The following is a 57,671-nucleotide window of genomic DNA, read 5'->3' as shown; positions in this document are numbered from 1 at the left end:
CAATATTTGTCCTAAATCTTCCCAATCTCTACCAGTAATCGTCAGTACCAATAAGCTGAGAGAAAATAATGCTGAGCCAATACAGTAGGGACATACTGCCTTAAGTTCTGTAGCTAAGACATACATCAAATAGCCGCTAAAGACTGTCATGGCAATACTGCCAGCCAGCAAAAGCCACCAAGTAAGGTTTTCGAGCTGTTTTTTCAGATCCTTTTTGCCATCAGCACCAATTGCCAGGGGAACCAGGGCAAAAACCGCCATACTGATATAGGCCATACAACCAAATAAGCTTAAGGGCAAACCAAAAACTGTGGCATAAGCACTATCTAATACTCCACCACAGCCAGCAGCAGCATCAGCAGAGCAAGCGGGACCGCCTCCAGTTAATTTGGTGATAGTTAAATATGCAGTCAGAATTGCTCCCGCAATTGCTATTGCTCCAATTATCGGTCGTGACCAGCGGTAAATCCAGGGTAAAGAACGTCGGCGGCGCATAACTAAATATCAATCGATAGGTTCATTATTAGATAAAAGCTGTTAGCTCTTAGTTCTTAGCTTCTGGGAGACAAATTATCTCTTGAACTACTAATAACTGACGGCTAATAATCAATAGCTTTTTTATTGTCCAAATTATAGCTTGTGTTGAAATTCAGCTTGTGTTGAACTAATTGAATTGTTTAATCGAGGTATTTGACTTTACTTTATTTTCCTGTTTCACAGTTGATTTTGCGGCTTCCACAAATTGAGACACTCGAATGGGATCAATAGTTTCACTGATTTTGCCATAGCGTTTGAGAGAGCTAGAAACAATTACGCCATCTGCTGCTTGCATCAGTTGGGGGATATTCTCCCAATTAGCCCCACTACCAATAAATACAGGAGTATCAGCAGCGGCGGCAGATGCCAATTCCAAATCTTCTTGGGTAGGAGGACTACCCGTTGCCCATCCCGAGAGAATTACTCCATCTGCTAATCCCCGTTGAATAGTGTCCTGCACAGCAGTAGTTAAATTAGGTGTACCCAAAGGACGGGCATGTTTGACTAAGACATCTGCCAAAATAGCGACTTCTGACCCTAATTCCCGACGGTATCTGAGTAATTCGTGGGCTTTTCCTTCAATTATGCCCTGGTCTGTTGCCATAACTCCCGTTAAGACATTTACACGAATAAACTGAATGTCGGTACAGCTAGCGATCGCCATAGCACTTCGGGCATCGTTACGCAAAACATTGATCCCCATCGGCAGCATGACCATACCTTTTAAGCGATCGACGATCAGGGTCATGGCACTGACCACCGCTGGATCGACACACTCTTTAGAAAAAGGAGCATCAAAAAAGTTTTCAATAATAATGCCGTCAACTCCACCTGCTGAAAGTGCAGTTGCTTCTTGTTCGGCTCTAGCAATCACCTCTTGAAGCTTACCTTTCCAACGAGGAGAAGTAGGCAAAGGAGATAAATGAACCACACCAATTACCGGATTATTTGCTTTAAAAATTTGTTTTAATTCCACTTTTATTTCTTTGACTCCACCATGCCAGTTTTTTCTCCTCTTCAAAAGTTATTATTATCTCAGACAAAGCTTGATACTGTACACACTTCCATCAGGTCTGATTTCTCAGTGATTTTGGAGATAGAGGTCGGGATTTTGATACTTTTAATTTCCCACTGATGGTTTTATCTGTTAATATATTTTAACGAAAAGGTTATTTACGTATCTCAGCAGATATGTTTGGTCTTTCATAATTTCCAACCCGTCAGAAGCGGTGTCTTAAAATAAAATATAGTTTTGCGGAAATAACTGTCTGGTTAGCTCCTGCTTCGCCGCGAAACTAGGGAGTTAAGTCCAACAGTTGATCTGACAAGCTTACAATCTTCGACTGTAGCCATTTTCTATAGTTGTTTATGAAGCCATTGCAGATCAGGGAGTAAAGCTCCACTAAGAAAGATATTGAGTCTGACCGATGTTCAGAGTGTTCTTCGTCCACTTACGTCGAAGTAAATGCTCGTAATCATACAAATTCATAAATTATTTTTTGTATTGGTCTTAAAATTAGGATAAAGAATGGCAAACAAGCCAACTATAGCCATATCCCACTTGGGATGTGAAAAAAACCGTATAGATTCAGAACATATGCTGGGCTTACTGGCTCAAGCAGGTTACCAAATAGATTCCAATGAAGAACTGGCAGATTATGTAATCGTTAACACTTGCAGCTTTATTCAAGAGGCAAGAGAAGAATCAGTTCGTACTTTGGTTGAGTTAGCTGAAGCCGATAAAAAAATTGTGATTACTGGCTGTATGGCGCAGCACTTTAAGGGAGAGCTGTTAGAAGAGTTGCCCGAGGCTGTTGCCCTAGTTGGTAGTGGTGACTATCATAAAATTGTCAACGTCATTGAGCGCACCGAAACAGGTGAAAGAGTTCAAGAAATTACCGCAGAACCAGTTTACATTGCCGATGAAACAGTTCCTCGCTATCGAACTACCACAGAGGGTGTGGCTTATCTTAGAGTAGCCGAAGGCTGCAACTATCGCTGTGCTTTTTGTATTATTCCCCATCTCAGAGGCAACCAAAGATCCCGCTCTATCGAGTCAATAGTCGCCGAAGCCAACTTGTTAGCATCCCAGGGAGTGCAAGAAATAATTCTCATCTCCCAAATCACAACTAACTACGGCATGGATTTATATGGCAAACCCATGCTGGCAGAACTTTTAATTGAGCTGGGTAAGGTTGATATTCCTTGGATTAGGATACACTACGCCTATCCTACAGGATTAACAACAGAAGTTATTTCTGCCATCAAAAACACTCCTAACGTACTTCCCTATCTCGATTTACCGTTGCAACATTCTCATCCCGAAATTTTGCGAGCAATGAATCGTCCTTGGCAAGGAAGGGTTAACGATGCCATCATTGAACGGATCAAACAGGAACTACCAGAGGCAGTTTTGCGTACCACATTTATAGTGGGTTTTCCTGGGGAAACAGATGCCCATTTTCAGCATCTAGTAGAGTTTGTAGAGCGACACCAATTCAATCATGTAGGTGTATTTACTTTTTCTCCTGAAGAGGAAACACCAGCATACAGTATGAATAACCAAGTTGCTCCTGAGATTAGTGCTTACCGTAGAGATTTTCTTATGCAGGTGCAGCAACCAATCGCAGCAGCTAAAAATCAAGCATATGTTGGCAGACAGCTAGAAGTTTTAATTGAACAAGAGCATCCTGGGACTGGTCAACTGATTGGTCGAGCCAAACAATTTGCCCCAGAAGTCGACGGACTCGTATACGTTCGCGGAGAAGCTTCTTTGGGTTCAATAATCTCTGTAAATATCACTGCCGCGGATGTTTATGACCTTTATGGGGAAGCTGCTCCCGTGGCAGCTTATGCAACAGTCTAGTTTGGTTGTTGACAAATTATAAGAAATCGAAGTGTCTCTAATCAAAAGCATATAGAGCTACTAATAACCTCTAGCGGTACAAAACTGCACATTTAGTAAATATCAAAGTAAAAGTAACATAAACTTATTATGACAGTAACTTTCAACGATTTAGGATTATCAGACGCTTGTTTAGCAAAACTAGAGCAACTTGGTTTTACAGAGCCGACACAAATACAACAACAGGCAATTCCCGCTTTATTAGAAGGTAGAGATATTGTAGGTCAATCACAAACTGGGACAGGAAAAACAGCGGCTTTTTCTTTGCCGGCACTAGAAATCGTTGACGCTCACAACAAAGCGGTACAAGCGTTGATTCTGACTCCCACTAGAGAATTAGCTCAACAGGTTGGTCAAGCAATTCAGGACTTTTCTTCTAGAGAGAGTAGAGTCTACTCTCTGACTGTTTATGGTGGTCAATCTATTGAAAGGCAAATCAGTAGATTACGCCGAGGAGTTCAGATTGTAGTTGGTACTCCAGGACGAGTAATTGACCTCCTAGAGCGCAGAGAACTCAATCTAGATCATCTAAAGCTAGCAATTTTAGATGAAGCCGATGAAATGCTAAGTATGGGTTTCATTGATGATATTAAGAAAATTTTGCGTCAAGCACCTCAGGAAAGGCAAACAGCTTGTTTGTCTGCCACCATGCCCAGAGAAATTAAGGATTTAATCAAAAACTTTCTAATTTCTCCTGTAACTTTGACAGTTAGACAGAAAGAAGCAGCTCCAACTAGAATCGATCAACACGTTTATATGGTTCCTCGTGGTTGGCAAAAAATCAAAGCATTGCAGCCTATCCTAGAAATTGAAGAGCCAGAATCCGCAATTATCTTTGTGAGGACTAAACGCACTGCTAGTGAACTCGCCAGCAAATTACAGGAGGCTGGACACAGTGTTGATGAATATCATGGCAACCTGAGCCAAATGCAGCGTGAAAGACTAGTTAAACGTTTTCGCGATGGCAAAATCAAAATGGTCGTGGCTACTGATATCGCTGCTAGAGGATTAGACGTACAAGATTTATCTCACGTTATCAACTACGACTTACCTGATAATACCGAGACTTATATTCACCGTATTGGTCGTACAGGACGTGCTGGTAAAACTGGAACAGCGATCGCCATTGCTCAATCAGGAGATCGCCGTACTCTTAGACAGATCGAACGTCGTTTACGGACGAAGCTTGATATTGCTCAAATTCCTAACCGAACTCAGGTAGAAGCCAAACGAATTGGCAAGCTACAGGCAAAAATCAAAGAGACCTTGGCAGGGGAAAGAATGGCATCCTTCTTACCGCTGGTTCGAGAATTGAGTGATGAATACGATGCTCAAGCTATTGCAGCAGCAGCACTACAAATGGTATATGATCGCGATTGTCCTAACTGGATGAAAGGAGATTGGGATGTGCCTCAGGATAGTTTTGTTAAGCCTGTGGTCAAAGGCAAGAGAAATCGTCCTTCTCGTAAAGGTAGCTATAACAGCTCTAAATCACTTCCTAGAACTAAGCCCCAAGGTAAGATAAGATCGGAAGTAATTATTGAACAGTAAGCAGTTTCAGTGATCAGTTTTGAGGTAAATGTAGGTAGTTATTTATCTCAGGTACTTCAAAACTGTTAACTCACCATCACTGTTGATCGATAATTGTTAAACATTAACCGAAACAGACTGTGACTCTGAGTATCCCCCCGACCAACTTATCTTATCCAAACATTGCTAAAGGTGCGAATAACTGGCAAGGTTTAATCGAAACCTATCGTTCCTACTTACCAGTGAGTAAAGCTACTCCTGTTGTTACTTTGCTTGAAGGAAATACTCCCTTAATTCCTGTTCCGGGAATTGCGGCTAAGATTGGTCGTGGTGTGAAAGTATATGTCAAATACGATGGTTTAAATCCAACAGGCAGCTTTAAGGACCGTGGTATGACCATGGCAATTTCCAAAGCTAAGGAGGAAGGGGCAAAAGCTGTAATTTGCGCTAGTACAGGCAATACTTCCGCCGCCGCTGCTGCTTATGCTCGTCGCGCAGATATGAAGGCATTTGTAGTGATCCCCGATGGCTATGTAGCTTTGGGTAAATTAGCTCAGGCTCTGCTTTATGGTGCGGAGGTAATTGCTATTAACGGTAACTTTGATGATGCCTTAGATATCGTCCGTCAGCTATCAGAAAATTATCCTGTCACCTTGGTTAATTCAGTTAATCCCTATCGCTTGCAGGGTCAAAAGACCGCCGCTTTTGAAGTTGTTGATGTTTTAGGAGATGCGCCTGATTGGCTATGTATTCCTGTGGGTAATGCGGGAAATATTAGTGCTTATTGGATGGGATTTACTGAATATCATCAGGCAGGAAAATGCGCTCGACTTCCAAAAATGATGGGTTTTCAAGCTGCAGGGGCAGCTCCTTTAGTATCAGGTGAACCGGTTAAGAATCCTGACACCCTGGCAACTGCGATCAGAATTGGTAATCCTGCCAACTGGCATAAAGCGATCGCTGTTAGAGAAGCTAGTGGTGGAGAATTTAATCCTGTCACCGACACTGAAATTTTAGATGCTTATCGCCTCTTGGCATCAGAAGAAGGTGTTTTTTGTGAGCCTGCCAGTGCAGCTTCGGTAGCTGGCTTACTCAAAGTCAAAGAGCAAGTACCTGATAATGCTACGGTGGTCTGTGTTCTAACGGGAAATGGTCTCAAGGATCCCGACTGTGCGGTTAAACATAGCCAAAATCAACTTAAGCAAGGAATACCGAATGATTTAGAGAAAGTAGCTAAAGTCATGGGATTTTGAAATTACTTAGGGTGTGACCGCTTGAAAATAATCGAGGCAATTAGCAGGTTAGATGATTCGGTAAAGATATTTTCAGGTTATTGCACTCCGGGTAGTAGTTAAGCTAATCACCATATCATCATCAGAGTAAAATAAGATATAAGATCAATTTTTGATTGAAAGAGTATTGTCAGGCTAATAAATGAACCATCGACAGCCTCAAAATCTACTCTCCATAATTCCATCTGCAAGAATATTTGCAGATTTATATCTCAAAGCATTATCTGCAAACCCTGAGACCTTCACTGGTTGGTCACTGGACGATCGAGATCCGAAGATAATTGAACAACTAATACCTTTTTTTGGTTGGATATATCAGTATTATTTTCGGGTGCAAACCGATGGCTGGGAAAACATTCCTGAAACCGGAAAAGTGCTATTGATCGGTTCTCATAATGGTGGATTGGCAGCTCCTGATACTGTGATGATGACCTATGATTGGTTCCGACAATTTGGCACTGACCGATTAGCCTATGCCTTAATGGAACCCAAAATCTGGCAAGTTCTACCAGGTCTAGCTCGCTTGGCGACGCAAGTTGGTACCATTCAACCCCATCCCGAGCTAGCTAGGGCGGCACTGCGTCGAGATGCTGCTGTTTTAATCTATCCAGGGGGAGCTAACGACGTTTTTCGACCCTATTCTCTGCGAAACAAGATCTATTTTCATGGTCATAAGGGATTTATCAAATTAGCTTTGCAGGAAGAAGCCCCGATTATCCCGTTTATTTCTCACGGAGCACATTCTACCTTAATTGTGCTGGCAGATATTTACCCTCAATTACAGCAATTGCATAAGTGGGGGCTACCTTGGTTAGGAGGTTTCGATCCTGGAGTATTTCCGATTTACCTTGGCCTGCCTTGGGGTATTGCCTTTGGTCCTTTACCTAATATTCCTCTGCCGATCTCTCTACACACTCGGGTATGCCCAGCTATCGTTTTTGAGCGATATGGAGAGTCAGCAGCTCGCGATCGCGAATATGTCGAGCAATGCTATCGTCAAGTTTACGAGCAGATGCAACAAGAACTGGATCGATTAGTTCAGGAGAAAGAGGGGAAGGCTTAAAGCCCTGTTGCTTCTAGACCCAAATCATTCTGATTTAAAGCTCAATCTTTAAGATCGAAAGCTTGACTCACTGTCTTGTGGACTCTGGAATCATTCATCATGAAAGTATGCATAACTGGTAGTTGAACTATGCGATCGCGATGAGATAATCGAGTTTCACTAAGGGCAACAATACCATCATTAAGTTCATCTCCAAAGGGACTCCAGAATCCTCTTGGTCCTCCAGTTCCCGCAACAATTGTATAGGCAGATTCAATTCCTGGCAGAGACGCAAAGAAATTTGGGTTAGTTAAGTTTAATCCGCATTTACCTGTCCACCATCTAAAAGGTGGCAATCGCCAAGCATGGGGTGCAAGGCGTGGTGGCTGATTTGGTGTACCTAACATGACAATATGTTTAGGCAACTCAATAGAACTCAACCCCAAAGCTGCTCGGGTCAATAATCCGCCAAGAGAGTGAGCAACAATTCCATATGACCCTTGGCTAGATAATTTGTGAAGAGAAATTCTTAGCCGTTCAACGATGCGATCAAAAGTTTCTGCAACTGCCATGTAACCAAACTGCTCTGTCTTCCATCCTGCTTCTTGCAAGTACCACTCAAGACCAAGTAGTGATAAGGGCGTTCGACTAAGACCATGGATTAGCAATATCTTCATCTTGATAGTGCTTAGATCATCAATAAAGTACTCAACAAAAGATAATCTAAGACTTGATAATTATTGTATCTCACCTCGATAGAACTCAATTATTCTGGTAAACAAATACTTTTATCTCCTCTAATAGAATCTCCCATCCTTTAGTTTCAACCCTAGATTGACTAACAGATTTAACACTTTATCAAATTAGAGGTATTTCCTTAGTTTATAGCGATCACTGCTCTTTTTAGCTAGTTGGCGAGAAGCCCCACATCTCTATTACGACAGCAATGAGTGTGGGATGAATCGCCAGTAATAGACTAGCTATAGGAGAATCTTGATTTTCTATATATTTTCTCAGTGTTGAAATAGTAACTCCACCACATGACGCGAGAAAGTAGCTACTATTCCAAACCACTTTCTTTTTATAGTATGTTTTCTCTAGTTCTGGTAAAAATTCTTGCCTCAGCTTACGACTAGAAATACTTTTAAGGCTATTAACCAGTTTGCTTAATTGTATTTCTGGGTGGTATTGAAAAAGCAAGTGTGCGTGGTCACTCTCTGCGTTGAACTCAACGATTTTGCCGTCAAATTTATCCAACAAAGATTCCCAGATTTCATGAAGCCTATCTATCATTGGCGCAGTCAAAACTTTACGTCTGTATTTGGTTGTTAAAACTAAATGAGCTTTTAAATCAGATACAGAACGCCCTCTTGATACAAAATCTTTCTTCATGAATAGGTGGAGATAAATATGTTAATATCAGTGTATCAAAATAAGCAACTCTAATTTTGCTATACAACTACCAGTACCGACTAAGACCAACTACAGAACAAAAGCTTGTCCTTAATGACTGGCTTCGTATCTGTCGGTACTGGTACAACCGCCAACTGAGAGAAAGGTTTGATTGGTGGTCGAAGAATCGTAGCTACACTGACCGATGCCCATTAATCTGTCATTTGCCACAGTTAAAAGAAAAACCTGAATATTATGGGCAAAAAAAGCAGCTACCAATAATCAAAAAAGATTTGGTTTCTGTTGGCTGGAGTGGTGAATTGTTGGACTTCAATTCTGTTCCCTCACAGACTCTGCAAGAGGTGTGCAAACGGGTGAAACTAGCTTTCAGTCGTTTCGTATCGGGAGACAAAAACGGTAAGCGTTCGGGCAAACCAAGATTCAAAACAAGCGTACGTTTCAGATCGATGGTTATGAGCGGGGTAAAGCTTCATTCTTGCTCTGTTGGTGGTAAATGGCTGCATATTAATTTGCCAAAAATAGGTATGGTCAAGGTGCGACATCATAGACAACTGGTTGATGGTGCAACATTAAAGCAAGCTCAGGTAATCAAGAAAGTCGATGGTTGGTACATCAACCTAAGATTACAAGACGATTCTGTTCCTGATTTCCAGCCCGATATTACTCCTACTTGGGATAACTCATTGGGCATGGACGCTGTTCTTCATGAAAATGACTATTTGGCTACGAGCGAAGGCGTTAAATTACCTAGTCTTAAGTCATTTCGGAAATCTCAAGGCAAACTAGCCAAGATTCAGGCGCGTAAATCTACAAAAAAACGAGGTAGTAAATCTCGTCGTAAGCTGGCGAAGCGCGAAGCCAAGCTACATCAGCAAATAGCGAGAGCTAGAAAAGATCATGCCTACAATACTGCCCAGGCTCTCCTTAATACTGGCAAAAAAGTTTTCTTTCATGAACAACTCAATCTTGCTGGGTTGAGTCGGAGGAATAAAGTTAAAACTGATGAGACGGGTAAGTTTTTACCTAATGGACAGTCAGCTAAATCAGGACTAAATAAGTCTTGGGCTGATGCTGCCTTTGGTCAGTTTTTCAACATACTGAAGTTCAAAGCCGAGAAAGCTGGTGCTTTGGTAATACCTGTTAATCCACAATACACATCTCAATTGCTGCCGTACAAAGATGAATTTGTTTTTACCGATTGCAGCATCAGAGAATATTGGGATGAAGAATATCAACTTTTGGTAGACCGAGACATCTCGGCTGGAATAAATACCAAGAGGGTTGGACTGGATGTGTTTCCAACTTTAAAACGGCGTAAAGGGAATCCAGTAATAGTCGCATCTACTACTAATAGTACCTTGAAGCAAGTTCTCTCTGTCCTTCGGGATTTGGAGAAGCCTACATCTGTACCCGAAGGGTCAGTGTAGGTACATCACTCTAGACCACAAAATCCGTTAGAATCAGCTTTGGGATTCATCAGAAGAGTCGAAGTCGTGAGTACTATTGATAGTTTTTACTATGCTACACAACTATTCCCGTTTTTTGCGACAGAACCACATTTACGATCGCAGACTTTTTCAAAATCTTCCCTTGTTTTTCCCGATCGCTTTTTAAATTTACTTTTTAAATTGAGCTTACCCTGCAAGTTATAACAGCTCAATTATTAAAAAGAAACGAGGAAACTAAAATGTCAATTATCAAAGTATCAGACGATCGCCTTAATTCTTTCTACAATCAAAACCCTGATTTTGATATCCTTCAGTTTAATTTACTTAACGGGCAAACTAACAATTTAAATTGGGAAAACGTAGAGAGAGAAACAAGTTTAGAACTATTAAAAAAATATCAGCGTTTATTACGAATAAATCCCAATCCAGAAATTGCCAAAAAGTTGCTTAACGCACCTTCGCAGTCAGAATCTAGCCTCCAGAGTCGCTCTCTCGCCTCCCTGGAAGGAAATGGATCGGGAGTGAGTCTTGATTCGGCTCATGTGATCGCATCTATGACTGAGGAGCAATTTGTCAAGCTGCTTCCTGAAGATAAAGCTGTCGCCAGACAAATGCACCAAAAGGCGATCGATATTAAAGCCAAAACCCAACTGCTGTGGGCGAATATGAGAGATGCAGTTGCTTCCCCTCTCGATTCCTCCCTTAATTCAGCAACGCCAAATTTAGTTATCAATTTTAAGAGTATTGAAAAATGCCTAAATTAGCATGGTTACTAATAGTGACCCATTTTATCCCCGAAGCGATCGCGGCTATACTAATCGGCACCAATGTAATAGAAACTGGAAATTTTGGTTTAGGATGTTCGTTATTTTTAACATATTCATTTTTACTAAGATTGGCTTGGAATAGCGCGATTTTAAGTCATGGTTTGGGACATAGTATGGCGATCGCCGCAGTAGAGCGGCAATTATCTGTCCTCAATCTGACCAACATTCTCGAACATCGCAGTCTCAAATCAACTCTCAAGTCTTTACTACCTTTTCACCCCTTATTTATCCCTTCTAATAATCCTCAACTTTGGATCGCAGCAGGAAACCCGATGGTCGAGGGGTTCGCTATTAAAGCATTAGGAGGGATATTTTTTAATCTCTTATTGGCAGGTGTGGTTAATTGTTTTTTCCCCGATCTGCTTATTAGTCAAGCTGTTGTCGTTGCTAATGCGATCGTTGCTATGTCTTCCCTTTCCGACATTGAAGCTGCAATTACAGGAGTAGCAGACCGCTTTTATTGCGGTAACTTTGGCTTCATCGCTACACGCCAGAGCGAAGACGATCGCTCCCTATTACCCGCCAGAATGGTGGAAATGGCGCAGCAAATGGGTCAAGAAACCGAAATTCGCGGCGAGCAAGCTGGAGGAGGCTTGGTTGTAGCTCAAAATGGCGCTCGCGTTGTTTTTGTCGGCAAAAAGGTAGTTAACCGCAAACGAGATAATTTGACTAAATCTCTAGAAGCAGCCTTTGCACCGATTCGTCAGAAAGCAATCGCATCTGGAGTCAAGCCTTTAGCCTCACCCACTATCGGAGTGTGGCATTATCGTTACGCTACTAGCGGTACTGCCCCCTCAGAACTGGAAACCCATTGGCATGAATGGATGAGTGCCAGAAATGAAGAAGTGTGGCGGTATACTAACGGCGAATGGCTACGTCAAGGGAAAAATGTCAATCATCGTATTACTCACAATGGGGACTTTGAGACTTGGACGCTGTTCGGCAAGAAGATTGATACGGCTACCTTGGGCTTGTGGTTAGAAAAAGTTTTACATACTCCCAATGCCACCAAAGGCGATTCCCCCAAAATTGCGGGAATGATGGATTTACTGATTACCCAGGGAATGTGGCTGCCCTCATTACGGTTAGCCTATCAACAGACTATTGCCACTTCCATTGAAGCAGCATTTGACGGATTACATCCTACGGCTGAGGCTCGCAACACAGCACCTTCTTTAGAAGACTTAACCGCCTGGACAGAAATCTTTGAGCGCGTTTTCGATTTAGAGCGATCGCAATTACCCGCTCCTCATTCAGAGGCATGGCAAAGTCATGCTAATCCCCTAGAACGCAATCTCTTCCAAGCCACTGCTAAAATTGGTTCAATGGCTCAATGGTCTGAGGAACACAGAATTGCCTTTATTAGAGCGGCAATTAAGGCTTTTTTAGACAACGATTTATATCATGCTACCAAAATCTTTATGTCCAGAGCCAGAGGTAGTTTTGGCTTGGTCACAGTTTCTACCCTAGAGTCAGAAAGATTGATCCTCAGTGCCAAAGGACAGCCAATTACAGTAGGTTTCAACTGGCGGGAGGGATATATGGTTTACGCTTCCGAACCCGCAGCCGTAGATCGGGTTTTGTTGGGGAGTTCCCAGTATTTCCGCCTGGATTTAAACCAATCAGAAGGAGAGATTGCCAAAGTCAGTGCTAAAGATATTCATGTCTACTCGATGAGTCAAAAACGGAGGCTGACGGCAGCAGAATTAAAAGACCGCTGGATTTCGATGAACGACCATCCCTATTTGCCCTATATTCAGTTTCCCGATTCGGGCGATCGCGACCCTATCGATAGCGATATTCAAGCTATTCCCCGCGTGCTTAATGAAATTAAAACCTCATGGCAAAATCCAGCCTATATTAATCGTAAAAGTGCCGATTATTTAGTGTATCTCCTCACCGAAAAAGTGCAACGCTTCGAGCAAAAGCAGCGCATTATGTTTCATGCGGGAGCGATCACTCAGATAAGACGGATGACCACTGTAGACTTACTCATTACGGGAGAGGAAAATAGCCTTTGGTTAGGGGAAAGATTTGCCAGGGATTTTAAAACTATTTTTCCTTTTTTTAATGTGGTTACGATGTCGGCAAATGAAGCTTTGCAACAGCTAAAGCAGGACTTTAGCCAACTCTATTTGAATAAAGAATCTCTAGTATTAGCCATAACCCAATCTGGTCAAACCTTTTCTACCGTAAAAGCGATCGATGCCTTTGACCACTTGTCTAGCCAAGGAACTATCGGCGAACTGTTTATCCTCACGGGAGAATTGAGCAGTTTCATGAATTCCACTCAGGGTAGTGGCGGACTTACAGCAATCTTTACCTCTCCTTTTATTGACGATGCCAACAATCAAAAACATCGCATTTTTGTCAACGGTAGTGGACGCAGAACCGCCGAAACCAGCACTGTATCAGTCGCTGCTGCCAATCACACTCTGACAGAGTTATTGCTGTATCTCGCCAAAAAGATGCGAAACAATTTTCCCAATTCCGCTCCTTTTGGCATGACTTTGACTTCAGAAAGTTTGCAGATTTTGGCAATGATGAAGGAAGATTTTCTCAACCGCAACGTCGTCCAGATTATCGGGACAACTTTTACAGGAGAATCAATCAAATCTCCCATCAGACAAAAATTGATTAGCTGCGGTCGTTATTGGGGAGATCATGTTACCGAAACCCCTTTGGCTTGGGTAATTCATGCCTTATATGTCCTAATTACAGTCGGGGCAGTAATTCCTTTTGGTGATACTATCCCCCTCGTTAAAACATTATTGAAACTAATTTTTGCGATCGCGAACTTGCCCCAGAGTTTATGGGAACTAATAGCCCCAGTGGTAACTGTATTAGATATTGGCATTTATATATTTGGTCCTTGGTTGTGGACTGTACTGCTCCGCTTCGTTCAGGGTAGGCAGCTACTGGCACGGATGGGCAAAAGAACTCTCGTCATTGGAGATGTATCTTGGGTTAACCAGATATTACAAGCCTATGTTAGCAAGCTGTTTTCTCTCAGCTACGGTATCGCCTCAATGGAAGTTCACAGTGCCAATCCTCAAAATCATCTGCTTCACGCTTTTGGACATCGAGTCGTCCGAGGTACTTTGATCTGGTTGGGCGTACCCGATGGCAGACGCAGCCAACAATTGCAGGAAGCCGAAAACGCCGTGTTGATGACAGGAAAACAAGCTAATGGAGTTAGAAACATTAATGTCGGACCAGAAATTATGGCGCTCGGCAATAATCCAGCGATCGCCCGTAAGGGATTTAGTGGTGCGATCGTGTTAGAAAGCAATAATGATGCTCTCTACTTCCGCAATTCTGCCGTAGCCGAACAAAAGGAACAAATCGAAGAGTTAAGAGAATCTTGTTTTGGTGCTGTGGAGCGGTTGTTAGCCAGTTATGTATTTTTCTGGGCATTAGCGAAAAAAGTAGCCTCTTTCCCTCTACTCAAGTATGAATATTGGAAGTCTCAAAGTCGAACCAAAATCATGACTACTGCTTCACCAGTTTCAGGTTTGGATTCCAGCAGATTGACCGAAACCAGCATGCTCTCGGAAAGATCGGGAAAAAGGCGTCGTTCAAAAACGGGGTATTTTGGGTAACAAATGCAGCTAGTCCCTACAGAGCAGTGGAGGTCATTGCAAGCCCTTTAATTTTATTGTGCAATTTTTGGCTGAAACTAAGTAGATTCGTTGCAATTCATGCAACTGGAAGAGTCTCAAAAGATCTTAAACTATTGATTTTTCGTATCTCCACTATTTTGTAGGGACTACCGAGAAATATTAACAGCATAAGTTATTTAACTTGAGTAATCGACCAACTAAGTTCTTGATTGGCAAACATTGGCACTACATCATCATACATATTGGGAACTTTGTCTGGTATACGTTCGAGAGTTACAGATTTTTGAGGTGGGATAATTCTGTAGATACTTTGAGCATTGTCAGAGACAAATGCCTGGAGATTGTGAAGTGCATTATGTTGTTCAAATAGATCCACTAAAGCCTGTAGGGCAATAGGAGCCGTAAATATACCTGCTGCACAACCACAAGCTTCCTTTTTATCAAGTGGATGTGGCGCAGAATCACTTCCAAACATCAGTTTAGGATGAGCATTAATGGCAGCTTTAACTAAAGCTTCCCGATCTTCAGGACGTTTAGCAATCGGCTTACAAAACAGGTGAGGTCTAAGTAAGCCCCCTGCCACATCATCTAAAGTAATTAATAGATGATGCAACGTAACAGTAGCATAAATATTTTCGTATTCATTTAACAAAGACACTGCATCAGCAGTTGTGATATGCTCCATGATAATTTTCAACCGTGGAAATGTTTGGGCAAGATGCTCAAAAATGGGAAGAAACATTTTTTCTCGATCTAAGACAAAGCCATGAGTTTCTCCATGTATCATTAATGGAATTTCTAATTCCTCTAAATATTTAATAGTAGTTTCTGCTTTATTAATTGCTGCTACACCTTCTTCACTATTTGTAGTTACCCCCGCAGGATAAAGTTTTACGCCTAAAATATATGGTTTAAGCTGTTCTAGCTCTTGATAGCTATAGTGCTTAAAAAAAACCGTCATATAAGGCTCAAAGATATCCTTGTCAATGATCGATTTAATTTCTTGAATATATCCTGTTAAACGCTTGAGATTATTTACCGCTGGCACTAAATTCGGCATTACCACTCCCCCTGCAAAAGAATATGAACTCAGGGGAATCACTGTCTGCGCCATCCTTCCTTCACGAAAATGCAGATGCATATCTAAAGGCGAATTAATCACTACCTGCTTTATCTGATCAACCATACATTCCACAACTTGCCAACAAATGAGCTATATAATTAACCCATAAATACAATAGCAAGTGTTCATTGCTCAGGGTAATAAATGCCAGCCAAAGTAGTAACTATTCTCTCGGCTGAAGAAATTCGCCGTACCATCAATCGTATGGCTTCCCAGATTGTTGAAAAATCAGGAAATTTATCTGAGACGATTTTATTAGGGATTCATACCAAAGGTGTCCCACTAGCTCATTTATTGGCTAGACAGATTGAAATATTAGAAGATATTTCAATTGCTGTAGGGGCGATCGATGTTACTTTTTATCGAGATGATCTAGATAAAATTCGTACGCGGATTCCTGCCAAAGCGAAAATCCCTGTAGATTTGACAGGTAAAACTGTTGTGTTGGTAGATGATGTTATTTATAAAGGTCGCACCATCCGTGCTGCGCTCAATGCCATTACTGAATATGGCAGACCTCAAATTATTAGATTAGCAGTCATGGTAGATCGAGGACATCGTGAGCTGCCTATCCAGCCCGATTTTGTAGGCAAGAAATTACCCACAGCCTCAGATGAAAAGGTCAAGGTCTATCTTAATGTTCTTGATGGTCGAGATGCAGTGGAATTAATTAAAGAGTGAACTAACCTTCAGTGAAGGGTGGGAACCCTCAGCCTATTCAGTTAGATTAGCAATCCTACAATCACCATACTTTAAGTTATATTTGTAATACAAACTGGCTTTTATTTGAAAGTTTTTATTATGACTTATAGTCTGAGAATTGCTGACCTCCCTGTTAGCGAACGTCCTCGCGAAAGGTTAATGGTTACGGGGGCAAAGAATCTTTCAGAAGCAGAACTGATTGCAATTTTAATCAGTACAGGGCAGACGAGAGGAAAATTATCAGCTATTGGATTAGCCCAATGCATACTACAAGAATTGAGTAAATATAAGCGATCGCCATTAGATGTCTTGAGGGATATTCACCCCTGTGAATTGATGAAAATTCCAGGAATTGGACCAGCAAAAGCTGCGACCATAATTGCAGCAGTGGAATTAGGCAAACGTACTTTTCAATTTCGCCCCAATGAACGAGTTGTCGTGGATAGTCCTGCTGCTGGTGCTGCGGTCTTAAGTAACGACTTGATGTGGCAAAATCAAGAACATTTTGCAGTGCTTATGTTAGACGTTAAAAATCGTTTAATAGCCACTAAAATTCTTACTATAGGTACAACAACAGAAACCTTAATTCATCCTCGTGAAATTTTTCGGGAAACGGTGCGTCAGGGGGCAACTAAATTGATAATTGCTCATAATCATCCATCTGGTAATTTAGAACCTTCTCCAGAGGATATTTATTTAACTGAGCAATTATTACAGGGTTCGCAATTTTTAGATATTCCTTTATTAGATCATCTGATATTAGGCAATGGCGATCATCAAAGCATCAGACAAGGGACAGATTTATGGGATCGTTTTCCTCAAGAATAGTTATTAATTATTAATCAATAAATCGCTAAATATGAGTACATTTCATATTCATTTCTATTAGTTAGAATATAAATAGTTTTTGCCAAAAATTTTCGACTTAAAAATTAAAATTTATTGAAATTAAACTTATGGTTAGTGTTGCTCAAGCGCGTCCTAGCGATCGCGCTAAATTTATTAGACAAACTTATACTCATTTAGCAGGTGCAGTCGGTGCATTTATCTTAGTTGAGTTTATTTTATTTCAAACCGGAATCGCCGAAATTCTCTTTAACTTCGTTGCTGGTAGTCGCTTTGCTTGGTTTGCCATTCTTGGTGGTTTTTCCTTATTAGGTTGGATGTCCAGAGGATTAGTCGCCAAAGCTGATTCAGTTGAAACTCAGTATGCAGGATTAGGACTGTATGTCGTCGGCGAAGCACTAATTTTTGCACCATTGCTTTATATTGCCACTTATTATGCTGGCGATGCTAATGTAATTCCCACTGCTACTATTCTGACCTTGCTACTATTTGGTGGTTTAACAACTGTGGCATTTACCACCCGCAAAGATTTTTCGTTCTTGGGTAGCATCCTCAGAATCGGCAGTTTTATTGCACTCGGTTTAATTGTCTGTAGTATCTTGTTTGGCTTTTCTTTAGGACTGCTTTTTTCTGTGGTGATGGTAGTTTTTGCCTCCGCAGCAATTCTCTACAGTACATCTAATATTATTCACCGATATGCACCTCACCAATATGTAGCAGCTTCTTTAGAGTTATTTGCTTCCGTTGCGTTGTTATTCTATTACATTGTCAGAATTCTTTTGAGGATGTCTTCTCGAAATTAAAGCTGTATAAATTGCTTAAACTTGGACGGGTATTTGATACTCGTCTTTTTTTGTTTTTGTAATTAGTTAGCTATGACTCGATTAACTGACAAAACTGGGGAAACGTTAAAGAGTACTTATAAAAACTTGCGTTCATAGATGTAACTTTGAAGTTAATTTTCTAATCCGCAAATTCCTGTATTAACCTCAGTTCGGGTTAAGGCAATTTAAGAGTGAAGTCAACTCTAAACCTCTAAGCCAGAGCTATAGCAATACGAACTTTGATTAGGACACTCATTACTCGTTACTCATTACTTACGAGCAATCAAATAAGCTTGTCCTAACGTAACTTTGTACGGCTATATGTCACTCGTAATGACTCCACATCCTGAGAACTCTAACAATTCTTTCTTGTTCTAGTATTTCATATACCAGTCGATGCTGAATATTAATGCGGCAGGAATAAAATCGCGCTAAATTTCCCACTAATTTTTCGTAGGGTGGTTGGTCAGGATTATTCTGTAAAATCTCTAGCAATGCTTGTGCTTGGGGTTTCAATCCACTAGACGCTATCTTTTTGGCATCTTTCTTTGCTTGTTTGGACAATATAACTTGCCACTTCATTACCAATCAAGTTCCTCTAACGGTGTTCCTTCCGATAAAGGCTCTGCTGCTGCTGCTTTAATCGATTCCAACATTCCTGGAATGCTATTAAGATAAATAGTCTCGGCGATCGCTTCCCAATCTTCTCTGGATACCAATACTGCATCGTTACGCTTTCCTTTAATTGTAATCGGTTGATGGCTTTCGGCTATTTCATCAATTAAACGATATAAATTATCTCTCGCTTCCCTAACAGTAAATGGTTTCATTAAGATCAATTCTTTTGCGTACCGTATATCGTACCATTTTAGCAAGGTTAAGCTACTTTAGTAAAAAAAAGCACCAGAATAAAAATCTGATGCTTTCTAAATTAATTAGTAATCAGTAATCAGTAATTACTTAAGGTGCCAGAGCATTACCTCTAATCAAACTGCCAATAGTTTTAGCAGTAATTTTCATTTGAACTAAAGGATTAGCAGGAACTACAGTTTTGTAGAGATAGCTATCAAAAGTCATTTTTTGTACGTCGATGTCGGCGCACATTTCCACAAATGCTTCGCGAGTAGCATCACTACGGTAGAAGACTCGTTGTAAAATATCGAGTACTAGATAAGTTGCACCGTATTCCTTGTTCCAAAGTTTGAGGAAGTCTTTAAGGTCTTTTTCTGTGGGGACTTTTTGTCCATTTTGAGAACGTTCAACAATTAACTCCGCACACATACGACCAGATTTAGCTGCAAAATAGATACCTTCACCAGAGGACTTGGTTACAGTTCCGAGAGCATCACCAACTAGAGCCACTCTGCCACGAATTGGTCGAGGACGGGGGTGTTCGGGGATGGGATGTGCTTCGACTTTGATGATTTCGCCACCTTCTAGTCTCTTAGCAGCACGCTTACGGATACCAGCCTGTAATTTTTTGATATCGGCTTGGTTAACTTTCATAGTTCCCGTACCAACCGCTACGTGATCGTATTTAGGGAACACCCAAGCATAAAAATCCGTGGAAACGTCATCACCGACATACATTTCCGCTAAATCTTCGTAATATGCCATTTTGTCTTCTGGCAAACGGATTCTTTCTTGGAAAGCGATCGCGTAATTGTAATCACCAGCATCGATAGCTTTGGCAATTCTAGAGTTAGCACCATCAGCACCAATCACAAGATCTACCTTCAGGGTTTTCATTTCCCCTTTGACAGCTCCATTAGAATGGTCGGCATAGTGAAGGGTATAAGGATCGCGATCATTATCGGGAATATCAAGCTGATATACAGTACCGTTGATCAAGTTAGCACCTAGCTCAGCAGCACGATTACGTAGAAAGCCATCTAAGACTTCTCGACGACACATACCAATATATTCACCATTTTTAAGTGTCTCGCCAATATTCACCTCTATATTAGATGGCGAAATCATCTTCATTTTTCTGACTTGACGATCAATGATTTTTTGAGGCAGGTCAAATTCATCTACCATGCAAAGGGGAATTGCACCACCACAAGGTTTAGCGTTATCTAGTTTGCGCTCAAATAAATAAGTTTCAATACCTGCTTTGGCTAAAACTTCTGCGGCTGATGAACCTGCTGGTCCAGAACCTACAACAGCTACTCTTAATCCCAAAGTTTTTCTCCTACTGACTATATTAAATACCTTTTTTTGAAGCTGAGGACAAAAGTGACTCATCTAGGAGGTTCACCTTCATGATGCCCACCTGGAAAGGATAGTATCATGTTGCCTTGTCTTATTTTTAAGCGATCGCCTTATTGAGCTAAAGTTGAAATACTGCTTAACAACTCCATTAACAAAAGTTAATTTTCTCGGAGTGTTTACACCATTCTCATAATCCTCATGAGCTTTTTAATCAACATAGAATTAGCGGTAATATAAATCCACCGCTAATTGATTACTCTTTATAATTGCGCTTTTGAAAAGTAAATTAAAGCAAATTTAATGATGGTGATGATGAGAATGGCTATGGGCAGCTTGAGTTTTAGCTAGTTGAGGATTAACCGCTACACCAGATTCCTCTAACAGAGCCTCAATTTGTGGATGTGCCCATTCTGCAACCATGTGCATAAATTCAGGGCGATCATTCACACAGGGCATCCGAATAAAAGTTACTTCAGAATTCTTGTGTTGTAGATGATGAATAATGTGATCGACATCCAGTAAAGTTTCATGATTTTCGGTAGCAAAGCCAATGGGCATCATAATTACCGATGTAGCACCTAAATCAATTAAGTTTTGGGCTGCCAATTTCACATTGGGCTGTGTCCATTCAATCAGAGGAGTATCATGATTTAGCCAACCAACAGAAATTAGGGGATATTTATCAATCAACTCTTCTCTGACCAACTCGTATAAAGCCTGACTTTCATCTATTCCCGAAGTAAATCCTTTGGCTTTATGAGGACAACCATGATTCATTAAGATGATGCCGATTTGAGAGGCTAAATGTCCTTGAGCTAATTCCGCTTCGATTTTTTCTTCTACCATTTGAGCCAGTAATTTAATATAGTCTGGCTTATTAAAGAAAGAAGGAATATAACGGGTACTCTTTAACCAGTGGGAATCTCCTTCTGCTTGTTTAGCTAAAGCTTTATTAACTTGTTCGACAGCAATTCCACTAGTAAAGATAGAATCAACCACTAGCAAGGGATAGATCAGAATTTTGTCAAAACCTTGAGATTTTATCTCCTCTAATACTTGTTCAGGTAGATGGGGAGCGCAAAAGTTAAATGCCTTGAATACTTTAACCTTGTCTCCCCACGTTGCTTGTAACTCCTTCTCAATTCCTGCTCTTTGCTCTTCAAAGATAGAGTTATGGGGAGAAATGAAATTATTATGTTGATGACTCCATTCATGTAGATCAAAAATCGCTAATAATTTGGCGATCGCTGGATAAATCCAGGTGGGTACGGGAGCAAATTTAGCTGTCAAAAGATTTAAAGCTTGTTCATTGTAGTTGGCAAAATCTTCGTAGCTTTCTACTTCACCATAACCCATCAACAACACAGCAACCCGATTGTCTGGGGTATGTTCTGATTCGTGATGATGATGATGTTCATGAGCTGTAGATGGAGATTGATGTGAAATTGTAACCACTTGCCAGTTCCTTAATTAAGTTGAGTTAAGTAAAAAATCGAATTTAGATGAAGATGTCTGTTGCTTTTGAAGAGATAAACGAGAATTTTATGCTCTATCCAAGATTAAGCTAGCACTGACTTCTAAAAGATATCTACCCAAGATCCAAAAGTTCAGATTTAGCAGCAAAAATTAAAATTTATAATCTACAGACATATATCACATCTGTGATCTAGAATTTTGGAATTAATGCTTAAATATTTAAGCCGATTCCCAAAAGTAAACCAACATCAGTATCACTGTCGGCAAAACCAAGGTTGAGTCGAGCTGTACCTGTAATTTGATTAGTGATCAGCACATCTACTCCTCCTGTTACCAAGCCTCCAAGATCAAAATCACTAAACAGATCTTCAATCAAAACTCCACCACCAAGGAAAGGATATAAAACTTCATAAGACTTGATTTTAATAGGAACTCCATAGGTCAACGAAGCTAAAATAACGTTATCATCCCCAAATAAAAATCCACTATGGATGGCTAGATTAGAACTAAATGCATTCTTACCTAAGAGAGCAAAGGCACCATCACCTACGGCGGTAGCATCACCACCTAAACCGATATTACCTCCTAATCCATAATAGCTAATAGGTCTACTGGTTCTGGTTCTGGTTCTGGTTCTGGTTCTTCCTTGTCCAACAATTAATTCTTCTGATTTTTCATCAGTAATCCTGGCATCAGTAACTAATTGTGAACTTTGAGAGTAAGCAGGTCTCTTATAAGAGTTCTTTAGATTTTCTGGGGCAGAAACGTTTGTTTGTTTGCTCGATTTGACCGACTGAGCATGGAGAGATGTTGAACTAAACAATAAAATCGTTATCGAACACAAGAACAAAGAATATTTTTTCATGGTAAACACTTGATATTGTCTTTGACAAACTCTAGATAAATTGTCAACTTAATTTAAATGAGTTTGATGATCATACTAGTTATTGCTCAAATGTCTTAGCATTACCTTAATAAATAACTTGTTATTGTGATTATTCTTTACAGAAAATAAATATGACTATAATATTTTTTAAATTAAAATTACCGTATACTTATTTCAAGTTTTGCTATTAACAGTTAAGAAGAATCAGATTTTTTAAATTATTGAGTACTGTACCCTAAATCTTTTGCTAGAGTTTTATTTAGTTAGGAAAAATTACCTAGTAAATAGCGATGAGGTGAAGATTATGAGAAGCATGATTTGGCATCCAGAAGAAAAAGACTCGAAAGTAAATGAGTATTTGGAACAAGCAAACCACGCTCCCTATCCAGCCATTGCAGGATTTCTAGCAGTAGGGGTATGTGTTTTAACTATTGTATTCTTATTTGCAATGGTTTAGAAAATTACAGTTTTCTAAATTTCAAGTAAACATTATTTATTTTATTTCGGGATTAAACAGTCAAAAAAGTAATATGATCCCGATCTAGGATTCAATTATGATCGAGCTGAGTTAAGTGAAAGGGAACGAAAAAGCTTTTTTTTCGTTCTTATAGCTTAGCTATTTTTAGTTTTGTTGCTCAAAAAACTATTGATTCGAAATCTTAATAAACTAGATAGTAAAAAAGTATTGTAAATTTAATTTCACAATAATTCTTATACTAGTCAATATTTATTAGCTAGAGTAGCCGCACTTTAGTAAGGGCTTGGCTTACTTTGATTATTCAGTTATGGAACCAGAATGGCGATTAAGATCGCAAAACATAGATAGATTACCCAAAAATACTCCTGATTCTAAACTGCAAAAACTTTTAGTTTGCCTTGGACGTAGTTGTCGTAAATATAATTCAGAGCAAGTATTTAATAACTTTAAACGAAATGTACCTCCTAACACCGAGCTAATTTCCATAGGTTGTTTAGGACAATGCGGTAATGGACCAATGGTGTTAGTAGAAGTAAAATCAAAGCCAATATGGTATTCAGAAGTTCATCCGGATGAGGTTGCCACAATAGTTAAGCAACATCTTATTGGTAAATCTCCTGTTAAAAAGATGCTATATCCTAAATTTCACCCTCAAAAATATCAATAACCTAAAATAAAAGATAATTAATTAGGTTCTGGTAATCAGGAGAAAAGTAGTTGTAATTGTTTGAATATAGAGAAGTCAGTCTTACAGTAATGAGCCAAAACTGCTCCCCAAATATTTTGTCTCTCATTAACACTACATCGTGGAGCAAAGTCAGTTTGAAGAGGGGATTGCCAAAAAAAGACTATGAGCTAAGATTGCGAATATAATCGCTTTGTTTTTCTCAGTTAGTTAGTCGTGTCAATTAATTTAAATATTATTTATCATTCATTTCTAGCATCAGATTCAAATAATTACTTTAACAGCAGGTTTGTGATGTGGAGTAAGGGTTATCATCTGCCTAGTAATAGTACCTCTATATTAATTAGCTAAAGAACATCGAAACCATGTAGGCAAAAAATTATATTTCAAGGAAGACGCAGTATGCTTATTTGTCCACAGTGTGGGTTTGAAAACTCCCAAGCCAATAAATTCTGCCAAAGTTGTGGTTTTTCATTAAACGACAAAATCTGTTGTCAATGTACAGCTACTATTCCTGTCGAATCAGAAACTTGTAGCTTTTGTGGGGCTGAAAATAATACTGTACTTTGGGCAATAATTGCACCAAAAAATATAGCTGAAGTTAAGGGTAAAGCAAAATTAGCTCCAACCACAATCAAGAAAAATAATAGCAATATTCAATCAGAGACTGAAGATTTATCTGACTTGTTTGCTGAAATTAAGGATGAAGCCAAAACTTGGTCACAAGTTAATGACAAACATCATAATACGTTGAATCGTTATGTAATTGCTCATCAGCCAAGTTCAGAAAAATTGCTGAATGATCCTCGGCAAACTTTGGATACTACTTTGATTCAGGGCCAAGTAATCGATCAATATCCTTTGCAAGAATCTTATTTGGCAGCCTTACAAAAACAGCAACTAGGATTGTTTACCAAATTAAGTCAAAATTTGAATAATTCCTATTTGTCTATGAGCCAATATTGGAATTTGGTTGGAATACCTATTCACGCTTTGCCCTATCTAATTTTGGAAAAATATACGCCTACAGTTCCTCAAATTTACGATGCTTGGCAACAGCAAGAGCAAGGAGTTGTTATATTGCCTGATCGTTCTCAATGGAAATTACTGACAGAGCTATGGTCAGAGCCAAAATTACCACTGCTCCAAATTATTTGGTTTCTCGATGAAATGGCCAAGCTTTGGGAACCTTTGCAGCTAATTGGCTGTGCCCAGAGTTTACTCGTCAATTCTAATTTACGCATTGATGAAGACCAGTCTTTTTGCTTTCAACAACTGTATATGGATTCTACAGATCAGCCACCTAGCCTGAAAGATTTAGCTAAAACGTGGCAACTTTGTTTTACCGAATCAAATTTGAATAACCTCAATCATCTGAATTTACTACTTGATCGAGTTATATCTGGAGAAATTAACGAAATTGAGCAGTTACGGCTAGAACTTCATAATCTTGGTCTCGGAGAAGACGAGATTGAATCTTTTGATATTCATACAAATTATTCTGAAGTGAACATTTCCCAACCTGAACCTAAACAAACTAAACCTGACAATTCCCTCGAAACATCTGAACCAGATAATTTCTTTGACGAAAATGACGACAATATGATGTATGGCAGTGAATTTGAAGAAGAGGCTACAGCCATGATCCCAATGCAGTTAAAAAGTATCACTGATGCTAGCTGCACGGCTATTGGTTCACAACGAGATCATAATGAAGACTTTTTTGGAGTTCAAACCAGAGTTGAAAAGGTTGAAAATAACATCGAAAATAATCTCAGGATTCGTGGTTTGTATTTAGTTTGTGATGGCATGGGAGGACATGCAGCCGGAGAAGTTGCTAGTGCCATGGCAGTAGATAACTTACAGAAATATTTTCAAACTCATTGGCAAAATGAATTACCAACTAAGAAAACTATTGAACAAGGAGTATTGTTAGCTAATGAAGCTTTATATCAGACTAATCTTGATAACTCCCGCTCTGGTAGCGGTAGAATGGGAACAACTCTAGTAATGGCTTTGCTACAAGATACTAAGTTGGCGATCGCTCATGTAGGAGATAGCCGTATTTATCGTATTTCTCGTAAGCAAGGACTGGAAAAATTAACTCTAGATCATGAGGTTGGTCAAAGAGAAATTAATCGAGGAGTTGAACCAGATATAGCCTATGGTCGCCCCGATTCCTATCAATTAACCCAGGCATTGGGACCTAGAGAAAGCAACTATGTTAGACCTGATATTCAATTTTTGGAAATTACCGAAGATTGCTTATTATTACTTTGTTCTGATGGTCTTTCTGATAATGATTTGTTAGAAAAACATTGGAAAACTTATCTTGAACCTCTAATTAGTTCTAGTAGTGATATTCATGAAGGTACATTTAAATTGGTAGATTTTGCCAATCACTACAATGGGCACGATAACATAAGCGCCATTCTAGTTAGAATCAAGTTGAAACCCGATCTCTAAAGACCATAGTTATTTTATAATTTAATCGATATTTGTCCAAATATGGTCATTTTTACGCTATTAGAACCACAGACAAATCAACCTGTACAACAGTGGGAATTTTCTGACCAATCAGTGATTCGTCTTGGTCGCGCTCAAAATAATGATATTGTTTTACATGGATATTTCCAAGTCTCTCGTCAGCATCTAGAAATTACTTTAATCGATCCTAAAAAGGAGCAGTGGCAGTTAATTAGCAGAGGTACGAATGGCACTCTTATAAATAATGATTTTGTCACTGAAGCTATCTTAAAGCATGACGATTTAATTCGCCTAGCTGAAAATGGTCCTGTATTCAAGTTCGAATTAGAATCTCATTTAGGCAAAAAAACAGTAGAAGTTGAGAAAACAAATATTTTAGAACCTGCTGCTGTTTGCGATCATGCAGATAACCCAGATGATAGTATTTTTTGTCGGCATTGCGGTCAGCCTATTGTCGAAGAAGAGCATTATGTAGGCTCCTATCAAGTTTTGCGAACTTTGGGTCGTGGAGGAATGGGAACTACTTATCTAGCTTGGGATCGCAATCGTACCGCACAAAATGCTCCTTTACTTTTAGTCCTCAAAGAGATGAATACAGATATGGCTCGCATCGCTAAAGCCAGAGAGCTATTTGAAAGAGAAGCGAGGGTTTTGAAATCTTTAGAACACCCAGGTATTCCTAAATACTATGATTTTTTTGTGGAAAACAACCACAAGTACTTAGTTATGGAGCTAATCCATGGTCATAATTTAGAGCAATTTGTTAATCAAAGAGGTCCTACAGACCCAGAAAGGACAATGCGCTGGATGATTCAAATTTGTGACATTTTAGAATATCTGCATAATCTCGATGCACCTTTAGTCCATCGAGATATTAAACCAGCTAATTTAATGTTACGCAATTTAGATAGCCGTTTAATGCTGCTTGATTTTGGAGCGGTGAAAGAACTGGGGACTGCTTTAGAAACCCGTATTGGCGTAGAAGGTTATAGTGCTCCAGAACAATATCGGGGAAAACCTTGTCCTCAATCTGATATTTACGGAGTTGGTACCACAACCATTTTTCTTTTAACCGGTAAAGCTCCTATGCAATATTATCGTTATCAGAGTAATAAATTTGAATTTGACATTAGTAGCATTCCTAATTTGCCCCAAAGTCTTGCCCAAGTTTTAGCTATAGCTTGTCAACCTGAACCAAGAGACCGTTACCAAACAGCAAAAGAACTATCAGATGCTTTATCAGCTTGTCTTTAAACTCTAATTTAAACCTTGAAAGAAAAGAGTATAGATAAGACGCAAGCAATCAAATAAGCAACTACAAAAATATATTAAGCAAATATATAGTACTCACGACTTATTACATCATTAGTTCTCTAGTCTTCGTCCCAATCTTCTACAGATAGTAATTCTTGGATTTGATCTTGGGGAGAAAAGTCGAAATCTAGCAGTTCGTTTTTCCAATATGACCAGTCATTACCCAGCAAAAGAGCAATCTTGCCAATGCGATCGTCAGGTTTGACAATCTTGGAATCTACCAAGGACATTACCTTGCGTTGCAATTTCATCATGGGATGCGCAACTTGCTTTGTCATACGCTCAATCTTACTTGTTATGCTATGTTGGTTGAATAGTTTAGGGTCTGGCTATCTGTTTGGCTGGTAATACTTTTTCTTTAGCCTGAAGTTAGCAGATTAACCTGACATACTTTTTATCCTACTTTACACTATATTGGCAAGTTTTTGCGACAATTAATACGGTAATTACGATAAAAAGTACGGAAATCCGATAATATCTCACAACTAATATGGGTAGAAAAATAATTTTACTAATTTCTAGTTTGGTTATTTCTGGCTTCATCACTCCTACTCTAGCTTTGGATAATTCCGTAGGGGAAAAAGGAGTCAATGCTAGTCGTTTACATAAAGCCCCTTTTAATTTGTTGGGTCGAAAAATTGGTATTGGTCAAGTAGAAGTGGGTCGCCCCGTAAAACTGGGCAAAGATAAAGCAGCAAATACTCTGAAGGCAATTTCTCCAAGAGCAGTTTTTTATCGTAATAACCCAGCTACTGCGGATAAAAATGTGGACGACCATGCCAGTATGGTTGCAGAAGTAATGATTGCTCAGGATAAACGTCTACAAGGAATTGCACCAGAAGCAAAATTATATGCTTCGGCTGTAGGTTCTTTGAACGAGGGAGGACAAGCTCAGGAATGTTTAGCAACTCAACATATTGCTCAACAAAACAGTGGAGATATTCGAGCAATTAATTTTAGCTTTGGAGAATCTTTGGAGCGAGACGAAAGAGACAATGCTCAGTTAGATGGTAAAGCTTTATTGACATCTTGCATTGATTGGTCAGCTCACCAGCATAATGTTTTATATGTGGTTGCAGGAAACCAGGGTAAAGGAGGGATACCTATACCCACGGATAATTTTAATGGAATTACCACAGCGTATACAACCGTTCGAAAAGGTGAATTTAATAAAGTTGACTTTGCTAATTTGAGTGCTTTACCAGTCGGAATTGGTAGTAGCTTTATTAAAAAAGAGATTAATTTGGGGATTCGAAGAGCTATTAGTTTACTTGCCCCTGGAGGACAAATCTCTGTTTACAATCAAAAAGGAAAAATTGAAAAAGTTAGTGGTACTAGTTTTGCTGCTCCACACATTACAGGAGCAGTAGCTTTATTGCAGGAATATGGCGATCGCGCTTTACGCAAGGCATTAAATGATCGCACTATAGGTAGAAATAAAGCTAATAGTCAAATAAGTAAACAATCCCAATCTTCAACTTGGAGTATTGATTCTCGTCGTCATGAAGTGATGAGAGCCGTCTTGCTGAACTCAGCAGATAAAATCGCCGACAGGGGTGATGGTTTATTGCTTAATATGGAACGTACAATTCTGGGCGAAAAAAATAACAATTGGTTTGATTCTGATGCATATCAAAATCCCCGTATTCCTTTAGATATTCAGATGGGAACAGGTCATCTCAATGTTTGGCGAGCATATCAACAGTTTAAAGCGGGACAAGCTATTACCGATAATACCGATAAGTCAAAATCCGTTAGCAGCATGGGCTGGGACTATGGCAAAGTAGCAGCCCATAATTATCAGGAATATTATTTAGAACAACCCCTGGCAGCAGGAAGTCACGCGGCAATAACGTTAACCTGGGATCGCCTAGTAGTACTGAATGATGTAAATCGCAATCAACAATATGATATTGAGGAGACTTTTAGTGATCGCGGTTTGAATAATCTTGATCTTTATCTGTTACCTATTGATGAAGATAGCAATATGAGAAATGTTTGTTCTTCCTCTAGCCCAGAAGATAGTGTAGAACATATTTTCTGTCCCATCCCCACTACAGGACGTTATAAAATTCGTGTTTATTATCGCCACCAGTTTAACAAGCCAATGCAGTCTTATGGTTTAGCCTGGTGGACAAAAGGAAAGGATGAATTATGAGGGATAAATTATAAAAAGTATAAGGAGTTTATAGATTCCTTACTTCCTCATCTTTAAAGTTTCAAGTCTCATCCCTCATCCCTCATCCCTTTAAAGTGGTATAACTTGGAAATCAACAGTAGCAGTGACTTCGGGGTGTAGTTTAACTTCTGCTTGATAGTCCCCTGTAGTGCTGACATCGGGAACCTCAATTCCGCGACGATCTACTTCAATACCTGCTTGTTCTTTGATCACATCAGCTATTTCTTGAGTAGTAACAGTTCCGAAGATAGCGTTTTCTTCTCCTACCTGTTTGCGGATCGTTAATTTACCAATAGTTTTGAAGGCAACTTTTTTGTTTTCTGCAGCTTGCCTTTCCGCGAGTTTTTGTTGTCTTTCTTTTTCTCTTCTTAATTCGACTTGTTTAATAATGCCTTTAGTAGCTAAACTAGCCAAACCTTGAGGAATTAAATAGTTACGGGCATAACCTGGAGCAACATCAACTAAATCACCATTATTGCCCAACTTGCTAACACTTTGATTTAATACTACTGATACACGCTTGACCATTTTTTTGTTAAATTCTCCTATATGGTTACATTATTGATGTGGCGGCTTGTGTCTGCACCTCAGAACTTCTTATTATATCAGCCTGATTAGCAGATTAGTAGTGGGATTTAATTTAAACAATTAACTAGTCAAAACTTCAGGTTTTTCGTTAGAGTTTTTGTAAATGACATTACATTAAGCTAAATGCCACAAGTCAAAATATACGGCTTACGGGAGAATCTAGAACCGAAGCGATTTGCTTTATCTTATGCGATTCATGCTGCACTAGTTGAAGCAATTGGAACCGCCGAAGAAAAAAGATTTCAAAGATTTATCATTTTAGAACCAGAACATTTCATTTTTCCGAACGATCGCAGCAATAACTATACAATTATCGAAATAATGATGTTTGAAGGACGTTCTGTTGAAGCCAAAAAAAATCTAATTCGCCTTTTGTATCGGAAAATAGCCGCAACTACTGATATTACCGATCAAGATTTAGAAATTACTATTTTTGAGACTCCAAAATCTAACTGGGGTCTCCAGGGCATAACAGGAGATGAATTGAAGCTTAACTATCAAGTTGATGTTTAAACCTCAATGCTAAAACTGATCTTTCATTCCTCGGATTCGACCAAATACTCGGGCAGGTTCTTTCATTTTGGCAGTAGCTTGGATAGCTGGACTATCCCAACGCAAGAAAGGATTGGTCTGCTTTTCAATTCCTAACAAAGAAGGTACCGTAGCTATACCTCGACTCCGAGCTATTTGAACTTCTTGATATCTATGTTGCAAATCTACATTCTGATAATCTACGGTAATGGCAAATTTTAAATTATTCAGAGTATATTCGTGGGCACACCACACGCGGGTGTTATCAGGAAGATTTCGTAGTTTAGTTATCGAGCTTACCATTTGAGCGGGAGTACCTTCAAATAATCTGCCACATCCTCCAGCAAAAATTGTATCACCACAAAATAATTCTCCTGCTTCTCCTGATATTGTCGGAGAAAAATAGTAAGCAATATGGGCGCGGGTATGTCCTGGAATAAAAAATACTTGACCTACTCGGTCAGCAAACTCAACCTGATCTCCTTCGTTTAAAAAGACTTGTTGATGAGGAATTCTGCCTCGATCTTCTGCACCACCATAAACACAAACTTCAGAAAAATGCTGGACTAATTTTTGATTGCCCCCAACATGATCAAAATGATGGTGAGTATTAAAAATAGCAACTAATTTGGCGTCAATTTCTGCTAAATAATCTAAAACTGGTTCAGCTACCGCAGGATCAACTACCGCAGCTACTTTTTGTTGAGGATCAGACAAAACAAATACATAGTTGTCTGACAGGACAGGTATACGCTTGATTTCCATAATTGGCTAAATCCTGAGGATTATACTCTCGACGTTTTAAATTACTGTATTCCATCATATTAAAGAAGATATCGCTATTTCACCCTGATATAGACCAAAGCACATACTCATATTCCAAAGACAGCAAAACAATTAATTTATTGATTTAATGATTAGTTTCTTAGAGAAAGTATCTACTCAATTTTAATCAAGGTTAATTCGCTTTTTTGATGATTCATAGGCAAAAAATATGTTTAAGACATCTACTAATAAGTTTTTATTTAACCTTGCTTTAGAAAATCCACTATATATATTTACCTCTTTAATTCTTAGCCTAAGTAGTGCGATCTTAAATGTATTCAGTACTACTTTGTTGATCCCTATTTTGGCTATTTGTTTAGGGAATAGCCAAAAATTAATAATATATAGTCAATCAGCTCTTATTCAATATTTTTTGGTGTTTTTTGAGCGCTTCAATGAACCACATCAACTAGTAAAAATAATAGCTATATTAATAACAGCAATTATTTTTAAAAACCTAATTAACTATATTAATGTTGTCCTTGGATTCAAACATATTAAGTATTTAATTGATCGTCTGAAATCACAAGGAATACTTTTACTCTGTAAGGTCAATGTTAATTATTATCTTGACAATAAGTTAGAAGAAATTTTATTTAAGCTTAATCGAGAAATAGATAGAACTATTTTGGCAATTAAAAGCATCCAAAATATATTTATTATTGCAATTACAATTTTTGCACTAAGTTTATTATTAGTGTCGATATCATGGCAGCTAACTTTAGTTGTTTTCGCTTTAAAAACAGTCACAACTTATATTATTTATTTTCTCGATAATCTTTTAAAAAAGACAAATATATTATTGGTTAAGCAAACTAAAAAATCTTCCCAAAAATTAATTGAATTATTATCAGGTATTCGTCTAATTAAAACTATTGGTAATGAAAAAGAAGAATATAAATCAATAAAATATCTGATTGACTCAAAAGAGCGAACAAAGTTAAATAGTCAAGTAATTACAGCAATTACTATGCCAATCAATGAGATTTCTGGGATGATCATCATCTTAGCATTGATTATTACTAGCGCTTACTTATATGAGCAACCAGTTCAAGAATTTGCTCCTACTCTTTTAATTTATTTGGCTGTCTTATTTCGTTTGTTACCTTTTATCAGTCAATTCAATAATGCACGTAGCCAAATTTATAATAATATTTATAGTGTAGAAGTTATTGCTGACTTTCTTGATGAAGCTAATAAGCCAATTTTTAAATCGGGCAATATTATTTTTAACAAATTACAATCAGACATTAAATTTAAAACAGTAACTTTTGCCTATCCTCATGATGCCAAAGTAGTTTTAGATAAAATCAATCTCTGCATACCTCAAGGTAAAATAACAGCTTTGATTGGGAATAGTGGCGCAGGTAAATCGACAATTATAGATATAATATTGAGATTTTATGACCCCATTGATGGTCAGATTTTAATTGATAACCAAGATTTAAAAGAATACGATCTTAAAAGCTGGCGCAAGGCAATTAGTGTTCTCGGTCAAGATGATTTTTTATTTAATAAGTCCGTTGCTTATAACGTTACTTATGGTTTGCAAAATGTTAGTGAATTAGATCTTATTACTGCTACAAAAAAAGCAAATGCCTATGAATTTATTAGTCAATTACCTCAAGGATTAGCCACAGAGATTGGCGATCGCGGCATAAGACTATCTCCAGGACAAAAAATCAGAATTGCGATCGCCAGAGCTTTTTTACGCGATCCCGACATTCTAATTTTGGATGAAGTAACTAATAGTTTAAATATGCCTGAAGCAAAGCTGGTCCAGGAAGCTATTCAGGAACTCTGTCATAATCGGACTACTCTAATTGTTACTAACCAACTCTCGACCATTAAAAATGTCTACCAAATTGTAATGTTATACCAAGGTAAAGTAATTGAGGTTGGCACTCATGAGGAACTTCTACAAAACGCTAATTTTTATAGTCGCTGGTATTCAATGCAGCTTAAAAATAGTCAGCAGTCTCGTCAACAAAAATTAGTCCAAAAAATTGCTAAAAAGCTAACAAATCAGAATAATAGTAGTCTTTCCGCTGAAATTCGCCAAAATATTAATTCTCTCTTGCACCATTTACACTTAGTTAATGAAGGTTTATTTCGAAATGACCAGGAAGAAGAGCAAATTTTGGATGAGACTTATCAATCTGCCAAAAATATGTTGGCTAATCTTAGGGAATATGAGCGTAAAATTTCGCAAGGATTTGATAATAATTAGGTCTACTTTTGCAAAGTGAGACAACTAACTGACAACACTTAGAGGAACACCATTACTCGTAGCTATAGTTAAACCTCTCCGTCTTGGTTTAACTGGTTGATTATTAGCTAATTTGAGAGAATAATTGGTTAATACTGTCGCTAATACTAATTTAATTTCTAGCAAAGCTAAAGCATAACCCAAACAACGTCGATTACCACCACCAAAGGGAATAAACTCTGATGCTGAAAATTGTCGCTCCAAAAACCTTTCAGGCTTAAACTTTTTTGGTTCAGGATAAAGATCTTCTCGATGATGAAGCGAATAAATACTAGGAACTAAAGTCGTTTCGGGAGGGAAATATTGACCGTTAATCTTAACTTCCTGTTTAGCGATTCGAGGAAAGACAATTGGTACTATAGGATAAATTCTGAGGGATTCACTAGCAACGGCGGTTAAATAAGGTAGATTAGCGATCGCCATGGGATCATCATTATTCTCTAAACTATCTAATTCTTTTAGTAATTTAGCTTTAACTTCTGGTAGTTTATGTATCCAATACAATGCCCAAGCCAAAACACTAGCAGAAGTTTCGTGACCTGCCACCAGCATACTCATCAATTCGTCTTTTAATTCTGGGTCTGTCATGGGCTGTCCGTCTTCATCTCGCGCCAATAGCATTAAACTCAGCACATCATTACCAGTTGCGGCAGATTGGTTACGTCGATGCTCAATTTCAGCCTGCAATAAATCATAAATTTCTTGTCTTTGACGAACTACTTTACCCCAAGGACTCCAGCTTCCAAGATCTTGCTGTAACCAAGTAAAAAAGAAAAAAGAAGAGCGCAGGGGAGAACCAGTCATATCTAGCAAACTAGATAATAGAGGTTTGATCTGTTGGTATCGTTCTCCTTCTCTTAAACCAAAAACAGCCTGAAGAATTACTTCTAGGGAAATATCTTGCATTGCCTTACTGGCGAGAAAAGGTTGCTGTGGCTGCCATCGATCACCTACTTCCCGAGTAATTTGACAAATAATGTCACCATAGGATTTAACCTTTTCGCCATGAAAAGGAGGCATTAAAAGCTTGCGTTCTCGTTTATGGCGATCGCCATCTAATAATATTACAGAATTACTACCCAACAAATATCGTAAAATTTCATTGCTTCTACCAGCATCAAATTGTTTGGCATCGGTGGCAAAAATTTCTTTAATAGCTTGAGGATTACTTAAAAATACTAGTGGAGAAAATCCTACTAGCTTAACGGTAAAAATATCTCCATAGCTTTTGGCGCAATCATCCAAAAAATCATAGGGACGGGTAATCCAGTTGATTGTCTGTCTCAAAGTAGACAGGGGAATCGTATTGGGTAGTTCCATGGTTGATCTGCCTTCCGTTTTATCTAAGTTAATACTTCCGGCTTTCATTGTAGATAATTGGTGAAACTTACTACTTATACTGAATAAAAAATTGAATGCGACACATCTTTTAAGGGCGAATAACCATTCGCCCCTACCCAAAATTATTTGTTGCAAACTTTAATTGAATTGGTATTACATTCTGCCAACTTTTGCAAAGCATCTTCCGTCACTCTACAAATACGCCAGTCAGGTAAAACTTTTGCTCCCATATCTTGATAAAAAGCGATCGCGCTTTCATTCCAATCTAAAACACTCCACTCTAATCTTCCTGCATCGCGCTCAATAGCTAATTTTCCCAGATAAGCCAACATTGCCTTGCCAATTCCTCGACGACGATATTCGGGCAAGACAAATAAATCCTCAAGATAAATCCCTGGTTTAGTTAAAAAAGTCGAATAATTGGGGAAAAACAAAGCAAATCCGATAATTTTTCCATCCCACTCAGTAACAATGGCTTCTGCGTAAACTCGACTACCAAATAAATGTTCTTGTAAATCTTCAACTGTACCTGTCACCTGATGGCTCAATTTCTCATACTCTGCCAATGCTTCGATCAATTTAAAAATATGGGGTACATCATCGGCGATCGCCTGGCGGATTTGCAATTCTGAATTCATTTATTTAGCAAAAGGTAAATAGAAAATTATGGAACTAAAACAATATCATGTGCCCCTCGAACCACATCAATTTTAGATCCCGTTCTTTCTAGTCGAGGTTTATCTCCCGATACTACGTTCCAGAATTCTACTGTACCTGTTTTTGGGCTTGGTTCACGGTAATTAAAAATAACTACCGCTAAAGATTTGCCCTCGGCATCAAAAGTAACTTGTTCGGGTAACAATCCCTCAAAACCATATTCATCAATATTAGTTAATTTGCCTGATTGTGAATCAAATTTCACTAACGATAGTGAACTATAGGATTTGCCACGCCAAGCAGGAATATAGTTAGGTAAATAAGTGCGGCGCATATTGACCGTTGCAATTAACGAGTCATCTGGACTAAGAGCGAAACCTTCTGGACTTAGTCCTATCTCTACCCTAGAGGCAATTGCTGGTGATTTTCCCGATTCTGGTTCAAATCTAATGGAGATGGTTTCTCCTGTAGGATTCATTAAAAAATTTAATAGTGGCTGAGATCTGGTACTCCACTTGAGATCGCATACTAATAAAAAACGACCATCAGAAGTGAATTTAGGATGACTAAGATGATTGCCTACTTCTAAAGGCTGACCAAAAGGCTTTACTTGGATCTCATCATTAGGTATTTCCGTGACATTATAAAACCCAATCCTACTGTTTTGATCTTGAGTCATTGCCAGATATTTTCCTGAAGGATGCCAAATTGCAGTTTGATTATCCATGCGGGTTCCATTACTTAACATCGGAAAATAAAAACGCTTTCCTAATTTACCGTCAGGTTGCAGTCTGACAATTAATAATTCTTTTCCTTGATCTTGTAAATTTACTGCCAGCAATTTCCCATCAGGACTAATACTTATATGTTCGGGATTGCTTCCCACTGCTACAGATTCGATAATTTTAGGTTGAGCAGGATTAGCCAGATCGACGACAGTTAGATATTTACCTTCAGGCATATCATCAATAGTCTCCAGTTCTTGAACACCATCTTCAGGACGCGATCGCACTTCCACAATATAAGCTTTTTGACCATCGGGGGAAGTAGCAATAATTTGTGGCCAAGACATGACAGAATTGGATACCTCAATCGCAGAAATTTGAGGATTATTCGAGTCAAGAGGTAAATCTAATACGGTCAGAGTATCTTCAATTCCAGCAACCCGATCTAGCTTGGCATCTGCATAGGCCGTTGCCACCATATCTGCGTCAGAGGCAATAAGTAATTTATCTCCAGTAAATGTTACGGGTAGTGGCGATTGAGGAGTTTTGGCGATCGCTACTGGCTCAATTAATTGTAATAGTCCATAAATTGCGATCGCCAAGATCAAACCAATTGCAGCCAATAAAACTGTTTTAAGCTTCTTGATTTTAATTAGCTTCATTTTATTCTGTTGATCTCAACAGTTCATTTTGTTAAATACTTCCTAAGTTGAGAGTAGAACAAATAAAACCCGATTGTCCAAGTCATTTTTGATGCTAAATTAATAACTAAAAGCTATTAATGGAATTGCGTCAGCTACGATATTTTGTTGCTGTTGCCCAAGAATTACACTTTGGCAAAGCAGCAGAACGTTTACAAATTACTCAACCCGCACTCAGCAAACAAATTAGAGTCTTAGAAACAGAACTAGAAATCCAATTATTTATTCGCACGAAACGCACCGTCAACCTAACTAAAGCAGGTGAAGTTTTTTTCGCACAAGCACAACAACTTTTACAGCAAGCAGAAGAAGCAATTCAACTGGCAAAGCGCACAGCTTCGGGAGAAGTAGGACGATTAAATATCGGATTTACAGCTACAGCCACCTATACGGTATTACCAGAGTTAATTCGGAAATTTCGATCGCGCTATCCTCAAGTAGAAGTAGAAATGTTAGAACTCTGCACAGAAGCACAAGTTGCTACACTAAATAGAGGAGAAATAGACTTAGGATTTTTGCATCCGCCGATTGATTCTCGTGGTCTGGAAATTTATCCAATTCTGTCAGAAGACTTTATCTTGGTGTTACCACCACAACACCATTTAATCGACAAACAGTCATTATCGTTCAAAGATTTAGCAGGGGAGTCTTTTCTGATACATCCTAGACAAGAAGGACCATTTCTTTACGATAGATTTCTCAAATTGTGTCGCCAAGCTGGATTTCAACCTCAGATTGTCAAAGAAGTAACCAGTCATCAAACTCGAATCTGTTTGGTGGCAGCAGGTATGGGAATTACTTTTATTCCTGCTGGCTTACAAACATTGGTTAGTCAAGATTTGATTTATAAACCGATAGAGAATTCACCAATTAAACTGGAGTTCGCAGCAGCTTGGCGTTCTCTGGTTACCATGCCAGTATTACAAGAGTTTTTAATCCTAGTGCAAAGTATGTAAATGGTTAAAGCATTCTCCAAATTACTACAAATACTTTTGCACTACTGACCAACCCGTCCAAGATACATAAGCCAGCCCAACGAACAAAATAGCGTTGACAGAAATGTGAAGCGATCGCGCCCAAGTATTATGAACATCAATTTGGTTAGCACTCCAAGCAGACAGACAAATTAACCAAACTACAAACAAACCTGCCCACAAATGTGACGAATGTCCTAGGTTGCCGTAGTAACCGACTGTGCCAACAATACCGATCGCCAATAACAAAAAAACCAAAAAAACAATTATTATCCCGCTGATATAGTGGGCATTTCTCAACCAGGGTGGGCGACCAATTCTTGTAACACGACCATAAAACATCCAGCTACCGAAAAAGAGCAGAAGCAAATAAAAAGCGATCGTACCTCCCATTGCCCAAGCAGCAATTTTCCAAAGCCACAGAAAAGACGGTAAATCCAAATTTACTACCTAGAATATTGATTCTTGTCGATAACATTTTCGACTATATTTTTTAGTATAAACAAAGGGAGTCGCTAATATTACAACTCCCTCAAATTATTCTTGATGTAAAGTAAATTTTTTATCTTAATTTTGTTTTTTAACCACAATTTTAAATGTCAAAAAATTCTGAACATATTTCATCAGATTACTCTTTGCCATAGTCAAATTCTTTAAACACTTGTTATGGCTTCTTTTCTGATTTTGACTTGATCCCTTTCTATTTTTTGCAGAGCAAGCCTTTGACAGGGAATAGTGTCAGATAATATGGCACTTGCCATCATTCCTGAATGTATCTCCAGAATACCATTAGGATTGGCTTCAAATACTAGTCTTTGTCCTGGAAAAACTACCCGCTCAAAATACCAGTTTGAAATATTAGTAATACGAGCTACTTGGATTTGACTAGTAGCGTTAACGTAGCAACAAAGAATGCTACCATTTTCATCATTAGGTAAAGAATCTAGAATTTGTGCCATGACTAAAGTGAAGAGTTAAAAAGTATTTTTTTATTGCCCTATATAAACTAACATTTCTTGATCCCTACTGGCTGTAAAAGAAGCTACCAATAGACATTTATCTCATCCTCTATTCAAACAATTTCAGAACAAGTATTTCTTAAGAAAGTTTTTATATTTATTTTAGATTGTCGCCTAATGTGACTTCTATTTAAATTTCCAGCTTAAAATCCTTTTCCTAGTATCAATATTTACGGAAATGTGCCGATTTAGAACACAAGCTCGATATTTACTCCAGCACTACCATTTTTTATATGGTTGATTGTCAGGAACAATCTCGCTAAAGTTAAGTTATATGAATAAATTATGATCATCAACAGCAAAAAATATATCCCAGACTAAAACAATCTCATAAAACTCTTAAAAGTTAACAGTATCAAAGCTATGACTCAGAGAATTCTCTATGTCCGTCTCCCCTGTAACCCGATTTTTCCCATTGGAGTAGTCTATCTTGCCGATCATGTTCATAAGCTTTTTCCTCAGATCAAGCAGAGAATATTCGATTTAGGGACGGTTCCTCCACTAGACTTTAATCGTGCTTTAGACCATTGTATTGATGAGTTTCAACCTTCCCTACTAGTTTTTTCGTGGCGCGATATTCAAATTTATGCTCCAGTGGGAGGTCGGGGTGGTAATCCTTTACAAAATGCTTTTGAATTTTACTACGCTAAAAATCCTCTGATTAAACTCAAAGGAGGTCTAGGCGGTTTAAAAGTAGCTACTGCTTATTACGGAGAGCTATGGCGTAACACTGGCTTAATTAAGCGAGGACTAACACGAGCCAAGAAATATTGCCCAAACGCTAGTACTATCGTTGGTGGCGGTGCAGTCAGCGTGTTTTATGAACAACTTCAGCAGCAGTTACCTCAAGGCACAATTGTTTCAGTAGGTGAGGGAGAACAACTACTTGAGAAAATTCTGAGAAATCAAGAGTTTCGTGATGAACGCTGTTATGTCGTAGGTGAAAATCAACCTAGGGAAAGACTAATTCACGAGTGGCCTACTCCTATCGAGAAGAGTGCCTGTGATTATCAATATATATCGACTATTTGGTCGGAATTTGCTTATTATCTCCAAGAAAACGACTTTTATATTGGCGTACAGACCAAAAGGGGCTGTCCCCATAACTGTTGCTATTGTGTTTATACCGTAGTTGAAGGTAAGCAAGTCCGCATTAACCCTGCTGATGAAGTAGTCAAAGAAATGCGCCAGCTTTATGAGAGAGGAATTCGCAATTTTTGGTTTACTGATGCTCAGTTCATTCCTGCTAAAAAATATATTCCGGATGCCATTGAGTTATTACAAAAGATTGTTGATTCCGGCATGAAAGACATTCATTGGGCAGCTTATATTAGAGCGGATAATGTTACCCCGGAACTAGCCAAGTTAATGGTTCAAACAGGGATGAACTATTTTGAAATTGGTATTACTAGTGGTTCTCAAGAGTTAGTACGCAAAATGCGTATGGGCTACAATCTGCGTGTTGTCTTACAAAATTGTCGAGATCTTAAAGCGGCAGGGTTTAACGATCTTGTTTCTGTCAACTATTCTTTTAACGTGATCGACGAAACTTACGAAACAATTAGACAAACAATTGCTTATCACCGGGAGTTAGAAGCAATCTTTGGTGTAGATAAAGTAGAACCAGCAATTTTCTTTATTGGCTTACAACCTCATACTCATCTAGAAGAATATGCTTTTGAGAACAATATCCTCAAACCAGGATATAATCCCATGAGTTTAATGCCTTGGACAGCCAAAAAGTTGCTCTGGAACCCCGAGCCGTTGGGTTCTTTTTTTGGTGAAGTATGTTTGCAAGCTTGGAAACAAAATCCTAACGATTTTGGTCGAGAAGTGATGCGGATTTTAGAGAATAAGTTAGGTAAAGCACCCCTAGAAGAAGCGTTATCTGCCCCTGTAAAATCAGATAAACAGAAATTGACTGTTACTGTTTAAAAAACCAATTATATTATCCAGGGATGTGTTACATAAAGTGCCATCTCAATCTTAAAACAACTAATTTATTTATTATGCTGGAAGGTTCGATCTTAAGAAGACTCAATGAAGCCCATTGCCATGACAAACAACCCCTTAATTTGGGAGTTTACTACAAAAACACTCTAGTCGCGCTTTGTCATGCTTTGGAAGACTTTATTTTAGATTCCGATAGTGCGCCCTTAATGGTGACAGCTTTTCAGCGTGGTAAATGGTATCTGGAAGAAGCCGATCGCTATAATGATTTAGCTGATAAATCTGAATATGTGGCTATCTTGGCAACCCCAGATGCAGGATTTGAGATACATCCCACCAGCAAAAAAGAAAACGTAGCCTTAGTTCACCTTCAGCAAGATGATCCTGTCGCTGAAGAGTGGCATTTAATGATTCTTTCTCCAACTTACACAGCAATGGTGCTTTGTCAGGAGTTGTCTGAAGCAGATTATGGCTCAAACAAACCACAAGAAGATCTAGAACGTAAATTCTATGGTTTTTGGACATTTGAACCAGAACTTGTGCGCGAGACAGTAGAATTGACAATCGATCATATCAAAGACTATCAGCCAGAATTAGCTAAGTTAATGTCCAACAAAGTAGCTAGAATGACTGCTGAATCTGGTACAAGACAGAGAGATGATTTAGATGCGGTAGTTTCTCAGGTAGTTAAATATCTCCAAAATTGCCAAAAAATACTACATCAACCAGGAATGGCTGACAGTGTTAGCGGTTTTAAAGATTTAGATGAAAATATTGTCTCCAACGAAATGCAAGCTTTCCTACGGATGGCTCAATTATTGGATATTACTGATGTCAGTAATCCCATGGCAGCTTCAGAAGTGGCAGCGATGGCTGAAGCAATGGCTCAGTTGCTAGATCTTCCTGCATGGCAAGCTAAACGACTCTATTTATCTGGATTATTACATCGTGTGGGTTTACCAGGAGTAACCAAAAACCGTCCTCGGCAATCACAAGTGCAGCAAGAAGTGTTAAAACATGATAATTCTGCCTCTAAGGCTTCAGTTTTGAGGGTAATGCCGCAATTAGAAGCAATATCTCGAATTTTGACTCATCAACGGGAAGCTTGGGATGGTTCGGGAATTCCTGAGGGGTTAGCTTATGATGCAATTCCTTTAGAGTCTCGGATAATTTGTCTTCTGGCAGATTTTCAGCAAAAAGTGAAGGCTTACAAACAATATTCCACAGATAAAAATCCCGTTACTCAAGCTTTAGAAGATTGTCAGACTTTAGCGAACAAACGTTACGATCCCAAACTGCTAGATGCTTTGTCTCTCTTAGTTATGGGAATGCAGCAGGGGATGACCCTAGAAGCCTATCAACCTAAAATTGCGACAGGAATGTGGTTGGTAAATTCTAGCGATATCAACGAAAATCAAACCACATCTTCCTAAGTCATCACATATTGAGCAAACCCTAATTGCTAACCAGCTATTAGCTCAGAATCAACACCATAAAATCTATCTTAATTTAAATTTAATAACATTCTAATGACCGTAGAAACAATTCGCGCCGGACAAGAAAAGCATTTTCCAGGGGTGGATCTAGAAGACGAAGATCTCGCTAACTGCCAACTAGAAAGAATCAATTTAGCAGGGGCAAATTTAGTTGGAGCAGATTTTTCTTGTTCTAACCTGAAAGGAGCGAGATTGGATGGTGCCAACCTCTTGGGGGCAAATTTAAAATTGGCGGATCTTCGAGCAAATCTATTGGGAGCGAACCTAATGCAAGCAGATTTAAGTAATGCTGACTTGCGTGGTAGTAATTTGAGAGGTGCCAATTTAATGGGAGCCAAAGTATCTCAAGCTTCTCTATCTGGAGCATTTCTTAGTGGGGCAAATTTAACTGGAGTTAATCTCAAAGGTGTTGATTTAAGAGGTACTGACTTGCGCGGGGTTAATCTCAACAGTGCTAACCTCAAAGGAGCTAATCTATCTCAGGCTGATTTACAGGGGGCTAACCTTAGTGACACCAATCTCGAAGAAGCAGATTTACGGGGAGCAGATTTACGGGGAGCAAATTTATCAGGGGCAAACTTACTCTGTGCTGAATTGGATGGCAGCAATGTAGATGGAGCCAACTTAGAGCGAGCTTGTATTTTAGGTACAGCGATCGCGAGTTTGCAGTAAGTTTAGTTGGAAAATGATGGGTTGGGGCAAGCAGGGTAAGCAGAGAAGACACAGAAAGCAGGGCGAGATCCTTATCAATTTTATCCCTCAAATCAATGTTGACTGACCACTAGAAAGATTTTAACTTTGTTCTTATCCGGAATTAGCTTGTTTTAACCAGTTAAATAAAAGCTAACGGTATTGTCACTGTTGAGTGGGTATCTTGATAGGATGTTATGTCCGTCGGTTATGAACAACGATTACAATAGCGACTACGTTACTTGGCTTGAGATTCAATCTGAACTGTTAAGAAAAGGAGATTACGATAATGTTGATCTTGATCATCTGATTAAACATTTAGAGTATTTAGCTAGAGAAGAAAAAGAAAAGTTACGATATCTTGCTTATAAAATCATAGTCAATTTGCTCTTAATTGATTATTGGAAAATACAAAAACAATCTATTCCCTATTGGTTAGGCGAGGTTGATGACTATCAGTTTCAATTAAATGAGAAATTAACCGTTAACCATAAAATTCTGTTGAATATTGTTGTCGACGAAATATATTTAATGTCGAAGAGAACTGCTAGTAGAATAAGTGGCATGGAGCAAGAGCATTTTCCCCAGATCTGCCCTTACACCTTGGATGATATTTTGCACAAATGACAATATTCTTTGCCCAAATTTATCGATCAAGATTAAACCGCGAAGCGGTTAGCTCTTAGCTCTTAGCCGTTAGCTATTAGCTTGGTTGAAACTCTTTCTGTGCAAAGGCATTCTTTTTGCCGCATGCAAGATTCTATGTCTAATTTGTATCAAAAGCCGTCGTGGAACAACGGGGCTTCAGACCCAATTATTTCGGAGAAGAGAAAAAAGGGAACTGAAATACCTGTTCCCTCAATTAAAGTCGTCAAAAGGAATTACCAAGCTGATTAGTAATATAATACTAATTGATGAATTAGTCAACTTGCAAATAAATTGAAATATCTTGGTCTAGAAATATTTGAAGGCATCATTCAAAGTATATTTGCCAGAAATAATGTTTTATATTACTCTAAAAAAAAGACCGATAGGTCTTAAAATTAATGTCCAAAGCACATCAGACTAAAGCACGCATAATTCATCAGGCAGCCGAGCTATTTAACCTCAAAGGTTATACAGGTTCATCGATCGCCGATATTATGCAGGCAACAGGTTTAAAAAAAGGAGGAATATATAACCATTTTAAGAGTAAAGATGAGCTGGCTTTAGAAGCATTTGATTATGCTGCTAGTCTTCTTAGTCAAAGGATTTGGAGTGTGGTGAGAACAAAACGCCATGCAATTGAACGTTTACAAGCACTAGTATCCAGTTACCTGATTTATATCGATGCTCCGCCAATTATAGGAGGCTGTCCGATTATGAATACAGCGATTGAAACCGATGATACAGATTCGCCTTTACGCGATCGCGCTCTAGAAGCAATGAATTCTAGTCGCAGCCTAATTGTTCGGATCATACAAAAAGGAATCAAGAAAGGAGAAATACGGTCGACTGTTGAACCTGATAACGTTGCCACAATTATTTTTTCGACATTAGAAGGGGCAATTATGATGAGCAAACTCGAACGAAATCCTATTCATCTAAAGAGAGCAGTAGCTCATTTGCAAAATTATATTAAAGACAATCTTTAATGAGTAAGAAGTAAAAAGTAATTACACTTTGACCAAACAATTTTTTTTACCTTAAAAAAGACCAATCGGTCTGTAATTTACATGATTAATCTCAAATGGAACAAAAACCTTTAGAAGTAAGCCTGAAGTTCCCTGTTAAAACCTATGACATAGATTTTGCAGGAATTGTGAGCAATATTGTCTATATTCGTTGGTTAGAAGACTTGAGGTTGAAAATGCTAGAGTCTTATTTTCCTTTAAAGCACCTAATGGAGCAAGGATATTGTCCCATTATTGCCTCTACCGAAATCAGGTATAAAAAAGCTCTGAAGATATTTGACAAGCCTATGGGAAAAATGTGGATATCTAAATTAGGGCGATCGCGTTGTACTCTGCAAGCGGAGATTTATCTCTACGATGAAATAGTTACTACTGCGACTCAAATGGGATTTTTTATAAATCAAGAAACTATGCGCCCAATGGCTATTCCTGAAGAAGTAAAAAATATTTATGCCCGATATCAATAGCTTGTTGTGCAAGTACTACTTGCATTTATCGAAAATAATTGCTATTCATGAAGATACAAGTAAGTGATGCTTGCATTATTCGAGAAATAACAATGAATTTATCTCTACAACTGCTGTTTCATGGTGCGATTGTTCTTTTAATTGGACAACTATCTGGAATTCCCTATGGTTCAGCTATTACTAAAAAAAAAGATGAAGAAATTGTACGGGCATGGAAAGTAGCTCATTCTGGGCTATCGATGGGGGGAACAACGATGATTGCCTTTGCTGCTGCAATAAATCAATTGGATATGAATGTGCTTGCTTTGGCAATATTAGTTTGGTCATCCGTAATTTCAGGATACGGGTTTTGTATTGCTCTGCCTTACGGTGCATGGGTTGGTCATCGTGGGCTTTCTGTAGGCAAAACTATTGAAAATAAAATTGTTTACGCAGGCAATATTGTAGGTGCTACAGGCTCTTTGATTAGCACTTTGACACTTATCTTTGGCTGTTTACAATCAATGGCTATTTTTAGTTGAGGAAATAAATGGAGAAGCAAGACTACCAAGTAATTCAAGCTTATTTGTATGAGCAAATTCCCTTGTCAAGAAAGATTTCAGTTCAAGAAATAGAACAAAGATTCATTAGCGATCGCCTGTATATAGAAAAAAATTAGAAGTTGACTTTACCAAATCACACCTGAAGAGTTAGCCGCAGCTTATCAATATGGCTTAGACAAAGGCAGAGACTTTTTAACGTAATTACCTAATCATTATGGAGGATTCAACTGATGAAAAAGCGAAGTAAAACTAGTTTACTGCCAATTTTGATTTTTAGTATTGTCATTACCAGTATTCACTACACAGACAACGCTATTTTCGTTCATGACTATCCTGAACCAGAATGGTTTACTACTTCTGGCGTGTTTATTACCTGGGTTGTAATGACTCTAATTGGAATAATAAGTTACTGGGTTTATAGCAAACAAAAATATTGGTTGAGTTATTTCCTTTTAGGTATTTATGCTGGTACAGGATTATCTAGTCCAGCACATTACTTTTATGGTTCGTTGTCCCAGTTTTCGATCAAAATGCACATTCTGATTTGGACTGACGTAATTGCAGGATTATCGATAGTAGGCTTCATCATTTGGTCGTTTTTAATCGCTCAAGAATGGCGTATAACAGAGGAGATAGAAGGATGAACACAGTAAATCAAGAAAAACCTTTATTAATTGCGATCGCCGTTAGTCATTACTGTGAGAAAGTTCGTTGGGCGTTGGATTACCTGAATGTTGATTATGTAGAAGAAAACCATGCACCACCATTTCATAGACAATATACATCTCGCTATGGAGGAACGACTGTCCCCGTATTGATCATAGATAATAAAGCCTTAGTTGATTCTCATGACATACTACATTACTTGAATCGTGTTTCCACAGACAAGCAACTTTATCCCCAAAATATAGAGTTACGAGATCGAGTAGAAATAATCGAAAAACTATGTGATGACCAATTGGGAGGAGCAACGCGCTGCTGGGGCTACTATTATGCTATGCAAACACCCAAGCTAGTAGAAAGAGCTTGGAGTAAAGGCACAAGTGCTACTGAGAAAAAACAAAATGCGTCCGTTTTTCATAAGACATTAGAGTTATTCAAACAAAACTACAACATTAGCACAGAGGGTAAACAAATTGCTTTACAAACAATTAGAAAGACTTTTTCTGCTCTAAATCAAAAATTATCGCTAGGTCAAAAATATTTAGTCGGCGACCGCCTATCCGCAGCAGATATCACCTTTGCTGCGCTAGCTGCTCCTGTAATACGTCCCGAACATCATCCTGTTTATGACTCTCAATTATCAAAAATGCCAACAGAAATGGTTGAAGTAATTCAAGAGTTGAGAAACACACCGGCAGGCAAATTAGTTGCGCGTATGTATTGCGAACATAGACACGAGCAAGATCGATAAACTTTTTACACAAATCATCATCTGAATTAATACACTTCCCAAACCAACAATTTTTTGATTAACAGTAATTAAGATTTATCCATGCTGGAATTTTACTATCATCCTCTATCTCCATTATCTCGTCGTGTTTGGATTGCTTTATTAGAGAAAAAGATCCCTTTCAAATCAATACTCGTAAATATTCAAGATGGAGAGCAATTTAAACCAGATTTTCTGGCACTTAATCCTTTTCATCATGTACCAGTAATTGTTGATGATGGCTTGCGAGTTATAGAATCTCTAGCAATTTTAGATTATTTAGAAAGCAAGTATCGCGATCGCCCTTTACTGCCACAAGATGCTTCACAGTTAGCTAAAGTACGCATGGCACAGATGGTAAGCAATAATGAATTATCTTCTTTAGTTATTCCCTTGATGAGCGAAACAGAAGATTCCCCACTGCTAGGAAAAGCTAAACGCAAAATCAACAGAATTTTACACTTTTTTGCCGAATTATTAGCAGATAATGCCTATTTTGGCGGAGAAAACCTTTCTTTAGGCGATATTGTGGCGGGTAATGCTGTAGTTTTGATCTCAAAATTAGACTTTAATATCAGTCAGTTTGAGAAAATTGAGCAGTGGTGCGATCTCTTGATGGAAAGAGAAGTCTGGCAAACAACACAACCTAATGATGAACAAATAGCTATATTCAAACAAACTGTTCAAAAGTTGGTTAAATTGAAAGGTCAGAATCAGATTATTGATAAGGTAAAGCAATCATAGATATTTTTGGTAATTGAGCTAGAAAATAATTCAACAAGCGATTGCGCGGAGCGCACCAGCAAAGCTGATCGCTAAATCCTACTATGACTTTAATCGCAATAAAATAGTTGAGCAGGTAAAGGATAATTTAGACAAGGCTATATATGACTTTAACTACTTATAAATGGTCTGTTGAGGAATGGCATGAATTGGTTAACTCTGGATTATTAGAGGGAAAACCAGTGGAATTGCTGGAAGGAGAGATTGTCGAAATGAGTCCAGAGAGTATAGAACATAGTTATACAAAAGATAGCGTAGTCAAGTATTTGAGGATTCTTTTGGCAGGTTTGGCTGATGTTAGAGAGTCTCACCCTATTACTCTAGATAACAGTGAGCCTGAACCAGATATAGCCATTGTTAGGCTGCCAGAAAGTATATATCGTAATCATCACCCTTATCCACAAGATATTTATTGGTTAGTAGAAATCTCGAATAAGACATTAAAAAAAGATATTGAGCAAAAAATTATTACCTATGCTCGCAATGGTATAGCTGAATATTGGGTAATCGATCTAGTTAACAAAAAACTTATAACTCATACTCAAATACAAAATAATAGCTATAGTAAAGTTGCTGAGTATCAAACAGGTACAGTTTCACCTTTAACTTTTCCAAATATAAAAATAGCTATTAATAAATTATTGCTATTTTAAAACAACTAACTGTCTCAAATATGATTAAATGTATAATTTTTGACTGTGATGGTACGCTAGTTGATAGTGAAGTGCTTTGCAACTTAGGTTTAGAAATGAAGCTCAAAGAGTTTGGTATTCAAGCAAATCTTCAATCAATGGTTAATCGTTTTCGCGGTTGGAAACTGGCAAATATTGTTGATGTTTTAGCGCAAGAATATAATCTGGAATTAGATGAGACTTTCATTACCTCATATCGCGAACTTGTAGGAGATTTATTTAATTCTCAATTAAAGCCAATTTCTAATGTTGCAATCGCCTTAGAAAAAATCCCTCAGCCTAAGTGTGTGGCTTCTAATGCACCTTTAGAGAAGATTAAACAAGCAGTTCAAGTAACTAATTTAGAACATTTTTTCGATAACAATCTTTTTAGTTCTTATGTTGTTCAAGCTTGGAAACCAGAACCAGATTTATTTTTATATGCAGCTAAAAAGATGGGAGTACATCCAAAAAATTGTGTTGTTGTGGAAGATAGCATTGTAGGGATAGAAGCTGCTCAACGTGCTGGAATGAAGTCTTTTTTTTATCAGCCTAATAAGTTTGCTTTATCACAGGTGGATAACATAATATCTTTTCAAGATATGTTAGAACTTCCTGGTTTGATTGTAGATAGTTCAAACGAAGTAACTGTGTAAGATATTTACTTCAAAGCAAAAAGTAAAAGCGATTTTAACTAAATCTCATGGTTAAGATTTTACCTATAAAAAAACATCAGATTGAACAGGCAAAGCAAGTTGTACTGACTGTTAGTTTAGAAATTTGGCAAGGTGAAATATCAGAAGAGGAGTTTAAACGTATTGATTCAATGTCTGATATTACTAATGTAAAATCCCACTATTTTGATCATAATGGTCTATTTTTAGTATTAATAGATAAGGATAAAGTTGTAGGTACTGGGGGAATTCGACAACTTGAAGCTAAAATCTGTGAACTAAAGCGAATGTGGTTTCTTAAGGCGTATCGGGGACAAGGATTAGGTCAAAAAATGACTCAAAAGCTCTTTAATTTTGCCAAACAAGCAGGATATCAAAAAGTACGACTCGATTTAGCAAATGAGGAAAAGCAATTTCAAGCTATGAGATTTTATAACAAACAGGGTTTTTATCCAATTGAACGTTATAATGACAGTCCCTGTACAGTATTTAGGGAAAAACTTTTAGAAAAAATTTAGCTGGTTGGGAATTATAAAAAGTTAAACACTTTATAATTGATTTAGGAACGATTGAGTATAGTTATGAAAGAGTTATCGACAGTTGCATCAAAAAATTTACTGATAGTCTTCCTCTAGCTATAACTGTTGTCATTTCTGCCTAAATTCAACGCCATCATATTTGAGATCTTTTAACTCAATTTCTTGATTTGTGAGTAAGTATTTTTCAAAAAACTTCAAGTGATAATTGGTAACAATTTCACGAAATTCATATTTTTCTCTTTTACCTATTTGATTCAAAAGATTTGCTTGTCTGAATATAAATAGTGCATCTGAATAACCAAAATGTTGTGTATTATCTAAGGTTATTATATATGTATCTTTTGTATTATATATATAAGTCGTTCTTGAAATATTTTTGCTCAGATGAGTACCTAAAAGCATAAAAGGTGTATTAATATCTTTATACAAAAAGTCTCCGCAAGTTGCACCATCGATATTTATTCCAGCTACAAATCTATGATCGTTTAAACAAGTCTGAGCAGAGGTTACCCCTCCATAAGAATGACCTGTAATTCCCATCCCTAAATTGAGCTTAAACTTATTGTTAAATATTGATTCTATTTCCCCTTTATTTAAAGCTTCTAATTGATCGGCTACAAAGATAGAATCATCTACCCAGATCTTTACATTGTTAGTTAAAATTTCATTATTTTTGAGAATATATTCTGATGTTTCCATTGCTTTGCTATCTGAATAATATTCTTTTGTAGATGCTTTAAATATTTTTTGGAGGTATTTTAAAGAAGTAACTGATTTCAAATTTTCTTGGATAGTGCGCTCCATTTTTATTACTCTGCCATCCAAATATTTTACCCCTGAAGCCTCATAAGGATGACCTACAGAAACAACTATATATCCTGAACTAGCTAAATCTGAACATAATATTGTACTTTGCATTGTATGACCACTATAGCCATGGTTAAAAATAATGACTGGATAGTTATCTTCACTTGATGCAATTGGTACATTTTTATAACAATTGGTCTTAACTTTTGCGACATTTTTTGAGAAGAGTCCAAATGTCATTTTGCTCAGAACCTCTAATAATTCTGGAGAAGAATAAGGTGCGCTGTCTTTGCCTTGATTACTTTCGGCTGGATAAAAGATAGTTACAGGAATTTTTCTAAATGCGTTATCCTCTTCAAATGGAAACACCTTTTTTCTACTCTTATCGGTAAAATCTAACTGTGTAATTCCCACAACATATTTACCAACTGGTTTTGGTAGTTCTTTTGAATTTCCAAATAAGATTCCCAGCACAACAAACCTCCCTTAAATCACCAACGCCTAATAAGCTAAGGCTTTTCCCGCAGGTTTGCGAACGTCATTTACTCCTTCTAATAAACCTGTTTCAGGATTGAGCATAATTGATTCGGCTGCCCCCCAGGTACGGAAAGGAATGATGCTGTATCCTCTCAATTTTAAGCCTCTGATAGTCTCAGGATTGACTGCATTGGGTTCACTAAGAATCCGATCTGGAAAACCTTGATAATGAAGACGGGGAGTGTTGACAGCTTCACTAAGATTTAAATCATAGTCAATCACATTGGTGATTACTTGTACCACTGTAGTCGGAATTGTCGAACCGCCAGGACTACCCGTAACTAAATAAACTTTTCCTTCTTTAGTAACAATAGTAGGCGACATAGAACTAAGAGGGCGTTTTCCTGGTTCAATTATATTGGCTTCTCCCTGTCGTAAACCAAATTGATTTGCCTCTCCTACTTTGCTAGTAAAGTCATCCATTTCATTGTTGAGTAAAAAACCAGTTCCAGGAGCAATCACTCCAGCACCAAAATAAGAATTGATTGTATAAGTTACCGCTACGGCATTACCTTCACGATCAACTACCGAATAATGAGTAGTGTTGGTTCCTTCTGGTTGAATATTGTTGTAAACAGATTCAGGAGGAATAGCTGGATAAGCAATTTTTTCTCTTAATTTAGCTGCGTATTCTTCAGATAAAAGTCTCTCTACAGGATTGTCAACAAAATTAGGATCGCCTAAGTAGCGATTGCGATCGCCAAAAGCCAGAAGCATGGAAGCAAAGAAATGATGCAAGCTCACTGGGGTTCTCCAACCAAAGGCTTTTAAGTCATAACCCGATAAGATATTCAACATTTGACAGACAGTTGTACCGCCACCAGGAGGAGGCGAAGATATGACTTGATATCCTCGATAGTCACACTTTACTGGTTCAGCTTCATTTACTTGGTAATTAGCAAAGTCTTCCAAACTTAAAATGCCTTGATTGTCTTGACTAGCAGCAACAATCTTTTCCGCTATTTCACCCTGATAAAAAGCATCTGTTTGTGATTCGGCAATTGAGGTCAAGGTTGCTGCCAAATCTGATTGAATTAAAACTTCGCCGGGTTGATAAACTTCACCATTTTTTAAAAAGATCTCGGCAACATTTGGTTTTTCTAGCTTCTCTTTGCCAGCTTCAAATATATCGACATCCCCTTGGTGCAAGCTATAGCCATCTTCAGCCAGCGCGATCGCCGGTTTGATTACGCGATCGCGTTTCATCGTGCCATATTTAGTTAAGGCATAATTTAAGCCCTTAACTGTTCCTGGAACACCAACAGCGAGATAACCTTCTGTGCTTAATCCCTCAACAATATTTCCTGCCTCGTCAAGGTACATATCCTTATTAGCAGCTAGAGGGGCAGTTTCCCGAAAATCAATAAAAGTTTCTTCGCCATTTGCCAAGCGAATTAACATAAAACCACCCCCACCAAGATTGCCACAGCAGGGATCGCTAACCGCTAAACCATAACCCATGGCTACGGCAGCATCGATTGCATTGCCACCGTCCTGAAGTATTTGCAAGCCAAGCTGAGATGCCTCTCTTTGGGTTGAAACAACTACACCGTTTTTTCCCTTGGCGGTAGGTTCTACTGTCTCAGCATTGACTGGATTACATACAGGCAATAAAGAATTACGACAACTTAAATGGCTCAGAATTTGATAGGCAAAAGGAGAATCAAGATTGCCATAGATAGCAATAGCCAGAAATAAAATTACACCACTAATTAAAGCAATACTTTTCCTTGCGATTGCCATAGGTCAAAATTTAAAGAGTAAAAGGAGTAGAGTTTCTAATTATCAGTTTAAAGTAATATATTGGTCAAAGAGGCTGATAGCTGATAGCTAAAAACCGTTTAATCTGAACGAAGCTTCTTGGTGAGCATTCCCTTGCGCCTAAGAGCGACGCGGGGTCTCACCGCTATTTCACATTAAGCATTTATCCAAAATGTACAATAATTTTTCAAACTCAAAACCGAACACCCTAATTAACTGATCATTGTTGTAAACTAGATTTTGCTCACGATTGAGAGGGGAATAATGGAGATAGAATATCCAGAAGATTTAAGATATCTAGATAGTCACGAATATGTCCGTTTTGATGGCGAAATCGCTACGATTGGGGTTAGTGCCTTTGCGATCGATCAGTTGGGAGATGTAGTTTTTTTAGAGCTACCAGAGGTCGGTGATGCAGTAGAAGTAGGAGAAACTCTGGGAACAATTGAATCTGTTAAAGCTGTAGAAGATCTGTATCCACCAGTTTCAGGAACAGTAATTGATCGTAACGAAACTGCCATCGATGCACCAGAAACGCTCGCCGAAGATCCCTATGGAGAAGGTTGGTTAATTAAAGTTAAAGTAGACGATCCAGACGATGAGTTAGCAGACACTCTTACCGCTAGCGAATATCGCGCTCAAGTTGAAGGTATGGATACCTAAAAACATTCAGATGATTTGAGCCCTTGATTATCAATAATTAAGCTTCTACTTTCTCAATGTAAAAATAAGCATACAGATTCTTGACAAATTGCTTCTCTTAGAGGGTAAAATTTGTTAACCTTTATTAAAAATCGCGGAACAAAGTGGTTGCGGTACTCAGTTGACAATGCACCACTATTTTTTTACCTAGAAACAATACAATATTTAATATTGATATGGTTAACTTAAATTTTGCTGTAGAATCTCAAATTTCCCAGCCTCAAGCAAATATTACCGATAAAAGTTCTATTAATAAAATTGATTCTTTTGACTCAAGACATATTGGAGTTAACCAGCATCAGATACAAGAGATGTTGCAGGTAATAGGGGTCAATAGTTTAGATGAATTAATCGATCAGACTGTTCCCTCCGCTATTCGTCTTAATAAACCGTTACAATTACCCGAAGCCCAAACTGAACCTACTGCTTTAGCTAGGTTAAGAGCGATCGCCTCGCAAAATCAAATTTATCGCTCTTTTATTGGCATGGGGTACTATAACTGCATTACTCCTGCCGTAATCTTGCGCAATATTCTCGAAAATCCTGGTTGGTACACTTCTTACACACCTTACCAGGCTGAAATTGCTCAGGGCAGACTGGAGGCATTGCTCAACTTCCAAACCATGATTGTCGATTTGACAGGTCTCGAAATTGCTAATTCTTCGCTGTTAGATGAAGCTACCGCAGCAGCAGAAGCTATGAGCATGAGTTATGGTCTATGCAAAACCAAGGCTAAAAGTTTTTTTGTTGATACAGGTTGTCATCCCCAAACGATAGAAGTAATTAAAACTCGCGCTCTACCTTTAGGCATTGAAGTTATTGTTGAAGACTATACTAAATTCGATTTTTCTACGCCAATTTTTGGCGCACTATTACAGTATCCTGCAACCGACGGTACTATTAATGACTATCATCAGTTTATTACTCAAGTACACGAAGCTAAAGGTTTAGCTATTGTGGCTGCTGATATTCTGAGCTTGACTGTGCTGACTCCCCCTGGAGAGTTTGGGGCAGATATAGCGGTGGGCAGCACACAAAGATTTGGTGTTCCTCTCGGTTATGGAGGACCTCATGCCGCCTATTTTGCTACTAAAGAGAAATATCAGCGTCAAGTACCCGGACGTATTGTGGGGGTTTCTAAAGATGTTCATGGTAATTCCGCTTTGCGTTTGGCATTGCAAACTAGAGAACAACATATCCGTCGAGAAAAAGCCACTAGCAATATTTGCACAGCACAAGTATTGTTAGCTGTAATTGCCTCAATGTATGCTGTCTATCATGGTCCGGCAGGAATTAAGGCGATCGCCGAGAGAGTTCATCAGCTCACAGTAACTCTAGCAGCAGGATTAGAATCCTTGGGTTATAGAATCACTTCGCAAAATTTCTTTGATACTATTAATATCGAAACAGGCGATAAACTTGCAGTAGATATTCTTAAAGTTGCAGCCAGTAAGCAAATAAATTTACGTTGGTTAAATACGAATAATATTGGTGTTTCTTTAGATGAAACAACTACTGAACAAGATTTAGTCGACCTTTGGCAAATTTTTGCCGATACTACGGAATTACCTTTTACTGTTGCAGATTTAATTTCCAACTCTACACATCAACTGCAAACTTATCTAACTCGTACTACTCCCTACCTGACTGAAGAAGTATTTAATCGCTATCATTCAGAAACTGAATTATTACGTTATCTCCACCAATTAGAAACCAAGGATATATCTTTGACAACTTCAATGATTCCTCTGGGTTCTTGCACCATGAAGCTGAATGCTACTGCGGAAATGATTCCCGTTACTTGGGCAGAATTTGGTAATATTCATCCTTTTGCTCCCCTAGAGCAAACTCAAGGTTATCAAGAATTATTTTCCGAGTTAGAAACTTGGCTAGCCGAAATTACAGGTTTTGCTGGGATCTCTCTACAGCCTAATGCTGGTTCTCAAGGAGAATATGCAGGTTTACAAGTGATTCGTAAGTATCATCATGCTCGCGGGGAAGCACACCGTCATATTTGTTTGATTCCCGAATCGGCACACGGAACAAATCCTGCCAGCGCAGTAATGTGCGGCATGAAAGTAGTAGTAGTCAAATGTGATGCAGATGGCAATATTGATCTTCATGACTTGCAAACTAAAGCAGAAAAGCATCAGCAAAATTTAGCTGCGTTGATGGTAACTTACCCTTCAACTCATGGAGTATTTGAAGCGGAAATTAAGACTATCTGTGCCGTTGTTCATGAATATGGTGGACAAGTTTATATGGATGGGGCAAATATGAATGCCCAAGTTGGTTTATGCTGTCCTGGCGACATTGGGGCAGATGTCTGTCACCTAAACTTACACAAGACCTTCTGTATTCCTCATGGTGGTGGTGGTCCTGGAGTAGGTCCAATTGGGGTAATGCCTCATTTAGTATCATTTTTGCCGACAACTCCTTTAACTTCTAAAAATGCTCAGCCTATTGGAGCAATTTCTGCTGCTCCTTGGGGAAGTGCCAGTATTTTGACTATTTCTTGGATGTATATTGCCATGATGGGAGCTAAGGGCTTAACTCAGGCAACAAAAATAGCCATTCTCAATGCAAATTATATGGCAAAGCTTCTGGAGCCATATTATTCAGTGTTATTTAAAGGAGAAGCTGGTTTTGTGGCTCACGAATGTATTATCGATTTACGTCCTTTAAAAAAACGGGCAGGAGTAGAAGTAGATGATGTTGCTAAAAGATTAATGGACTATGGCTTTCATGCGCCAACGGTTTCTTGGCCAGTAATTGGAACGGTAATGATTGAACCAACGGAAAGTGAGTCCAAAGAAGAACTAGACCGTTATTGTGATGCCATGATTGCTATCTATCGGGAAGCAGAAGCGATCGCTAATGGGTCAATAGATCCTCATAATAATCCTTTAAAAAATGCTCCCCATACTGCTCATTCTCTCATCTGTGGTGAATGGGATCATCCCTATAGTCGAGAACAAGCAGCTTACCCTGCACCCTGGACGAAAGAACATAAATTCTGGGTACCCGTAGGTAGAATTAATAATGCTTATGGCGATCGTAATTTGGTTTGTTCCTGTGCAGGTATAGATGTCTATCAAGAATAATATTTAAATTTCTAGTAAATTTCTAGTAAATTTCTAGACTTTTTTTGATTAATGTGCAGAGGCAGTAATAATAAATTATTGTTCTCTGTACTTATTTAAAATTTTGCGGGCGATGGACGCGACTTCTTCAGGACACTCAATCATGACCAAGTGACCGCAATTGGGAATTTCAAAGACATTGCTCTCATGAGTAGCAAATAATCGATGGAAACTTGCCAAATGATGAACGTATTTTAGTTCCATCACTTGATCTTTTTCCCCGGCAATAAAATAAACAGGTTGTGACAATCGCGAAACTAATTGAGGTAATAAATGAACTTCAGTTTCGGTAGTAGATTCTAATAATGCTCCTAAAGCAGCCTGTTCATCGGCTTGAATAAAA

55 protein-coding genes (2 of these 55 cut by a window edge) are annotated in these 57,671 nt (G+C 38.4%); 34 read left to right on the top strand and 21 right to left on the bottom strand.

All coding sequences use genetic code 11. The features are described from left to right. Window positions 1-495, bottom strand: the 5' end (the start) of a protein-coding gene (locus tag PLEUR7319_RS0127365) for a vitamin K epoxide reductase family protein (RefSeq protein WP_019508423.1). The gene continues 498 nt to the left of window position 1, outside the view; only the first 495 of its 993 coding nucleotides appear in the window; its start codon is at window positions 493-495; the stop codon falls past the left edge of the window. 169 nt (window positions 496-664) lie between these two features. Next, on the bottom strand, window positions 665-1,513 hold the full coding sequence (btpA, locus tag PLEUR7319_RS0127360) for a photosystem I biogenesis protein BtpA (RefSeq protein ID WP_019508422.1): 849 nt from the start codon (window positions 1,511-1,513) through the stop codon (window positions 665-667). Window positions 1,514-2,065: 552 nt separating this feature from the next. Between btpA and rimO the strand changes: the two genes are divergently transcribed. The 4 genes from rimO (at window position 2,066) to PLEUR7319_RS0127340 (ending at window position 7,327) form a co-directional block, all read left to right on the top strand. Continuing rightward, window positions 2,066-3,403, top strand: a complete 1,338-nt coding sequence (gene rimO, locus PLEUR7319_RS0127355) for a 30S ribosomal protein S12 methylthiotransferase RimO (RefSeq protein WP_019508421.1) — start codon at window positions 2,066-2,068, stop codon at window positions 3,401-3,403. A gap of 129 nt (window positions 3,404-3,532) precedes the next feature. Then, entirely contained in the window at window positions 3,533-4,993 is a 1,461-nt protein-coding gene (locus PLEUR7319_RS0127350; RefSeq protein WP_019508420.1) for a DEAD/DEAH box helicase, read from the top strand. A gap of 125 nt (window positions 4,994-5,118) precedes the next feature. Next, window positions 5,119-6,225 carry a threonine synthase gene (gene thrC / locus PLEUR7319_RS0127345; protein ID WP_051044577.1) on the top strand — a complete coding sequence of 369 codons (1,107 nt, stop codon included), beginning with the start codon at window positions 5,119-5,121 and terminating at the stop codon, window positions 6,223-6,225. A 181-nt stretch (window positions 6,226-6,406) separates the two neighbouring features. Continuing rightward, window positions 6,407-7,327: a 1-acyl-sn-glycerol-3-phosphate acyltransferase gene (locus PLEUR7319_RS0127340; protein ID WP_019508418.1), complete on the top strand. Its 921-nt coding sequence runs from the start codon at window positions 6,407-6,409 to the stop codon at window positions 7,325-7,327. 41 nt (window positions 7,328-7,368) lie between these two features. Here PLEUR7319_RS0127340 and PLEUR7319_RS0127335 read toward each other — a convergent pair whose 3' ends face one another. Beyond that, window positions 7,369-7,983, bottom strand: a complete 615-nt coding sequence (locus tag PLEUR7319_RS0127335) for a triacylglycerol lipase (RefSeq protein WP_026102820.1) — start codon at window positions 7,981-7,983, stop codon at window positions 7,369-7,371. A 226-nt stretch (window positions 7,984-8,209) separates the two neighbouring features. After that, on the bottom strand, window positions 8,210-8,698 hold the full coding sequence (tnpA, locus tag PLEUR7319_RS0127330; RefSeq protein WP_019504823.1) for an IS200/IS605 family transposase: 489 nt from the start codon (window positions 8,696-8,698) through the stop codon (window positions 8,210-8,212). A 56-nt stretch (window positions 8,699-8,754) separates the two neighbouring features. Between tnpA and PLEUR7319_RS0127325 the strand changes: the two genes are divergently transcribed. From PLEUR7319_RS0127325 to PLEUR7319_RS0127315, 3 genes are all read left to right on the top strand, one after another. Next, on the top strand, window positions 8,755-10,146 hold the full coding sequence (locus tag PLEUR7319_RS0127325; protein WP_026102398.1) for an RNA-guided endonuclease TnpB family protein: 1,392 nt from the start codon (window positions 8,755-8,757) through the stop codon (window positions 10,144-10,146). A gap of 260 nt (window positions 10,147-10,406) precedes the next feature. Next, on the top strand, window positions 10,407-10,931 hold the full coding sequence (locus PLEUR7319_RS0127320) for a hypothetical protein (RefSeq protein ID WP_019508416.1): 525 nt from the start codon (window positions 10,407-10,409) through the stop codon (window positions 10,929-10,931). Then, window positions 10,919-14,596: a hypothetical protein gene (locus tag PLEUR7319_RS0127315; protein ID WP_019508415.1), complete on the top strand. Its 3,678-nt coding sequence runs from the start codon at window positions 10,919-10,921 to the stop codon at window positions 14,594-14,596. Before PLEUR7319_RS0127320 ends, PLEUR7319_RS0127315 begins: the two co-directional genes overlap by 13 nt. Window positions 14,597-14,789: 193 nt before the next feature. Here the strand turns inward: PLEUR7319_RS0127315 and pyrC are convergent, their stop codons facing one another. Further along, window positions 14,790-15,803 (bottom strand): dihydroorotase, encoded by a 1,014-nt coding sequence (gene pyrC, locus PLEUR7319_RS0127310; RefSeq protein WP_019508414.1) that lies wholly within the window; start codon window positions 15,801-15,803, stop codon window positions 14,790-14,792. Window positions 15,804-15,884: 81 nt separating this feature from the next. On the opposite strand from pyrC, the gene pyrR reads away from it, so the two are divergent. The 3 genes from pyrR (at window position 15,885) to PLEUR7319_RS0127295 (ending at window position 18,091) form a co-directional block, all read left to right on the top strand. Further along, entirely contained in the window at window positions 15,885-16,421 is a 537-nt protein-coding gene (gene pyrR / locus PLEUR7319_RS0127305; RefSeq protein WP_019508413.1) for a bifunctional pyr operon transcriptional regulator/uracil phosphoribosyltransferase PyrR, read from the top strand. A gap of 120 nt (window positions 16,422-16,541) precedes the next feature. Continuing rightward, window positions 16,542-17,270, top strand: coding sequence for a DNA repair protein RadC (gene radC, locus PLEUR7319_RS0127300; RefSeq protein WP_019508412.1), 729 nt, complete (start codon window positions 16,542-16,544; stop codon window positions 17,268-17,270). A gap of 128 nt (window positions 17,271-17,398) precedes the next feature. Next, window positions 17,399-18,091 (top strand): Bax inhibitor-1 family protein, encoded by a 693-nt coding sequence (locus PLEUR7319_RS0127295; protein WP_019508411.1) that lies wholly within the window; start codon window positions 17,399-17,401, stop codon window positions 18,089-18,091. Between the two features lie 345 nt (window positions 18,092-18,436). On the opposite strand, the gene PLEUR7319_RS0127290 is transcribed toward PLEUR7319_RS0127295, so the two are convergent. The 5 genes from PLEUR7319_RS0127290 to PLEUR7319_RS38600 form a co-directional block, all read right to left on the bottom strand. Then, window positions 18,437-18,694 (bottom strand): Txe/YoeB family addiction module toxin, encoded by a 258-nt coding sequence (locus PLEUR7319_RS0127290; RefSeq protein ID WP_019508410.1) that lies wholly within the window; start codon window positions 18,692-18,694, stop codon window positions 18,437-18,439. Next, window positions 18,694-18,942, bottom strand: coding sequence for a type II toxin-antitoxin system Phd/YefM family antitoxin (locus tag PLEUR7319_RS0127285; RefSeq protein WP_019508409.1), 249 nt, complete (start codon window positions 18,940-18,942; stop codon window positions 18,694-18,696). The genes PLEUR7319_RS0127290 and PLEUR7319_RS0127285 overlap by 1 nt, the downstream gene beginning before the upstream one ends. A 130-nt stretch (window positions 18,943-19,072) precedes the next feature. Next, window positions 19,073-20,296 carry a geranylgeranyl reductase gene (chlP, locus tag PLEUR7319_RS0127280; RefSeq protein WP_026102819.1) on the bottom strand — a complete coding sequence of 408 codons (1,224 nt, stop codon included), beginning with the start codon at window positions 20,294-20,296 and terminating at the stop codon, window positions 19,073-19,075. A 327-nt stretch (window positions 20,297-20,623) separates the two neighbouring features. Continuing rightward, on the bottom strand, window positions 20,624-21,781 hold the full coding sequence (locus tag PLEUR7319_RS0127275; RefSeq protein ID WP_019508407.1) for a ferrochelatase: 1,158 nt from the start codon (window positions 21,779-21,781) through the stop codon (window positions 20,624-20,626). 232 nt (window positions 21,782-22,013) lie between these two features. Continuing rightward, a complete protein-coding gene (locus PLEUR7319_RS38600) occupies window positions 22,014-22,667 on the bottom strand; it encodes a hypothetical protein (RefSeq protein ID WP_019508406.1) in 654 nt (217 codons plus the stop codon). Between the two features lie 325 nt (window positions 22,668-22,992). On the opposite strand from PLEUR7319_RS38600, the gene PLEUR7319_RS41715 reads away from it, so the two are divergent. The 4 genes from PLEUR7319_RS41715 (at window position 22,993) to PLEUR7319_RS0127250 (ending at window position 27,592) form a co-directional block, all read left to right on the top strand. Beyond that, window positions 22,993-23,145 carry a hypothetical protein gene (locus PLEUR7319_RS41715; protein WP_192816076.1) on the top strand — a complete coding sequence of 51 codons (153 nt, stop codon included), beginning with the start codon at window positions 22,993-22,995 and terminating at the stop codon, window positions 23,143-23,145. Between the two features lie 328 nt (window positions 23,146-23,473). Next, window positions 23,474-23,833 carry a ferredoxin gene (locus PLEUR7319_RS0127260; protein ID WP_019508404.1) on the top strand — a complete coding sequence of 120 codons (360 nt, stop codon included), beginning with the start codon at window positions 23,474-23,476 and terminating at the stop codon, window positions 23,831-23,833. 420 nt (window positions 23,834-24,253) lie between these two features. Then, complete coding sequence (locus PLEUR7319_RS0127255; protein ID WP_019508403.1) at window positions 24,254-26,317, top strand: serine/threonine phosphatase; 2,064 nt, start codon at window positions 24,254-24,256, stop codon at window positions 26,315-26,317. Window positions 26,318-26,359: 42 nt separating this feature from the next. Continuing rightward, window positions 26,360-27,592 (top strand): FHA domain-containing serine/threonine-protein kinase, encoded by a 1,233-nt coding sequence (locus PLEUR7319_RS0127250; RefSeq protein ID WP_019508402.1) that lies wholly within the window; start codon window positions 26,360-26,362, stop codon window positions 27,590-27,592. Window positions 27,593-27,711: 119 nt separating this feature from the next. Here PLEUR7319_RS0127250 and PLEUR7319_RS0127245 read toward each other — a convergent pair whose 3' ends face one another. After that, window positions 27,712-27,930, bottom strand: coding sequence for a DUF4327 family protein (locus PLEUR7319_RS0127245; protein WP_026102817.1), 219 nt, complete (start codon window positions 27,928-27,930; stop codon window positions 27,712-27,714). Between the two features lie 212 nt (window positions 27,931-28,142). Here PLEUR7319_RS0127245 and PLEUR7319_RS0127240 point away from each other — a divergent pair, with 212 nt between their 5' ends. Then, window positions 28,143-29,810, top strand: coding sequence for a S8 family serine peptidase (locus tag PLEUR7319_RS0127240; protein ID WP_019508400.1), 1,668 nt, complete (start codon window positions 28,143-28,145; stop codon window positions 29,808-29,810). A gap of 90 nt (window positions 29,811-29,900) precedes the next feature. On the opposite strand, the gene rplI is transcribed toward PLEUR7319_RS0127240, so the two are convergent. Beyond that, the gene (rplI, locus tag PLEUR7319_RS0127235; RefSeq protein WP_019508399.1) at window positions 29,901-30,359 is read right to left on the bottom strand and encodes a 50S ribosomal protein L9; all 459 of its coding nucleotides are present in this window, start codon (window positions 30,357-30,359) and stop codon (window positions 29,901-29,903) included. Between the two features lie 183 nt (window positions 30,360-30,542). Here rplI and PLEUR7319_RS0127230 point away from each other — a divergent pair, with 183 nt between their 5' ends. After that, window positions 30,543-30,932, top strand: a complete 390-nt coding sequence (locus tag PLEUR7319_RS0127230; protein WP_019508398.1) for a tautomerase family protein — start codon at window positions 30,543-30,545, stop codon at window positions 30,930-30,932. A 9-nt stretch (window positions 30,933-30,941) separates the two neighbouring features. Here PLEUR7319_RS0127230 and gloB read toward each other — a convergent pair whose 3' ends face one another. Continuing rightward, window positions 30,942-31,715, bottom strand: a complete 774-nt coding sequence (gloB, locus tag PLEUR7319_RS0127225; protein WP_019508397.1) for a hydroxyacylglutathione hydrolase — start codon at window positions 31,713-31,715, stop codon at window positions 30,942-30,944. 229 nt (window positions 31,716-31,944) lie between these two features. Between gloB and PLEUR7319_RS0127220 the strand changes: the two genes are divergently transcribed. Continuing rightward, complete coding sequence (locus PLEUR7319_RS0127220) at window positions 31,945-34,005, top strand: ABC transporter ATP-binding protein (RefSeq protein ID WP_019508396.1); 2,061 nt, start codon at window positions 31,945-31,947, stop codon at window positions 34,003-34,005. A 24-nt stretch (window positions 34,006-34,029) separates the two neighbouring features. On the opposite strand, the gene PLEUR7319_RS0127215 is transcribed toward PLEUR7319_RS0127220, so the two are convergent. The 3 genes from PLEUR7319_RS0127215 to PLEUR7319_RS0127205 form a co-directional block, all read right to left on the bottom strand. Further along, entirely contained in the window at window positions 34,030-35,364 is a 1,335-nt protein-coding gene (locus PLEUR7319_RS0127215; RefSeq protein ID WP_036800903.1) for a cytochrome P450, read from the bottom strand. A 143-nt stretch (window positions 35,365-35,507) separates the two neighbouring features. Continuing rightward, window positions 35,508-36,023, bottom strand: a complete 516-nt coding sequence (locus PLEUR7319_RS0127210) for a GNAT family N-acetyltransferase (RefSeq protein ID WP_019508394.1) — start codon at window positions 36,021-36,023, stop codon at window positions 35,508-35,510. Window positions 36,024-36,049: 26 nt separating this feature from the next. Then, the gene (locus PLEUR7319_RS0127205) at window positions 36,050-37,429 is read right to left on the bottom strand and encodes a hypothetical protein (protein ID WP_019508393.1); all 1,380 of its coding nucleotides are present in this window, start codon (window positions 37,427-37,429) and stop codon (window positions 36,050-36,052) included. Window positions 37,430-37,548: 119 nt separating this feature from the next. Between PLEUR7319_RS0127205 and PLEUR7319_RS0127200 the strand changes: the two genes are divergently transcribed. Continuing rightward, the gene (locus PLEUR7319_RS0127200) at window positions 37,549-38,424 is read left to right on the top strand and encodes a LysR family transcriptional regulator (protein ID WP_019508392.1); all 876 of its coding nucleotides are present in this window, start codon (window positions 37,549-37,551) and stop codon (window positions 38,422-38,424) included. 24 nt (window positions 38,425-38,448) lie between these two features. Here the strand turns inward: PLEUR7319_RS0127200 and PLEUR7319_RS0127195 are convergent, their stop codons facing one another. Both PLEUR7319_RS0127195 and PLEUR7319_RS0127190 read right to left on the bottom strand, forming a co-directional pair. After that, entirely contained in the window at window positions 38,449-38,883 is a 435-nt protein-coding gene (locus PLEUR7319_RS0127195; RefSeq protein ID WP_019508391.1) for a DUF4079 domain-containing protein, read from the bottom strand. 212 nt (window positions 38,884-39,095) lie between these two features. After that, entirely contained in the window at window positions 39,096-39,401 is a 306-nt protein-coding gene (locus PLEUR7319_RS0127190; RefSeq protein ID WP_019508390.1) for a DUF1830 domain-containing protein, read from the bottom strand. A gap of 423 nt (window positions 39,402-39,824) precedes the next feature. Here PLEUR7319_RS0127190 and PLEUR7319_RS0127185 point away from each other — a divergent pair, with 423 nt between their 5' ends. The 14 genes from PLEUR7319_RS0127185 (at window position 39,825) to PLEUR7319_RS0127115 (ending at window position 50,357) form a co-directional block, all read left to right on the top strand. Beyond that, window positions 39,825-41,396 (top strand): photosystem II high light acclimation radical SAM protein, encoded by a 1,572-nt coding sequence (locus tag PLEUR7319_RS0127185; protein ID WP_019508389.1) that lies wholly within the window; start codon window positions 39,825-39,827, stop codon window positions 41,394-41,396. A gap of 74 nt (window positions 41,397-41,470) precedes the next feature. After that, window positions 41,471-42,844, top strand: a complete 1,374-nt coding sequence (locus tag PLEUR7319_RS0127180; RefSeq protein ID WP_019508388.1) for a DICT sensory domain-containing protein — start codon at window positions 41,471-41,473, stop codon at window positions 42,842-42,844. A gap of 96 nt (window positions 42,845-42,940) precedes the next feature. Continuing rightward, the gene (locus PLEUR7319_RS0127175; RefSeq protein ID WP_019508387.1) at window positions 42,941-43,579 is read left to right on the top strand and encodes a pentapeptide repeat-containing protein; all 639 of its coding nucleotides are present in this window, start codon (window positions 42,941-42,943) and stop codon (window positions 43,577-43,579) included. Window positions 43,580-43,807: 228 nt separating this feature from the next. Next, entirely contained in the window at window positions 43,808-44,224 is a 417-nt protein-coding gene (locus PLEUR7319_RS0127170) for a DUF29 domain-containing protein (RefSeq protein WP_019508386.1), read from the top strand. Between the two features lie 419 nt (window positions 44,225-44,643). Continuing rightward, the gene (locus PLEUR7319_RS0127160; RefSeq protein WP_019508385.1) at window positions 44,644-45,231 is read left to right on the top strand and encodes a TetR/AcrR family transcriptional regulator; all 588 of its coding nucleotides are present in this window, start codon (window positions 44,644-44,646) and stop codon (window positions 45,229-45,231) included. Window positions 45,232-45,326: 95 nt separating this feature from the next. Then, window positions 45,327-45,737 carry a thioesterase family protein gene (locus tag PLEUR7319_RS0127155; protein WP_019508384.1) on the top strand — a complete coding sequence of 137 codons (411 nt, stop codon included), beginning with the start codon at window positions 45,327-45,329 and terminating at the stop codon, window positions 45,735-45,737. A 92-nt stretch (window positions 45,738-45,829) separates the two neighbouring features. Then, on the top strand, window positions 45,830-46,258 hold the full coding sequence (locus PLEUR7319_RS0127150; protein WP_019508383.1) for a hypothetical protein: 429 nt from the start codon (window positions 45,830-45,832) through the stop codon (window positions 46,256-46,258). 8 nt (window positions 46,259-46,266) lie between these two features. Next, window positions 46,267-46,395, top strand: coding sequence for a hypothetical protein (locus tag PLEUR7319_RS43235; protein WP_019508382.1), 129 nt, complete (start codon window positions 46,267-46,269; stop codon window positions 46,393-46,395). A gap of 114 nt (window positions 46,396-46,509) precedes the next feature. Beyond that, window positions 46,510-46,923: a hypothetical protein gene (locus tag PLEUR7319_RS0127140; RefSeq protein ID WP_019508381.1), complete on the top strand. Its 414-nt coding sequence runs from the start codon at window positions 46,510-46,512 to the stop codon at window positions 46,921-46,923. Further along, window positions 46,920-47,693 (top strand): glutathione S-transferase family protein, encoded by a 774-nt coding sequence (locus PLEUR7319_RS0127135; RefSeq protein ID WP_019508380.1) that lies wholly within the window; start codon window positions 46,920-46,922, stop codon window positions 47,691-47,693. The genes PLEUR7319_RS0127140 and PLEUR7319_RS0127135 overlap by 4 nt, the downstream gene beginning before the upstream one ends. Before the next feature lie 81 nt (window positions 47,694-47,774). Further along, window positions 47,775-48,455: a glutathione S-transferase family protein gene (locus PLEUR7319_RS0127130; protein ID WP_019508379.1), complete on the top strand. Its 681-nt coding sequence runs from the start codon at window positions 47,775-47,777 to the stop codon at window positions 48,453-48,455. A 143-nt stretch (window positions 48,456-48,598) separates the two neighbouring features. Further along, window positions 48,599-49,147: a Uma2 family endonuclease gene (locus PLEUR7319_RS0127125; protein WP_019508378.1), complete on the top strand. Its 549-nt coding sequence runs from the start codon at window positions 48,599-48,601 to the stop codon at window positions 49,145-49,147. Between the two features lie 20 nt (window positions 49,148-49,167). Continuing rightward, on the top strand, window positions 49,168-49,821 hold the full coding sequence (locus tag PLEUR7319_RS0127120; protein ID WP_019508377.1) for an HAD-IA family hydrolase: 654 nt from the start codon (window positions 49,168-49,170) through the stop codon (window positions 49,819-49,821). Window positions 49,822-49,868: 47 nt separating this feature from the next. Beyond that, a complete protein-coding gene (locus tag PLEUR7319_RS0127115) occupies window positions 49,869-50,357 on the top strand; it encodes a GNAT family N-acetyltransferase (RefSeq protein ID WP_019508376.1) in 489 nt (162 codons plus the stop codon). Between the two features lie 129 nt (window positions 50,358-50,486). Here the strand turns inward: PLEUR7319_RS0127115 and PLEUR7319_RS0127110 are convergent, their stop codons facing one another. Both PLEUR7319_RS0127110 and ggt read right to left on the bottom strand, forming a co-directional pair. Continuing rightward, window positions 50,487-51,659 carry a hypothetical protein gene (locus PLEUR7319_RS0127110; protein WP_019508375.1) on the bottom strand — a complete coding sequence of 391 codons (1,173 nt, stop codon included), beginning with the start codon at window positions 51,657-51,659 and terminating at the stop codon, window positions 50,487-50,489. Between the two features lie 27 nt (window positions 51,660-51,686). Further along, the gene (ggt, locus tag PLEUR7319_RS0127105; protein WP_019508374.1) at window positions 51,687-53,465 is read right to left on the bottom strand and encodes a gamma-glutamyltransferase; all 1,779 of its coding nucleotides are present in this window, start codon (window positions 53,463-53,465) and stop codon (window positions 51,687-51,689) included. A 282-nt stretch (window positions 53,466-53,747) separates the two neighbouring features. Here ggt and gcvH point away from each other — a divergent pair, with 282 nt between their 5' ends. Both gcvH and gcvP read left to right on the top strand, forming a co-directional pair. Further along, complete coding sequence (gcvH, locus tag PLEUR7319_RS0127100; RefSeq protein ID WP_019508373.1) at window positions 53,748-54,146, top strand: glycine cleavage system protein GcvH; 399 nt, start codon at window positions 53,748-53,750, stop codon at window positions 54,144-54,146. A gap of 215 nt (window positions 54,147-54,361) precedes the next feature. Further along, window positions 54,362-57,289, top strand: coding sequence for an aminomethyl-transferring glycine dehydrogenase (gene gcvP / locus PLEUR7319_RS0127095; RefSeq protein ID WP_019508372.1), 2,928 nt, complete (start codon window positions 54,362-54,364; stop codon window positions 57,287-57,289). Window positions 57,290-57,364: 75 nt separating this feature from the next. On the opposite strand, the gene PLEUR7319_RS0127090 is transcribed toward gcvP, so the two are convergent. Next, on the bottom strand, window positions 57,365-57,671 hold the final stretch of the coding sequence (locus PLEUR7319_RS0127090) for an alpha/beta fold hydrolase (RefSeq protein WP_019508371.1). Its footprint extends 566 nt past the window's final position; the window shows 307 of its 873 coding nt (coding positions 567-873); its start codon lies beyond the right edge, outside the window; the stop codon is at window positions 57,365-57,367.

The organism is Pleurocapsa sp. PCC 7319, assembly GCF_000332195.1.
Classification (GTDB): Bacteria; Cyanobacteriota; Cyanobacteriia; order Cyanobacteriales; family Xenococcaceae; genus Waterburya.
This window is presented reverse-complemented; position numbering and strand designations above follow the sequence as displayed.

Coding starts and splice junctions, on each gene's coding strand:
- rimO (WP_019508421.1), top strand. CDS start 2,066: ATGGCAAACAAGCCAACTATAGCCATATCCCACTTGGGATGTGAAAAA.
- PLEUR7319_RS0127350 (WP_019508420.1), top strand. CDS start 3,533: ATGACAGTAACTTTCAACGATTTAGGATTATCAGACGCTTGTTTAGCA.
- PLEUR7319_RS0127340 (WP_019508418.1), top strand. CDS start 6,407: ATGAACCATCGACAGCCTCAAAATCTACTCTCCATAATTCCATCTGCA.
- PLEUR7319_RS0127335 (WP_026102820.1), bottom strand. CDS start 7,983: ATGAAGATATTGCTAATCCATGGTCTTAGTCGAACGCCCTTATCACTA.
- tnpA (WP_019504823.1), bottom strand. CDS start 8,698: ATGAAGAAAGATTTTGTATCAAGAGGGCGTTCTGTATCTGATTTAAAA.
- PLEUR7319_RS0127320 (WP_019508416.1), top strand. CDS start 10,407: ATGTCAATTATCAAAGTATCAGACGATCGCCTTAATTCTTTCTACAAT.
- PLEUR7319_RS0127315 (WP_019508415.1), top strand. CDS start 10,919: ATGCCTAAATTAGCATGGTTACTAATAGTGACCCATTTTATCCCCGAA.
- pyrC (WP_019508414.1), bottom strand. CDS start 15,803: ATGGTTGATCAGATAAAGCAGGTAGTGATTAATTCGCCTTTAGATATG.
- pyrR (WP_019508413.1), top strand. CDS start 15,885: ATGCCAGCCAAAGTAGTAACTATTCTCTCGGCTGAAGAAATTCGCCGT.
- radC (WP_019508412.1), top strand. CDS start 16,542: ATGACTTATAGTCTGAGAATTGCTGACCTCCCTGTTAGCGAACGTCCT.
- PLEUR7319_RS0127295 (WP_019508411.1), top strand. CDS start 17,399: ATGGTTAGTGTTGCTCAAGCGCGTCCTAGCGATCGCGCTAAATTTATT.
- PLEUR7319_RS0127290 (WP_019508410.1), bottom strand. CDS start 18,694: ATGAAGTGGCAAGTTATATTGTCCAAACAAGCAAAGAAAGATGCCAAA.
- PLEUR7319_RS0127285 (WP_019508409.1), bottom strand. CDS start 18,942: ATGAAACCATTTACTGTTAGGGAAGCGAGAGATAATTTATATCGTTTA.
- PLEUR7319_RS38600 (WP_019508406.1), bottom strand. CDS start 22,667: ATGAAAAAATATTCTTTGTTCTTGTGTTCGATAACGATTTTATTGTTT.
- PLEUR7319_RS41715 (WP_192816076.1), top strand. CDS start 22,993: ATGAGAAGCATGATTTGGCATCCAGAAGAAAAAGACTCGAAAGTAAAT.
- PLEUR7319_RS0127260 (WP_019508404.1), top strand. CDS start 23,474: ATGGAACCAGAATGGCGATTAAGATCGCAAAACATAGATAGATTACCC.
- PLEUR7319_RS0127255 (WP_019508403.1), top strand. CDS start 24,254: ATGCTTATTTGTCCACAGTGTGGGTTTGAAAACTCCCAAGCCAATAAA.
- PLEUR7319_RS0127250 (WP_019508402.1), top strand. CDS start 26,360: ATGGTCATTTTTACGCTATTAGAACCACAGACAAATCAACCTGTACAA.
- PLEUR7319_RS0127245 (WP_026102817.1), bottom strand. CDS start 27,930: ATGACAAAGCAAGTTGCGCATCCCATGATGAAATTGCAACGCAAGGTA.
- PLEUR7319_RS0127240 (WP_019508400.1), top strand. CDS start 28,143: ATGGGTAGAAAAATAATTTTACTAATTTCTAGTTTGGTTATTTCTGGC.
- rplI (WP_019508399.1), bottom strand. CDS start 30,359: ATGGTCAAGCGTGTATCAGTAGTATTAAATCAAAGTGTTAGCAAGTTG.
- PLEUR7319_RS0127230 (WP_019508398.1), top strand. CDS start 30,543: ATGCCACAAGTCAAAATATACGGCTTACGGGAGAATCTAGAACCGAAG.
- gloB (WP_019508397.1), bottom strand. CDS start 31,715: ATGGAAATCAAGCGTATACCTGTCCTGTCAGACAACTATGTATTTGTT.
- PLEUR7319_RS0127220 (WP_019508396.1), top strand. CDS start 31,945: ATGTTTAAGACATCTACTAATAAGTTTTTATTTAACCTTGCTTTAGAA.
- PLEUR7319_RS0127215 (WP_036800903.1), bottom strand. CDS start 35,364: ATGGAACTACCCAATACGATTCCCCTGTCTACTTTGAGACAGACAATC.
- PLEUR7319_RS0127210 (WP_019508394.1), bottom strand. CDS start 36,023: ATGAATTCAGAATTGCAAATCCGCCAGGCGATCGCCGATGATGTACCC.
- PLEUR7319_RS0127205 (WP_019508393.1), bottom strand. CDS start 37,429: ATGAAGCTAATTAAAATCAAGAAGCTTAAAACAGTTTTATTGGCTGCA.
- PLEUR7319_RS0127200 (WP_019508392.1), top strand. CDS start 37,549: ATGGAATTGCGTCAGCTACGATATTTTGTTGCTGTTGCCCAAGAATTA.
- PLEUR7319_RS0127190 (WP_019508390.1), bottom strand. CDS start 39,401: ATGGCACAAATTCTAGATTCTTTACCTAATGATGAAAATGGTAGCATT.
- PLEUR7319_RS0127185 (WP_019508389.1), top strand. CDS start 39,825: ATGACTCAGAGAATTCTCTATGTCCGTCTCCCCTGTAACCCGATTTTT.
- PLEUR7319_RS0127180 (WP_019508388.1), top strand. CDS start 41,471: ATGCTGGAAGGTTCGATCTTAAGAAGACTCAATGAAGCCCATTGCCAT.
- PLEUR7319_RS0127175 (WP_019508387.1), top strand. CDS start 42,941: ATGACCGTAGAAACAATTCGCGCCGGACAAGAAAAGCATTTTCCAGGG.
- PLEUR7319_RS0127170 (WP_019508386.1), top strand. CDS start 43,808: ATGAACAACGATTACAATAGCGACTACGTTACTTGGCTTGAGATTCAA.
- PLEUR7319_RS0127160 (WP_019508385.1), top strand. CDS start 44,644: ATGTCCAAAGCACATCAGACTAAAGCACGCATAATTCATCAGGCAGCC.
- PLEUR7319_RS0127155 (WP_019508384.1), top strand. CDS start 45,327: ATGGAACAAAAACCTTTAGAAGTAAGCCTGAAGTTCCCTGTTAAAACC.
- PLEUR7319_RS0127150 (WP_019508383.1), top strand. CDS start 45,830: ATGAATTTATCTCTACAACTGCTGTTTCATGGTGCGATTGTTCTTTTA.
- PLEUR7319_RS43235 (WP_019508382.1), top strand. CDS start 46,267: ATGGAGAAGCAAGACTACCAAGTAATTCAAGCTTATTTGTATGAGCAA.
- PLEUR7319_RS0127140 (WP_019508381.1), top strand. CDS start 46,510: ATGAAAAAGCGAAGTAAAACTAGTTTACTGCCAATTTTGATTTTTAGT.
- PLEUR7319_RS0127135 (WP_019508380.1), top strand. CDS start 46,920: ATGAACACAGTAAATCAAGAAAAACCTTTATTAATTGCGATCGCCGTT.
- PLEUR7319_RS0127130 (WP_019508379.1), top strand. CDS start 47,775: ATGCTGGAATTTTACTATCATCCTCTATCTCCATTATCTCGTCGTGTT.
- PLEUR7319_RS0127125 (WP_019508378.1), top strand. CDS start 48,599: ATGACTTTAACTACTTATAAATGGTCTGTTGAGGAATGGCATGAATTG.
- PLEUR7319_RS0127120 (WP_019508377.1), top strand. CDS start 49,168: ATGATTAAATGTATAATTTTTGACTGTGATGGTACGCTAGTTGATAGT.
- PLEUR7319_RS0127115 (WP_019508376.1), top strand. CDS start 49,869: ATGGTTAAGATTTTACCTATAAAAAAACATCAGATTGAACAGGCAAAG.
- ggt (WP_019508374.1), bottom strand. CDS start 53,465: ATGGCAATCGCAAGGAAAAGTATTGCTTTAATTAGTGGTGTAATTTTA.
- gcvH (WP_019508373.1), top strand. CDS start 53,748: ATGGAGATAGAATATCCAGAAGATTTAAGATATCTAGATAGTCACGAA.
- gcvP (WP_019508372.1), top strand. CDS start 54,362: ATGGTTAACTTAAATTTTGCTGTAGAATCTCAAATTTCCCAGCCTCAA.